The 54423-nt window shown below is 58.7% G+C and carries 41 protein-coding genes and 2 tRNA genes (1 of these 43 only partly in view); 25 read left to right on the forward strand and 18 right to left on the reverse strand.

What is annotated here, in order from left to right; all coding sequences use genetic code 11:
• From BMZ40_RS08315 to BMZ40_RS08330, 4 genes are all read right to left on the reverse strand, one after another.
• A protein-coding gene (locus BMZ40_RS08315; RefSeq protein WP_092373977.1) for a hypothetical protein crosses the window boundary here: on the reverse strand, nt 1-79 show its start. Its footprint begins 191 nt before the window's first position; 79 of the gene's 270 nt are visible here — the first part of the coding sequence; it begins with the start codon at nt 77-79; its stop codon lies beyond the left edge, outside the window.
• Between the two features lie 194 nt (nt 80-273).
• Complete coding sequence (locus BMZ40_RS08320; RefSeq protein WP_143075576.1) at nt 274-2553, reverse strand: hybrid sensor histidine kinase/response regulator; 2280 nt, start codon at nt 2551-2553, stop codon at nt 274-276.
• Nucleotides 2543-3541 (reverse strand): ABC transporter substrate-binding protein, encoded by a 999-nt coding sequence (locus BMZ40_RS08325; protein ID WP_177193082.1) that lies wholly within the window; start codon nt 3539-3541, stop codon nt 2543-2545. The genes BMZ40_RS08320 and BMZ40_RS08325 overlap by 11 nt, the downstream gene beginning before the upstream one ends.
• Nucleotides 3542-3645: 104 nt before the next feature.
• Nucleotides 3646-6570 (reverse strand): PAS domain S-box protein, encoded by a 2925-nt coding sequence (locus BMZ40_RS08330; RefSeq protein WP_092373983.1) that lies wholly within the window; start codon nt 6568-6570, stop codon nt 3646-3648.
• Between the two features lie 500 nt (nt 6571-7070).
• On the opposite strand from BMZ40_RS08330, the gene yjjJ reads away from it, so the two are divergent.
• Complete coding sequence (yjjJ, locus tag BMZ40_RS08335) at nt 7071-8390, forward strand: type II toxin-antitoxin system HipA family toxin YjjJ (RefSeq protein ID WP_092373985.1); 1320 nt, start codon at nt 7071-7073, stop codon at nt 8388-8390.
• Between the two features lie 323 nt (nt 8391-8713).
• Here the strand turns inward: yjjJ and BMZ40_RS08340 are convergent.
• The 6 genes from BMZ40_RS08340 to BMZ40_RS08365 form a co-directional block, all read right to left on the reverse strand.
• A tRNA-Ala gene (locus BMZ40_RS08340) sits at nt 8714-8789 on the reverse strand.
• A 72-nt stretch (nt 8790-8861) separates the two neighbouring features.
• Nucleotides 8862-9947, reverse strand: coding sequence for an aminotransferase class IV (locus tag BMZ40_RS08345; protein ID WP_092373987.1), 1086 nt, complete (start codon nt 9945-9947; stop codon nt 8862-8864).
• Between the two features lie 86 nt (nt 9948-10033).
• A complete protein-coding gene (zwf, locus tag BMZ40_RS08350; RefSeq protein ID WP_092373989.1) occupies nt 10034-11506 on the reverse strand; it encodes a glucose-6-phosphate dehydrogenase in 1473 nt (490 codons plus the stop codon).
• A gap of 106 nt (nt 11507-11612) precedes the next feature.
• Nucleotides 11613-12512: a DMT family transporter gene (locus BMZ40_RS08355; RefSeq protein WP_092373992.1), complete on the reverse strand. Its 900-nt coding sequence runs from the start codon at nt 12510-12512 to the stop codon at nt 11613-11615.
• The gene (locus tag BMZ40_RS08360) at nt 12509-12838 is read right to left on the reverse strand and encodes a hypothetical protein (protein WP_092373994.1); all 330 of its coding nucleotides are present in this window, start codon (nt 12836-12838) and stop codon (nt 12509-12511) included. Before BMZ40_RS08360 ends, BMZ40_RS08355 begins: the two co-directional genes overlap by 4 nt.
• Before the next feature lie 2 nt (nt 12839-12840).
• Nucleotides 12841-14502 (reverse strand): hydantoinase/oxoprolinase family protein, encoded by a 1662-nt coding sequence (locus BMZ40_RS08365; RefSeq protein WP_092373997.1) that lies wholly within the window; start codon nt 14500-14502, stop codon nt 12841-12843.
• A gap of 273 nt (nt 14503-14775) precedes the next feature.
• Here BMZ40_RS08365 and BMZ40_RS08370 point away from each other — a divergent pair, with 273 nt between their 5' ends.
• The 15 genes from BMZ40_RS08370 (at nt 14776) to lon (ending at nt 32535) form a co-directional block, all read left to right on the forward strand.
• Complete coding sequence (locus BMZ40_RS08370; RefSeq protein WP_245751064.1) at nt 14776-16446, forward strand: 2-oxoacid:acceptor oxidoreductase subunit alpha; 1671 nt, start codon at nt 14776-14778, stop codon at nt 16444-16446.
• Nucleotides 16443-17288, forward strand: coding sequence for a thiamine pyrophosphate-dependent enzyme (locus tag BMZ40_RS08375; protein ID WP_092374003.1), 846 nt, complete (start codon nt 16443-16445; stop codon nt 17286-17288). Before BMZ40_RS08370 ends, BMZ40_RS08375 begins: the two co-directional genes overlap by 4 nt.
• A gap of 69 nt (nt 17289-17357) precedes the next feature.
• Nucleotides 17358-17639 carry a peptidylprolyl isomerase gene (locus tag BMZ40_RS08380; protein ID WP_092193543.1) on the forward strand — a complete coding sequence of 94 codons (282 nt, stop codon included), beginning with the start codon at nt 17358-17360 and terminating at the stop codon, nt 17637-17639.
• Between the two features lie 182 nt (nt 17640-17821).
• Nucleotides 17822-18868, forward strand: a complete 1047-nt coding sequence (mtnA, locus tag BMZ40_RS08385) for an S-methyl-5-thioribose-1-phosphate isomerase (protein ID WP_092374006.1) — start codon at nt 17822-17824, stop codon at nt 18866-18868.
• Entirely contained in the window at nt 18865-20208 is a 1344-nt protein-coding gene (gene der / locus BMZ40_RS08390; protein ID WP_092374009.1) for a ribosome biogenesis GTPase Der, read from the forward strand. The genes mtnA and der overlap by 4 nt, the downstream gene beginning before the upstream one ends.
• 104 nt (nt 20209-20312) lie before the next feature.
• Entirely contained in the window at nt 20313-21236 is a 924-nt protein-coding gene (locus BMZ40_RS08395; protein ID WP_092374012.1) for a branched-chain amino acid transaminase, read from the forward strand.
• Nucleotides 21237-21319: 83 nt separating this feature from the next.
• A complete protein-coding gene (dnaX, locus tag BMZ40_RS08400; RefSeq protein ID WP_092374015.1) occupies nt 21320-23209 on the forward strand; it encodes a DNA polymerase III subunit gamma/tau in 1890 nt (629 codons plus the stop codon).
• Nucleotides 23206-23502: a YbaB/EbfC family nucleoid-associated protein gene (locus BMZ40_RS08405; RefSeq protein WP_092193538.1), complete on the forward strand. Its 297-nt coding sequence runs from the start codon at nt 23206-23208 to the stop codon at nt 23500-23502. The genes dnaX and BMZ40_RS08405 overlap by 4 nt, the downstream gene beginning before the upstream one ends.
• 9 nt (nt 23503-23511) lie before the next feature.
• On the forward strand, nt 23512-24117 hold the full coding sequence (gene recR, locus BMZ40_RS08410) for a recombination mediator RecR (RefSeq protein WP_092374019.1): 606 nt from the start codon (nt 23512-23514) through the stop codon (nt 24115-24117).
• A 4-nt stretch (nt 24118-24121) separates the two neighbouring features.
• On the forward strand, nt 24122-26296 hold the full coding sequence (recD2, locus tag BMZ40_RS08415; protein WP_092374022.1) for an SF1B family DNA helicase RecD2: 2175 nt from the start codon (nt 24122-24124) through the stop codon (nt 26294-26296).
• A 109-nt stretch (nt 26297-26405) separates the two neighbouring features.
• Nucleotides 26406-26488 (forward strand) — tRNA-Leu (locus BMZ40_RS08420).
• A 185-nt stretch (nt 26489-26673) separates the two neighbouring features.
• Complete coding sequence (tig, locus tag BMZ40_RS08425) at nt 26674-27981, forward strand: trigger factor (RefSeq protein WP_092374025.1); 1308 nt, start codon at nt 26674-26676, stop codon at nt 27979-27981.
• A 191-nt stretch (nt 27982-28172) separates the two neighbouring features.
• The gene (gene clpP, locus BMZ40_RS08430) at nt 28173-28769 is read left to right on the forward strand and encodes an ATP-dependent Clp endopeptidase proteolytic subunit ClpP (RefSeq protein WP_092193534.1); all 597 of its coding nucleotides are present in this window, start codon (nt 28173-28175) and stop codon (nt 28767-28769) included.
• A 32-nt stretch (nt 28770-28801) separates the two neighbouring features.
• The gene (clpX, locus tag BMZ40_RS08435; RefSeq protein WP_092374028.1) at nt 28802-30052 is read left to right on the forward strand and encodes an ATP-dependent Clp protease ATP-binding subunit ClpX; all 1251 of its coding nucleotides are present in this window, start codon (nt 28802-28804) and stop codon (nt 30050-30052) included.
• A gap of 35 nt (nt 30053-30087) precedes the next feature.
• A complete protein-coding gene (lon, locus tag BMZ40_RS08440) occupies nt 30088-32535 on the forward strand; it encodes an endopeptidase La (RefSeq protein ID WP_092374031.1) in 2448 nt (815 codons plus the stop codon).
• A gap of 86 nt (nt 32536-32621) precedes the next feature.
• Here lon and BMZ40_RS08445 read toward each other — a convergent pair whose 3' ends face one another.
• The gene (locus BMZ40_RS08445) at nt 32622-33410 is read right to left on the reverse strand and encodes a class I SAM-dependent methyltransferase (RefSeq protein ID WP_092374034.1); all 789 of its coding nucleotides are present in this window, start codon (nt 33408-33410) and stop codon (nt 32622-32624) included.
• 135 nt (nt 33411-33545) lie between these two features.
• On the opposite strand from BMZ40_RS08445, the gene BMZ40_RS08450 reads away from it, so the two are divergent.
• A complete protein-coding gene (locus tag BMZ40_RS08450) occupies nt 33546-34187 on the forward strand; it encodes a YqaA family protein (RefSeq protein ID WP_092374037.1) in 642 nt (213 codons plus the stop codon).
• 43 nt (nt 34188-34230) lie between these two features.
• Here BMZ40_RS08450 and BMZ40_RS08455 read toward each other — a convergent pair whose 3' ends face one another.
• The 6 genes from BMZ40_RS08455 to ppsA form a co-directional block, all read right to left on the reverse strand.
• Nucleotides 34231-34530, reverse strand: coding sequence for a putative quinol monooxygenase (locus tag BMZ40_RS08455; protein WP_092374040.1), 300 nt, complete (start codon nt 34528-34530; stop codon nt 34231-34233).
• Nucleotides 34531-34967: 437 nt separating this feature from the next.
• Nucleotides 34968-36299, reverse strand: a complete 1332-nt coding sequence (locus BMZ40_RS08460; protein WP_177193083.1) for an HD-GYP domain-containing protein — start codon at nt 36297-36299, stop codon at nt 34968-34970.
• Between the two features lie 177 nt (nt 36300-36476).
• Nucleotides 36477-37364 carry a YitT family protein gene (locus tag BMZ40_RS08465; protein WP_092374046.1) on the reverse strand — a complete coding sequence of 296 codons (888 nt, stop codon included), beginning with the start codon at nt 37362-37364 and terminating at the stop codon, nt 36477-36479.
• Nucleotides 37321-38178, reverse strand: coding sequence for a putative beta-lysine N-acetyltransferase (gene ablB, locus BMZ40_RS08470; RefSeq protein WP_092374049.1), 858 nt, complete (start codon nt 38176-38178; stop codon nt 37321-37323). Before ablB ends, BMZ40_RS08465 begins: the two co-directional genes overlap by 44 nt.
• Nucleotides 38168-39481, reverse strand: a complete 1314-nt coding sequence (gene kamA / locus BMZ40_RS08475; protein ID WP_092374052.1) for a lysine 2,3-aminomutase — start codon at nt 39479-39481, stop codon at nt 38168-38170. Before kamA ends, ablB begins: the two co-directional genes overlap by 11 nt.
• A gap of 380 nt (nt 39482-39861) precedes the next feature.
• Nucleotides 39862-42273 (reverse strand): phosphoenolpyruvate synthase, encoded by a 2412-nt coding sequence (gene ppsA / locus BMZ40_RS08480; RefSeq protein ID WP_092374055.1) that lies wholly within the window; start codon nt 42271-42273, stop codon nt 39862-39864.
• A gap of 317 nt (nt 42274-42590) precedes the next feature.
• Between ppsA and BMZ40_RS08485 the strand changes: the two genes are divergently transcribed.
• The 8 genes from BMZ40_RS08485 to BMZ40_RS08520 all read left to right on the forward strand — a co-directional run bounded on the left by BMZ40_RS08485 (nt 42591) and on the right by BMZ40_RS08520 (nt 53603).
• Nucleotides 42591-44264, forward strand: coding sequence for a Na/Pi cotransporter family protein (locus tag BMZ40_RS08485; protein ID WP_092374058.1), 1674 nt, complete (start codon nt 42591-42593; stop codon nt 44262-44264).
• A 138-nt stretch (nt 44265-44402) separates the two neighbouring features.
• On the forward strand, nt 44403-46376 hold the full coding sequence (locus BMZ40_RS08490) for a sensor histidine kinase (protein ID WP_092374060.1): 1974 nt from the start codon (nt 44403-44405) through the stop codon (nt 46374-46376).
• Nucleotides 46373-47992, forward strand: coding sequence for a DUF3369 domain-containing protein (locus BMZ40_RS08495; protein ID WP_092374063.1), 1620 nt, complete (start codon nt 46373-46375; stop codon nt 47990-47992). Before BMZ40_RS08490 ends, BMZ40_RS08495 begins: the two co-directional genes overlap by 4 nt.
• A 463-nt stretch (nt 47993-48455) precedes the next feature.
• Nucleotides 48456-48785: a hypothetical protein gene (locus tag BMZ40_RS08500; RefSeq protein ID WP_092374066.1), complete on the forward strand. Its 330-nt coding sequence runs from the start codon at nt 48456-48458 to the stop codon at nt 48783-48785.
• 128 nt (nt 48786-48913) lie between these two features.
• Complete coding sequence (locus BMZ40_RS08505; RefSeq protein WP_092374069.1) at nt 48914-49828, forward strand: nuclease-related domain-containing protein; 915 nt, start codon at nt 48914-48916, stop codon at nt 49826-49828.
• Nucleotides 49829-49917: 89 nt separating this feature from the next.
• Entirely contained in the window at nt 49918-50997 is a 1080-nt protein-coding gene (locus BMZ40_RS08510; protein ID WP_092374072.1) for a type I restriction enzyme HsdR N-terminal domain-containing protein, read from the forward strand.
• Between the two features lie 818 nt (nt 50998-51815).
• Nucleotides 51816-52679 carry a hypothetical protein gene (locus tag BMZ40_RS19170; protein ID WP_143075577.1) on the forward strand — a complete coding sequence of 288 codons (864 nt, stop codon included), beginning with the start codon at nt 51816-51818 and terminating at the stop codon, nt 52677-52679.
• 60 nt (nt 52680-52739) lie between these two features.
• Nucleotides 52740-53603 (forward strand): helix-turn-helix domain-containing protein, encoded by an 864-nt coding sequence (locus BMZ40_RS08520; protein ID WP_092374075.1) that lies wholly within the window; start codon nt 52740-52742, stop codon nt 53601-53603.
• 32 nt (nt 53604-53635) lie between these two features.
• Here BMZ40_RS08520 and BMZ40_RS08525 read toward each other — a convergent pair whose 3' ends face one another.
• The gene (locus tag BMZ40_RS08525; protein ID WP_092374078.1) at nt 53636-54058 is read right to left on the reverse strand and encodes an FCD domain-containing protein; all 423 of its coding nucleotides are present in this window, start codon (nt 54056-54058) and stop codon (nt 53636-53638) included.
• Nucleotides 54059-54423: the final 365 nt, after the last annotated feature.

Raw genomic sequence — 54423 nt, forward strand, 5'->3', positions numbered from 1 at the left:
CGTCGCAGACGATGCCGACCTTGGTGAAGGGCTGGCCGTGAATGGTGACGGGATGGCCGGTTCTGATTTTGGGCCGCATGGACTGCTTTACCTGGCTGAAGTTTTGTCGGGAAGCCTTTGTGGCTGGTACTTTTTGCGAAATATCGCGCTTTCATTATTCTGCAAAGAGAAAATATCAGTTGCGTTTAGCTGCGGGCAATTGATGTTCGGTTCACGATGCCGGTGCGTGAAATCTCGGTATATATCGGTTTTCGGGCGTGCGGGGCCGACCGGTTAAAGTGATTTCTTGCCGCACACGTGTGCGATGACTTTGGTCAGATCCTTGATGGATATGGGTTTGGCCAGATACTCGTCGAATCCGTCCTGCAGATATTTTTCCCTGTCCCCTTGAAGGGCATGGGCCGTGAGCGCTATGACGGGCAGGTTATGTCCGAATCTGTCTCGGATATGGCGAGTGGCCAGGCTCCCGTCCATGACCGGCATCTGGATGTCCATGAGCACGCAGTCCACAGTGGCCGTTTCCAGATGATCAAGGGCTTCCTGGCCGTTGGTGGCGCAGATGACCCGGTGTCCGAGTTTTTCCAGGGATTTTTGCAGAAAGAGCCGATTGATCGGGTTGTCTTCGGCAACCAGCACGGTCAGTCCTTGCACAAGGGATTCGCCATTCTGCGTTGGATCCTGCGCCGATTCTTCGGGTAGCGCCTGCTCGACCGGGATGCTGAAGAAAAAGGTGGTTCCGGCCCCTTCCGTGCTTTGCACCGCGATGGAGCCGCCCATGGCCTCGATGAGCTGCTTGACGATGGCCAGGCCCAGCCCTGTGCCCTGATATGTCCTGGTCGGAAATCGCGCCGCCTGGGTGAAGCGCTCGAAGATGCTGTCCAGCTTGCTTTCGGGGATGCCGCATCCGGTGTCCGATATTTCAAAATCAAGCACCATGCCGCCGCTGCTTTCCTTGGGAGTCACCCCTGTCAGTCGTAATTCTATTTTTCCGTTTTCGGTGAATTTGACCGCGTTGCCCACCAGGTTGAAAAATATTTGGCGGATTCTGTTTTCATCGCCGAGCACTGTTTCGGGTAGTGCCTCGGTAAGGACAAGCGACAGGGTGACGCCTTTTTCCCGCAGGCCGCTATTGAAGAAGGCGACGGTGCTCTCCAGCATGCTTCCGGGGTTGAATGGGGTGTTTTGCAGATCGATTTTCCCGGCTTCGACCTTGGAGAAATCGAGGATGTCGTTGATGATGTGCAGCAGGTTCTGGCCGGACTGGCGGATCAGGGCCAGGTATTCCTGCACGCTCGGGCTCCGGGGATTGCCCAGAGCCAGTTCGGCCAGGCCCATGATCCCGGTCAGGGGCGTGCGGATTTCGTGGCTCATGTGCGCAAGGAAAAGGCTTTTGGCCTCGTTGGCCTCATCGGCCTTGCGTCTGGCGGATTGCAGTTCCAGAAGAGTCTGCTTGCGGATGTGCGCGACCAGGGTCAGGGAAATGATGATGACGAGCAAGGCGATGACGATGCTGCCGAAGATCAGGAAAAGCCGCTTGTTGGCCTCGAAGATGCTCAAGGGGCGATGCGTGACGATAGATCCTTCAGGCAAGGCCTTTTCATCCAGGTTGAAACGGTTCAGCTCCCGGTAGTCGAAGAAGAAGCGGTTGGCCACTTCCCGGACTACGGGCAGGTCCGAAGGCGCGGTTCCGTCCAGGATTCGTAGGGCCATCCGGGCCGCGATTCTACCGTGCTCGGCTCCGTTGACCAGTTTGCCGCCGACGATGCCGTGCCCCAGGAAAAAATCCCAGAATCCGTAGATGGGGCTTTGCGTATTGGCCCTGATCAAGGCCGCGCTGGGTCCGAAATCAAGCATGCGGCCATCCAGGCCGGCAATGGCGTTGGCCAGGAAGACAAGTGTTTTCGGGCTCAGGGTCGCGACCTTTTCCAGCAGGACGGGAGTGGGGATGTCCTGCCAGAAGTGGAAGCGCAAGCGCCCGGCATAGGAGGGCATGAGATGCAGAAACTGGCTGCGGTTCGATCTGTCCGTGCTGGACAGGGAGCCTCCGATGATGACCACGTTGCGCGTGTCGGGGTGCAGGGCCAGGGCTGCGTCAAGGGTTTCGCGCACGGAGATTATTTCCGATACGCCGGTGATGCCCTCCGCGCCGCCGAGTATTTCCGGCTGGAAGTTGTTCACGCCGCAGAAGATTATGGGCACGCCTGCAAAGAGCTCTTCGCGGTTTTGCAGCACGAAACCGAAAGCCGCGTCGTCGGAGACGATCACCGCATCCACGGCGTGGCCTCGCACGTGGGTGGCGATCAACTCCGATTGCATCTGGAGCATGTGCTCCTTTGGATAGCGTTTGGCGTCCAGGTATTCGGTGCTGAGCGTCCAGGGCTTCCCGGAGCTGGTCAGGGTTTCGACGATGCCTTGGTGTAAGTCGTCGGTCCAGCTCAGTCCCGGATTGTAGGAGTGAATGACCAGAATGTCGGGGGCGCTTTGGCCTCGCGCGCAGGGAACGCTCAGGGTCAGCAGCATCACGGTCAGCATGTACAAGGCTTTATTCCACAAGTGCTGCAGCCTCCTGAAGGAGATCCTCGGGGATGTCGATGCGTAGTTTTCTGGCCACTTTCAGATTGAACATGGTCAGACCTTGCGTTGTGCTGACAATGGGAATGTCCCCGGCGCGTTCGCCGTCCAGGATGCGCAGGGCCATGCCTGCGGCCAGGGTTCCGTGTTCGAATCCGGTCTGGATGACTCCGCAGAGGGCCCCGTCGGCGACCGTGTAGTCGAAAAAACCCACGGACGGCAGCCCCGCGTGTTCCCGGGTCCAGTGCATGACCTCGGGGCCCGGCACTATTCGGCCTTCGGCATCGGTCAGGCCGTGGCAGGTCGTGATGGCGAGGGCGTCGTGGGTTGAACCGCTGGCGTCAATCAGTTCCCGCCATTTTTCATAGGTGTCGACAATGATCCATTCGGCTTCGATGTCTGCCGGGGTCGAGGCGCGCATCGATCCAACCGCCGCCAGGCTTGAGGATCTTGAGTCAAGGAGTACCGCCACTCTGCGCACGTCCGGACACAGGCGGCGCAGCAACTTCAGGCTTTCACTCCAGGCGAGTTTCTCGACGACTCCCGTGACGTTGAACGCGGGATAGCCGTAGCGCGCCGGGTCCTGGTTGACTCCGCAGAAGACCAGTGCCGGGGCCGAACTGTCGCCTGCGAACCGCGCCGCGAAATACTGCTGCGCATCGTCGTCGCTGGCGATGACCACGTCCGGTCTGAAGCTGCGCATCATCTCGGCCGCTTTTTGTCCCGCAGCGGTGAGGCTTTCCTCGTCGCGGTTGATGTTGGCGTCCATGAACACGGTGCGCAGTTCGATCCGGCGCCTTGAGAGCATCCGCTCCAGGGCGTCGTGGATGTCGGCGGTCCAAGCGAAATTGCGGTCATAGCTGTGCACGATCAGGATCTTCCCGCCGGGAGCGTCAGCGGCCTTGCCGGGGCGGGAAGAGATCAGCGTGATGAGTGACAGCATGATGATGGACGAGATTATGCGGCGCATAATTTTTCCTGTCACACTATGTCGTGTGCCGCAATACGCGCGGGGATTAGTAAGCGGGATCATGGTTTTCCTGACAACGGCCCGGAGGGCGGAAAGCGAAGGGCTCAGGGGCCGGTCTTCGTCTTGATCGGTTTCTTCGCGCCCTCCCGAAGCAGCATCTGGGAAATGGCGTGCATCAGGTCCTTGATGTCCACAGGTTTGGCCACATAGGCGTTCATGCCCGCGTCGAGGAATTTTTCCCGGTCCCCGTCCATGGCATAGGAGGTCATGGCGATGATGGGAATGTTTTTCACCTGATCGCCGACCAGGCCCAGGCGGATGGACCGCGTTGCCTCGACACCGTCCATGACCGGCATCTGTACGTCCATGAGCACAAGATCGAAGGGCTCGTTCGCGAGGGCCTCAAGAGCCTGCTTCCCGTTCTGCACATGCTTGACCGTGGCTCCGAAAGCGCCAAGGAGCTTGACGCCGAGGATGCCGCTGAAATGATCGTCTTCGGCCATGAGCACGCTCAAGCCGTCCAGGGCGGGGGCAAAAAAGGATTCTCGCGCCGGGACGGACTCGGCTTTTTCTGCTCCCATGGCGAAGGTGACGCTGAAATACATGGTCGTGCCCACCGCAAGTTCGCTGATAACAGAGATGTTGCCGCCCATGAAGGACACGAGGCGCTTGCAGATGGACAGGCCAAGACCCGCGCCCTGATAGCTGCGGGTGAACCCTTCCGTGACCTGGGAGAAGGGCTGGAAAAGGCTGCCCAGTTTGTCGTCGGGGATGCCGATGCCGGAGTCGGCCACGGAGAAGAGCACCCGGCATTGTCCGTCATGCAGCGCAGGCAGAAGAGAGGCTTCGACGGTTACGCTGCCGGCCGGGGTGAATTTGAGGGAGTTGCCGACCATGTTGCCAAGGACCTGCTGCAGGCGTGTCGCGTCTCCCAGAAGTTGGCGGGGGATGGACTGATCGATCCGGAAGCGAAGGGCCAGCCCTTTTTCCCTGGCCGTGGGAGAGAAGAGGTCCCCGGTCTGGCGCAGCACTTCGGACAGTTCCAGGGGAGCACTCTGGATGCTGAGCTTGCCTGCCTCGATGCGTGAGAGATCAAGGATGTCGGTCAGGAGCCGCACCAGCCGGTTGCAGGAATGAATCGCGGTGTCCGTGTAGTCTTCCTGGATGGGGTCGAGCTTGGTGAGTTGCAGGAGCTGGAGCATGCCCATGACGCCGTTTAAGGGCGTGCGGATCTCGTGGCTCATGTTGGCCAGAAATTCGGACTTGGCGCAGTTGGCGGCCTCGGCCAGATCCCGGGCCCGCAGGATTTCCTCTTCGGCCCGCTTGCGGTCGCTCAAGTCCATGGCGATTTCGATGCGCACGAGGCGTCCGTCGGTCCAGGGGATGACCTGGTCGAAGTTCCTGTACCATTTGCCGGTCACGGGGTTGAAGCATTCCCAGGCGATGACTCCTTGGGTGCGGCCGTGTTCGTCCAGCAGCCTGCCGTTCGTGCAGTGGCCGCAGGGCGTGGATTCGTGGTTGAACGCTTCGTGGCAGAGCTCGCCTGTGCAGTCGCGCCCGAAGCTGTCCTTTATGTACTGGTTCATGAACAGGATGCGGTAGCTGGTCAGGTCGGCCACGTAGACGTCCACGGGCAGGCTGTCGAGGATGGTCATGAGCGTCCGGTTGCTGCTCGCCAGTTCCTCCTGAGCCTGTCTGCGGGCGATGGCCGCGCCCAGACTGGCCGAGACGATGTTCAGGACATGTTCCTCGATGGGCGTCCAGGGGCGCGGTGCGCGAACCGAATCGAAGCCGAGAAATCCCCACAACGTTCCGTGCAGCTGGATGGGGACCACCAGGATGCTGATGATGCCCTGCGGTTCGAGAATTTGCTTCTCGTCGGCCGGAAAGTCGCGGACCAGCCCCCTGATGGAGCGACCGGCGCGCATCTCCGCCAGCCAGCGTGGCGTCAGGTCGTTCATGGGCAGATTCTGGAGGTTCGGATTGTCGATCTGGGTCGGGATTCCGGGCCGTGCCCATTCGTAGAGCTGACTGGTCAGCACTGTGTCTGATTCGGTCCGGGGCTGGTTCTTGAATACGTACACACGGTCCGTGTCCGTGCCCTGACCCAGACGCGCCAGGACCCTGGGCATGGATTGTTCCAGATCGGGCTCAAGGAGAAGCTCAAGAGAGGTCACGGCCGCAAGCTCCAGGGCCTTTTCGCGCAAGAGCGAGTTTTTTTCCGCGAGCTTGCGCGGCGTGATGTCGACGATCAGTCCTTCGAGGGTCCCGATCCCGCCGTTTTGACCCTGCACGGGAATGCCCACTTCCCAGACCCATTTGGGCTGCCCGTCGGCGGTCATGATCTCGAATTCGAGCTGGACCGGAGCGAGCTTTTGGATGCCTTCCGTCCATTTTTTCCGGACATCGTGGCGGTATTCAGGGAGAATGAGGTCGGTGAACGAGAGACGCTTGCTGTGCAGCAGCTCCTCGGCGCTGTAGCCGGTCAGCCCGAGACAGCCGTCCGAGACGTACTCCATGTCCAGTTCCGCGTCGTTGCGGCGGCGGAAGGCCATGCCGGGGAGGCTGCCGACGAGCATGGAGGTGTTCTTTTCCCTGGCCTCAAGCTCCGCTTCCATGCGCTTACGGTCGGTGATGTCGGTGGTGAAGCTTTGCGTGTGCGAGATCCGGCCTTCGGCATCGCGCAGGATTCCGGTCTTTCCGGACACCCAGATGATGGTTCCGTCCTTGCGCGCAACCCGGAATTCCCGGGCATTGTCATTCTGCGGCCCATCCGCGATTTTTGAATGCTCTTCCGTCGTGGCGGCATGAAGCCGGACCGCGATGTCCGGGTCGGAGGCGATCAGGTCTTCAGGGGAGTCATAGCCGAGCATTCTCGCCAGTGCCGGATTGGCGCTGAGAAGTTTGCCGCCCGGCGTGGCCGTCGAGAAGCCGATGGGCGCGTTCATCAGGATGTCATGCAACGCATTTTCCCGGCTCGGGTATTCCTGGTCGTGGCGATTTTCCGTCGATGACAGGTGAGTGGGCATTCGCGACTCGCAAGGTTAGGGTGAGATGGCCGCCTGACAACCAGTTTTCATGAGCGATACTGGAATCTTGCCTTGAAAACTGTTTCAAGACCCATGCCGGAGGGGCATTCTTTTTTATTGTGTTTCATCATTTTCACGAAATATCAATCGATCGCCGATTTTTTCAGTGAAAACAATGAACAACGGTCTGGATGAACAGCCGAGGTAACGAAAGGAATGGCTCAAGAATCGGCAAGACGCGTCCTGTTAGGACCAAGGGCGCTAGCGATACGGCAGGCAACGCCGGATTCGGCAGATGACAAACAACAGCCTTGGCAACCGGGCTTATAGTTTCGACTTGATTGACAAGATGTTTTACAGATCTTAATATTCTATTCAAATATCATTCAAATTCATATTCTATTTTCTACTTAAGTTGTTGATTTTTAAAATATATTAACAGTAAGTTATGTCAAATTTGCTAGTCAAAATTAAGTCAAAAGTGCTTTGTTGGAGGGTGTATGCCGTTATCGTTAGTTGAATTTCTTGAGCAGGGAGCGGTCTCGTCTAGGGAGATTCAGGCTGCAACGGGATTGTCACAGGCTGCTGTCTCAAGACAGCTAAGAAAGATGGAACGCAGTGTCGTAACAATTCGAAGCGGCAGAACTCCAAAGTATGTTATGACAAGAACCGCTTTTGGCGGTAGCGATAGGCTGCCGCTGGCAATGGTTGATCCTCATGGAAATACTGTGATTGTAGCGCACATTAGGCCGCTTGTGACAGGGGGATTTTATGTCGAGCAATCAGCTGGCGCCTCTCAATTGCTATTAGGTTTAAGTAGAGATGGAATGAATGATGACCTTCCATATTATTTGCAAGATATAGGGCCTCAAGGATTTCTTGGAAGGCAAATTGCTAAAGAAATGCACGCTCAATTTCAAGAGTTTCCGCCTGATCCCAAGTGGTGGACGACAGATCATGTAGGAAGGTATCTAGTTTCAAACGGTGAGGATTTGCCAGGAAACTTTAAGTTTGGCGAACAAGCTTTATTGCGTGTTCGTCGTAAACCTGAGGCCGTTGATGACTTTGAGTATCCGCGTATTGCTGATAAAGTGATGGAAGGTGAAGTTCCCGAATCCTCTGCAGGTGGTGAACAACCTAAATTTACGACATTTAGCAAAAAGAGCAGATCGCATGTTATTGTAAAATTTTCATCTCCTGATGATAATTCAATATCGCGCAGGTGGAGAGACGTGCTCATTACAGAATATCATGCAGTAGAGGCGTTGCATCGGAAAAATTTTCCGGCAGCAGAAACGAGACTGTTTGAGGTGAATAATCGGTTTTTTTTAGAATCTCAGAGGTTTGATCGTTCTGGTGAGTATGGTAGAATGTCAATGATTTCCCTTGCCTCTATTGACGCTGAATTTGTTGGACAGGGATCTAGCTGGCCTTTGGTATTGAATAAATTGATGGAGATAGGTTTAGTTGCCAAAGAGCATGTGTTTGATGCTGAGTTTATATGGTGCTTTGGGAAGCTAATCAATAATACTGATATGCATTTAGGAAATTTAAGTTTTTCAATTGATGGAGATGTGTTTAGGCTTTTGCCAGTATACGATATGTGTTCTATGGGTTTTGCACCAAAAAGTGGTGGTGAATTGCAGCCATACACATTTGTTCCTAAGCATCCAAAAAGGATAAACCTCTCTGATGAATTGTATAAAATGGTTGTAGATACGGCAATAGATTTTTGGAACAGAGTCGCTAGTGATGATAGAATATCAGACGAGCTGAAAGACTATCTAGCAAAGGGGAATCCTGTAGAGTTGATGAGGTAGGGATGCTTTTATTCCTTGTCATGAAAATGGATTTGGTTTGAATGTTGAACGCTATGGCAGCCCGGGAAACCGGGTTTTTTTGCGCTTGGTGCGCCTGGCAGGAGTTTCTACAAACCATCCTGGCCAGCCTTTTTTCCTTCATAATTCCGCGCGCTCGCTTACACGAAAGGCGCAGGGTTTTTCAGGCCGAGGAGTGCAGAAAAAAAAGAAATTTTCGACGAACAAGTGGTGCAAAGCTGATCCCCGTGCGGGGAATGGTGCGGGGAAGGATATTTTGGAAAAGAAAAAGGGTCTGGATTGTTACATCCAAACCCTTGATTTCTTGGTGGAGATGAGGAGGATCGAACTCCTGGCCTCTGCATTGCGAACGCAGCGCTCTCCCAGCTGAGCTACATCCCCTGACGTGGGAAGCCTGATATGGGGTCCGGGGCCTGTTGTCAACAGGGCTGGCGGACTTGGCTCTGAAATGTCCTAAATCAGGTAGCTTTGGAGGACCATTCCCTGTGGCACCGGGGCCTTGTCCTGGTAGATGTCCCAGTATGTCTGCCGGGCGCGGCCCAAGGCCAGGTACAGGGGGTGATCGGTCTGGGCGCGCATTTGGGCGCAGGGCGCGTTGTTTTCATCGACCATGACCAGCCGCTGGGCGCGGTTCAGGATGCCCGCCGTGCCGATGGAGGCGATGGCCGCGATCTCTCCGGCTTCGGCCCGGGCCATGAGTTCGCCGTAGGTCATGTCGCGCTCATCGACCGTAATCCCGGATTCGCGCAGGATGGCGCAGATGCCCTGGATGGTGACCGAGGGCAGGATGAGCGGGCTTTCGGGGATCTTGACCACGGAACCGCCGGTCAGCGCGATGAGGCAGCATGAGGAGTCCCACTCCGTGACGCGGCGGTCGCGCAGGGGCAGGTCCAGCCGGTCGTCCAGAAACAGGGCCGAAGAGGCCTCGGGCAGGATGGTTCGGGCTTCGTCCACGGCCTTGACGCTCAGGAGGTAATTTACCCCGAGTTTCAGGTTGCCCGTGCCGTTGGCGCCAACGGCACGCACCAGTCCCGGCACGACCACGCCGCTGAAGGGTTCGCCCATGTAGCGGTCGTAGGTGCAGGTGACCATGCGGATGGACGGGCTTTCTGGAAAGGTCACGCCGATGGACTGGGACTCGTCCACGGTGAACGGGCGCAGATAGCCCTGCCCGCCGGATTCGCCCATGTAATGGATGAACTCGGCCAGTTCCGGGCTGCGCAGGTAGTGCAGAATCATGGCTTCCAGTTCATCTTCCGAGGGCACGAGAGCCTGCTGGGCCGCGCCCAGGTTGAAGGAGATGGAGCGGCGGAAACGTTGCAGGTTCTTGTGCAGGTTCAGAAACTGGACATGCAGGCTGCCGTCCTCGGCCGGGCCGATGAAGTAGCGGATGCCCTCGAAGGCCAGGCAGAGTCCGTAATGTATGGAGCGGGACACCGCCGGGACCTTGTCCGCCATGGGGACCATGGCGAGGGACTTGCCCTGGAGCAGGTAACGTGACTGAAAATCAGCCCATTTGGTGCCTTCAAAACCGGCCATGGGTCCTCCCGTGGGATGGTGAATGGTTTATTGTTGAACGCGCGGCGACTTGTGCCCAGGAACTTGCGCCAGGCCTGGTCCGGTCATTATCCGGCCCTTTGCGCGGCCTTGGGGCCGGGGCCGCCCGCGACGTAGGTATGCAGGGGCAGCTCGCTGTCCGGGCAGTCGCAGCGGTCCAGGATGGGGGTCAGAAAGCCCCAGCAAAGCTCCACGGCGTCCTGCCGCCAGAAAAGGGTCTGGTCGCCGGTGATGCAATCCAGCAGCACCTTGGCGTAATCGTCCAGACGGCCAAGACCCGAGCCCGCGCCGTAGGAGAACTCCATTGACTGACCCTGCAGGCAGAGCTGCGAGCCCTGGCCCTTGGTCTGCACCTCCAGTCGGACCACTTCATCTGGATGGATGCCGATGACCAGGCGGTTTGGGGGGATGACTTCATCCCTGGACTTGCGAAACATGGAGACGGGCACGCTCTTGAACTGCACCGTGATCTCGGTGTGCTTGGCCTCAAGCCGTTTGCCCGAGCAGAGATGGAACGGCACGCCCTGCCAGCGCCAGTTGTCCAGATAGACCTTGAGCCAGGCAAAGGTCGGAGTGATCGAATCGGGCCGCACGCCCGGTTCCTGCAAGTATCCCGGCACGGCCTCGCCGCCCGACATGCCCGGTCCGTACTGGCCCAGGATCAGCTGTTCATCCAGTCGCTCCAGATCGAGCGGGCGCAGGGCCCGGAAGACCTTGGAGCGCTCGTCGCGGACCAGTTCGGCCTCGAATATGGACGGCGGCTCCATGGCGCACAGCGACAGGAGCATCATCATGTGGTTCTGGAACATGTCCCTGAGCACCCCGGCCTGATCGTAGAAACCGGCGCGGTGGCCGATGCCGAGGGTTTCGGCGGCGGTGATGCGGATGTGGTCGATGTAGCGGCGGTTCCAGACCGGCTCGAAGAGGGCGTTGGCGAAGCGCAGCAGCAGGACGTTCTGCACGGTCTCCTTGGCCATGTAGTGATCGATGCGGAAGATCTGGCGCTCCTTGAAGTAGCGGTGCAGCACCGTATCCAGCTCCCTGGCCGTGGCCAGATCGCGGCCGAAGGGTTTTTCCACGACGATGCGCACGCTCGTGTCCTCGCTCTCCCGGCCAAGGCCCGCCTCGCCGAGCATGGTGGCCAGGGGAATGTAGGCGCTGGGGGGCACGGCCAGGTAGAAGAGTCGATTTTTCGGCGTCTCGCGGTCAAGGTCGCCAAGGGCCATGCTCAGGGTGTAACCCGATTCGGGCTCGTCGGGGTCCAGGCGCAGGTAGCGGATCCGGGGCACGAGGTCGGCCAGACAGGACGGGGGAATGGCCTGGGCGAGTTTTTCGCCGAGCAGGTTCGAGTACTCGTCCGCGCTCAAATCCGTGCGTCCCACGGCCAGGATGCGCGTGTCGTGGCTGAGCAGCCCGTTCTGGCAGAGGGAGGCCAGGGCCGGGAAGATCTTGCGCATGGCCAGGTCTCCGGTGGCGCCGAAGATGACCAGATTGACCGGAGCGGCCTGGGACGCGGTGGGGCAGGAAGATGTGGCGGTCATGGTGCTCCCGGGACGGTGAGAAGGTTTGCAGCAATCAGAAATATCAGGACGAAGCCAAAAGGCAAGTCCCGGTTCCCATGCCGCCTGAGCCCGCCCCGGGCTTTTTTCAGCGGAAAAAGAGGGCAACGCCGGCCAGGGTGACCAGGGCGCCGACAAGGCTGCGCCGGGAGACCTTGTGCCCGGTCACGACCGCAAGCCCAAGTGCGAAAAGAGGACTGACCGAGATGAGGGTCTGGGCGATGGCCGCGCCGGTCAGCTTGAGTGCGGCCTGTTGCAGCCAAATGCCAAGGAACGTGCCCAGAAAGACGGCCAGGGTGAAGAACGCCCATCCGTTTCGGGCCGTGCCGATGGCCCGCCAGCATTCCCGGCGCAGGACGATTTCGGGTTTCAGGAGCGGGAGCGCGGTCCACAGCACCAGACTGGCCGCGGCCAGACGGATGAGGGCGGCCCAGAGCGGGGTGATGTCGGTTGCGACCATGACCTGCCGGGACATGACCATGCCGGTGGCCTGACACAGGGCGGCCAGGGTGGCGAAGCCCAGGCCCGGCAGATTCAAGCCCTTCTGCTGGGGCTGATGTTCCGTGACCACCCACAGGATGCCGCTCATGGTCAGGAAGATGCCCGCCCAGGCCCAGAATCCGATGGCCTCGTGCAGGAAACAGAGAGCAAGGACGCCGGTCAGCGGCGGAGCCAGGGATTCGATCAGGAGGGTCTGGCTGGGGCCGACGCGTTTTATGGCCGAAAAATAGGCGCTGTCACCGATGCTGATGCCGACGATCCCGCTGCCCACCAGCCACAGCCACTGCGACGTCGAGAGGGTGGGAGGCGCATCGCCAAGGACAAAAATGGTCACGGTCAGCATGGCCACGGCGATGCTGCCCTTGACCAGGTTCAGGAACAGCGCCGGGGCCTTGTTGCCGGTGCGGGCGTAGATGATGGTGGCCAGGGCCCAGATGAAGGCCGCCGAAAGGGCAGCGATCTCGCCTGCGAACGGAATGGTCGTCACGCCTGGGGAAGAAACGAGGTCTGGTTGGCGAAGAAGAATTTCGTGTCGAAGGGGCCAAAGCTGCCCGTTTCAGCCATGAGGGTGAAGTACTCGACCCGGCCGTAGCGGCGGGTCAGGTGCGGCTGCACGCCCATGCGTTCGTAGTAGTCGGCCTTGGCGATCGGGCGTTCGCTCTCCGTCAGGTCATAGACCGCGTCCTCGACTTCGGCCCAGGCGTGGGCCACATATCCCGCACCGCCGGGGATCCAGGCGTGCACAACCTCGGCCAGTTCGCTTTCGCTGCAGATTTCCATGGCCGCCGCAAAAGATTGTTCCTTGAAATGCATGTTCACTCCTTGGTGATGGTGTCCATGAGGGCCGCGCCCAGGGCGTTTCCGACCTCGTAATGTTCTGGAAAGACTGCTTCGGTGCCAAGGCGCGCGGCCACTTCAGGCAAGAGGAACGGTGCGGCCGCGCCGATGCCGATGATCCGGGGGCGGACCCTGATCGTGATGTCCAGGAGCGCGCTTTGCTCGGGCTGTTCAAAAAAATGGGCCAGGGCCGGTCCGACTTCCCGGTTGCCGAGGGCGCACAGGATGGTGGTGGCGATGGTTGCGTGGGCCTTTTCAAGCACCTGATCGCAGAACGCTTCCGGCGCGAGGCTTAGCAGCGCGGCCAGCACGCCTGCCCCTTCCATGGCGGGCCTTGCGTCGCCAAGGTCCAGGCGTCCGAGCACGTGCAGGGCGTCCGTGGGCGTGAATCCACAGGTGACGACCCGCCGTGCGGCCTGGAGTCTGGCGATGGCTTTTTCCAGGTTCGATTCGGCCAGCGCCAGCTCCTGCCGCAGGCGCATGGGCGTGGCCGGGCCATGTTCGGCGAGCCAGCGCAGGATCTGGTCGTCTCCGGGATCGGTGCCCGGAGCCAGCTGCACGCACTGGGCGCAGAGGTCCGCGCCGAGCCAGGCTTCGGGGCGCGTCATGGATGCCAGGGCCGGCCCATCGAGATGCAGGTGGATCTGGGACAACGGCACGACCCGGGCCGGGCCAAGGGACAGGCGGCCATTCTCGACGCGCGCCAGGCTGTCGCCGCCAAGGCCCACGGTGTACATCTCCACGGCCCGCACGTGCGTGCGCCAGGAGCCGATGGTCATGCCTTCCTCTCGGACCACGGGATGGCCTTCCCTGATGAGGGTGATGTCCGTCGTGGTGCCGCCCACGTCCACGATGAGCGCGGTCTCGCCCGCTGCGGCGTGACCGCCGAACAGGGCGGTGGCCGCCGGACCGCTGGCCACCGTGGCCGAGGAGTTGCGCACGGCTTCGGGCAGGTCCATGCTCTGGCAGTCCCCGCGCACGATGCGTACCGGGCAGGACAGCCCGAGGCGTTCCATGGACCGGGCGATGCCGCGCAGGAAGTCCTGCATGACGGGCAGCAGCCTGGCGTTGAGGACGGCCGTGGCCGCGCGTTCCTCCATGCCCGGGCGGGTGCTGGCCTGGTGGGAGCAGAACACGGGCATTTGGTCCATGAGCTCGATGGCCTTGGCCGCAACCAGTTCGTGGGTCGGGTCCTCGAAGGCGAGCATGGCGCAGACGGCGTACGCGTCGACGCGGCCCTTCATGGCGGCGATGCCCTGGATCAGATAATCCATGCCCAAAGGCTCGGCTTCGACCCCCCGGGCCTTGTGACCGCCGGGGATGAAGCGCATGTCCGCCGCCGGGATGTGCAGCCGCTTGTCGTGCCCGATGACGAAGAGTCCGACCTCCGCGCCCTTGTCTTCCACCAGGGCGTTGGTGGCCAGGGTCGTGGAAACGGTCACGAGTTCGATTGTTTCCGGGTTCGCGCCCGAGGCCAGGAGCACTTTTTCCAGGCTTCGGCCGATGGCCACGGCCGGGTCGTGGGGGGTGGTCGGGGTCTTCACGCCGGCCAGAACCCGGCCGGACGAGCGGTCTAGAACTACCGCATCCGTGTAGGTGCCGCCGGTGTCGATGCCGATGACGCAGGCTGGTGGGGACATGGAAATTTCCTTTCTACGGGGATGATCCTTCAGACGCGATTGCCTTAAGGATTTCCGCCGGTCCCGTCCAGTGGAACGGCGCGGCCGCCGGATGAAGCATGTCATGGGGCGCACGTCGCGGGGAACAGCGGATTTTTTGTCACGGTAAGCCGCCGATGGTTGTATCCTCCCGCAAAATATGCAAGCAGGAGGATGGTCGAGATTCATGTCGCGGAATCGCCGCGCTCATGGGAAACCAAGGAGATATTCGTGCACGAAGAACTGCATTTGATCATGGGTGGGGAGGCCGGTCAGGGTCTGGATACCGTGTCCGGACTGCTGGGAACGGCCGTGGTCCGGTCGGGCAGGCATCTGCTTGTGGCCCAGCATGTCATGTCCCGGGTGAGGGGCGGGCACAATAATTTTCGCGTGCGCATCGGCTCGCGCCCAGTGCAGGGCCCGCCGGACACGTTCCATCTGCTCGCGGCCATGAGCCGGGAGAGCGTGGAGCTGCACAGGGACAAGCTCAAGTCTCCGGGCGTCATCCTGGCTGACGCGGCCTGGGAACTGCCCGATACTCCAGGCCTTGTGGCCATTCCCTTTGCCGAGCTTGCCGCGCGGCCTGTTTTTCGGAGCGTGGCCCTGCTTGGCGTGCTCGGCGCCATGTTCGGGCTTGAAGCTTCCCTGTTCGAGGAACAGCTTTTGGAGCAGTTCAAGGCCAAGGGCGACGAGATCGTGTCCAGCAACCTGCGCGTCCTTAACGCCGCCATGAAATGGGCCGCGGACAATGCGCCTCGTTTGCCCTTGCCCCCCGCCGAGAGCCCGGGCGGGCTGCTGACCATGGACGGTAACCAGGCCATCGTCCTTGGCGCGCTGGCCGCCGGCGTGCGGTTTTGCGGATATTACCCCATGTCCCCGGCGACTTCCATCGCCGAAGGTCTGGTGCACGCCGCCGTCGAGATGGGTGTCGTGGTGGAGCAGGCCGAGGACGAGATCGCGGCCGCGAACATGGCGCTCGGGGCATCCTATGCCGGGGCGCGGAGCATCGTGCCCACCTCGGGTGGCGGGTTCGCCCTCATGACCGAGGCGGTGAGCCTGGCCGGAGTCTCGGAGACACCCGTGGTATTTGTCGTGGTCCAGCGCCCCGGCCCAGCCACGGGCCTGGCCACGCGCACGGAGCAGGCGGACCTGGATCTGGTGCTCTACGCCGGTCACGGCGAATTTCCGCGCGCCATCCTGGCTCCGGCCACGCTGCAGGATTGCTTTTATCTGACCCACAAGGCCTTCGATCTGGCCGAAAAGAGCCAGGGCCCGGTGTTCGTGCTTTCAGATCAGTATCTGGCCAGCGCCGCGCGCTCAGTCGCTCCCTTTGATCTGGATGGACTTGCGCCCATCACGAATCCCGATCTCGGCGACACCGACCCCGGGAACTACCGTCGCTACAACTGGGACGAGCCCATCTCCGCCCGGCGCATTCCCGGACATGGAGAGAGTCTGGTCCTGGCCGATTCCCATGAGCACGACGAGGTCGGACACATCATCGAGGACGGGGGCATCCGCGTGCGCATGCAGGACAAGCGCCAGGCCAAGATGGCCACGCTCCTTGCCGAAGCGCTGCCGCCGGAATTTTCGGGCGACGAGGAATCGGACCTCCTGCTGGTCGGCTGGGGATCCTCCTGCGAGGTGCTGCGCGAAGTGACCGCGCAGCTGCGCGACGACGGGATCAGGGCCGCCTGCCTGTGTTTCACTCAGGTCTGGCCGCTGCTCCCGGATACCTTCATGCCGCGCCTTGAGGCGGCAGGAACCGTCGTGGCAGTGGAAGGCAACAGCACCGCCCAGTTCGCGGGCCTGCTGCGCAAGACCACGGGTTTTCACATTCAAGACACCGTTCTGCGCTATGACGGCCGGACCCTGACTACCGGATTCGTCATGGAGCGGCTGCGGCCCATCCTGGAGGCTTTATGAACGACACCAAGACCTACGGCGAATTCAAGACCAGCTGGTGCCCCGGCTGCGGCAACCACGACGTGCTCGTGGCCGTCAAGGAAGCCCTGGCCGGTCAGGGCATTCTGCCGCATCAGTTCGTGATGGTCTCCGGCATCGGTCAGGCGGCCAAGATCGTGCACTATCTCAAGTGCAACGGTTTCAACGGGCTGCACGGCCGCGCCTTGTCCCCGGCCCAGGCCGTGAAATTGGCCAACCCGGAGATGACCGTGCTGGTGGAATCGGGCGACGGCTGTACCTACGGCGAGGGCGGCAACCATTTTCTGGCCGCCATCCGACGCAACGTGAACATCACGCTGATCGTCCATGACAATCAGATCTACGGCCTGACCAAGGGCCAGTCGAGTCCCACGACCATGACCGGGCACGTGACCAAGAACAACCCTCTGGGCGTCGTCGATCAGCCTTTCAATCCCGTGGCCGTGGCCGTGGCCATGCGCGCCGGCTTTGTGGCCAGGACTTTTTCCGGGTTTCACGAGCACGCCGTGAAGACCATTGTCGAGGCCATGCGCTATCCAGGCTTCGCCCTGGTGGACTTGCACTCGCCCTGCATATCCTTCAACAAGCTCAACACCTTTGCCTGGTACAAGGCCAGGTGCAAGGAAGTCAGCCACGATCCCGGGGACTGGGCCGCCGCCATGACCGTGGCCTCGACATTCGGCGAAGAGATCCCCATAGGAGTGCTCTTTCGCGAGGAGCGGCCCTCCAAGGACGCGCAGCTTCCGCAGTGTGCAGGTGGGGCCCTGTATCGCAAGAGCGTGGACATGGAGGCCGTGAAGCGGCACATGCTCGCCTACGCCTGACCCGCAGGGGCGTCTTGCCAAGTGACGGGCATACGGGTAGGGCCACAAAAAAAAACGAAGGAGAATTCCATGGCCAAAGCACGTGCCCGTCACATTCTGGTGGCAACCGAAGAGGTTTGTCAGGCTCTGAAAACGAAAATCACGGAAGAGGGCGGAGATTTCGCCGAGATCGCCCGCAATTATTCACAGTGCCCGTCCGGCAAGCGCGGCGGCGATCTGGGTTCGTTTGGTCCCGGCCAGATGGTTCCGGAATTCGACCAGGTTTGCTTCAACGAAGCCGTCGGCGTCGTGCACGGACCGGTCAAGACCCAGTTCGGCTTTCACCTGGTGGAAGTGACTGAGCGCTCCTGAACGGACAGGGCGCCAAGCCTGTCTGTGAAAACCGGGCTGCTTGGTAGTCCGGTTTTTTGTTGGGGGAGAAAAATGGGCAGAATAGGATTTCTGGGACCTATGGGACCTATGGGACATATAGGTTGAAGAGATTTTCATATGTCCCATGCGACCCATACGACCCATTTTTTAAGAGGAACTCCATGGAAGACCATATCCGCTTTGACGCCGAGGCCTGCACCCTGCTGCTGCTCGACCAGCGCAAACTGCCGCTGATCGAGGAAACCTTTGCCTGTCGCACTGTCGAGGACGTCGTCTTCGCGCTGCAGACCATGGTCGTGCGCGGGGCGCCTGCCATCGGCGTCAGCGCCGCCTACGGGTGCCGCATTGCGCTCAGGCAGGCCATGGCCGCCGGAGCGTATTGGCGCAATGAACTTGAGCGCCTGCTCTCCATGCTTGCCCAGGCGCGGCCCACGGCGGTCAATCTGGTCTGGGCCGTGGGCCTGATGCGCGAGGCCGGGTACAACATCCAGGACCCGCGCGAGCTTGGCGAGGTCTGGTTGGCTCTGGCCATGAAGATCCACGCCGAGGACATCGCCATGAACAAGGCCATGGGCCGATTCGGCGGAGCCTTGCTTGCCGACGGCGACACGGTCATGACCCACTGCAACGCCGGAGCGCTGGCCACGGCGGGTTACGGCACTGCCCTTGGCGTGATTCGCGGCGCGGTGGACATGGGCAAAAAGATTTCCGTCATCGCCAACGAGACCCGGCCCTTCCTGCAGGGCGCCAGGCTGACCGCCTACGAACTGCACAAGGACGGCATCCCGGTCACCGTGGCTTGCGACAACGCCTGTTCGCTGCTGATGCAGCGCGGGATGGTGGACAAGGTCGTGGTCGGGGCGGACCGCATCGTGGCCAACGGCGACGTGGCCAACAAGATCGGGACCTCCGGCGTGGCCATTCTGGCCCGTCACTACGGCATTCCCTTCTACGTGGCCGCGCCCAGCTCCACCTTCGACCTGGCCACCCCGGACGGCAGCCTCATTCCCATCGAGGATCGCACGCCGCTGGAAGTGACCCACGTGGGCGACACCCGGATCACGCCCGAAGGGGTCCCGGTTTTCAATTACGCTTTCGATGTCACGGATCATTCCCTGATCACGGGCATCATCACTGAACGCGGGGTGCTTTCCCCGCCCTACACATCGAGCATCGCCGAGATCATCGGCCAGGAACGCAGACCATGAACCAGTTTCTTCCCATGGTGGCCCTCATCGGGCGTCCCAACGTGGGCAAATCCACTCTTTTCAACCGTCTTATCAAGAGGCGGGTCTCCATCACCCATGACATGGCCGGAGTGACCCGGGACAGCATCTTCAGCGAGGTGCGCGGGGAAACGCGTTCGTACATGCTGGTCGACACCGGCGGTCTGGTCCCCGATTCCAGCGACGAGATCGAGATCAGCATCTTCGAACAGGCCCGGGAGGCCATGGCCGGGGCGGACCTCATACTGTTCATCGTCGACGGACGGACCGGGCTGCATCCCCAGGACGAGCAGGTCGGGCAGTATCTGCGCCAGAGCGGCAAGGAAGTGCGCGTCATCGTCAACAAGGTCGATGGTCCCGAGCAGGAAGAGACCATGGCCGCCGATTTCTATGGATTGGGCTTCCCGCTGGACTGCGTGTCCGCGTCCCATGGCTTCGGCATGGGTGACCTGCGGGAGATGATCGAGGAGGTCCTGCCCAAGGTCGACGCGCAGGAGCTGGAAGGCGGACACGTCCAGGGCGGGCTCAAGGTCGCTCTCCTGGGCCGTCCCAATGCGGGCAAGTCCTCGACCATCAACGCGCTGCTGGGCCAGAAGCGGCTCATGGTCAGCGCCGAGGCCGGCACCACCCGCGACTGCGTGGACGTGACCGTGCAGCGCGGCGGCAAGACGTACACGTTTGTCGACACCGCAGGGGTACGTCGCAAGTCCAAGGTCACGGATTCTCTGGAATATTTCAGCGTAGTGCATTCCATGCAGGCCGCCAAGCAGGCCGATGTGGTGGTCCTGGTGCTCGACATCATGGACGGCGTGGTCGGTCAGGACAAGCGCCTTCTGTCCTTTCTGGACACGGAGAAGATCCCCTTCGTCATCGTCGTCAACAAGATCGACCTTTTGACCAAGGACCAGCTGGCCAAGACCAAGAAGGACCTGGTGGACGAGTTCGCTTTCTGCGCCCATGTGCCGGTGCTGTATTCCTCGTCCGTCTCCATGGCCGGGCTGGGCGGGCTTTTGCCCCTGATCGAGAAGCTCTGGGAGCAGTGCGGCCAGCGCGTGACCACGGGCGAACTCAACCGCCTGGTCAAGATGGTCACCGAGCGGCATCAGCCCCCAGTCATGGGCGGCCGCCGGGGCAAGATCTACTACATGACCCAGGCCGACTCCCGTCCTCCGACCTTCGTGTTCTTCGTCAACGACGCGAAGCTTTTTCACGGCAGCTACGTACGCTACCTGGAAAATCAGCTGCGCAAGGTCTTCCGCATGGACAAGACGCCCATCCGCATGGTTTTCCGCTCCAGCCACGACAACGAAAAAGGCAAGTAGGACAGGGCTCTCTTGACCGGGCCTTGGCCATGTCCTAGTGTCCCCACACGCCTTGGACCACGCGTTCCGGGCCCCAAAAAAGACGCCCATATCGAGGAGGATGTATGGTACAGAAAGCTGACAAGATCTGGTTCGACGGCAAGCTCGTGCCCTGGGACGAGGCACAGGTTCACGTCCTGACGCACACTCTGCATTACGGTGTGGGCGTGTTCGAGGGCATCCGCTGCTACGTCTGCTCCGACGGAAGCTCGGCCGTATTTCGTCTGCAGGAACACGTCGAGAGGCTTTTTTTGTCGGCCAAGATCAATGAGATGGTCATCCCCTTCACCCAGCAGCAGATTTTCGATGCCATCATCGAGACCCTGAAGGCCAACCGTCAGCCCGAGGGTTACGTCCGGCCCCTGTGCTTCATCGGCGCTGGCGCCATGGGCGTCTTCCCCGGCGACAACCCGATCCAGACCATCATCGCCACCTGGCCGTGGGGCGCGTATCTTGGGGCCGAAGCCCTGGAGAAGGGCATCCGCATCAAGACCTCGACCTTCACCAGGCATCACGTCAACGTCATGATGACCAAGGCCAAGACCTGCGGCAACTACGTCAACTCCGTGCTGGCCAAGCGCGAGGCTCTGGCCGACGGCTACCACGAGGCCCTCATGCTCGACGCCGAAGGCTATGTGTCCGAGGCCACCGGAGAGAACATTTTCATGGTCAGAAACGGCGTGATCAAGACTCCGCCGCTGGGTTCCATCCTGGCCGGCATCACCCGCGAGACGCTCATGATCCTGGCTGAAGACCTCGGCTACACCGTCATCGAGGACCGTTTCACCCGTGACGAATTGTACTGCGCCGACGAAGCTTTCTTCACCGGCACGGCGGCCGAGGTCACGCCCATCCGCGAGATCGACCGCCGGACCATCGGCGAGGGCAGTCGCGGCCCGGTCACGGCGGCCTTGCAGGACGCCTATTTCAAGCTGCTGCGCGGCGACAATCCGAAGTACGGAAAGTGGCTGGCCCGTTACACGATCTAGGCTTTTTCCGATCCTTGCGCGCATGCCGGGTTCCGCGTTGCGGGACCCGGCGTTTATGAACCTTTGCACCCCCACCACGCACCATGAGTCAGGAAAGCCTTACCGCCCGTTACCGCCCTCAGAGTTTTGCAGAAGTGGCCGGCCAGGACGCTGTCAAGCGCATCCTCTCCCGGGCTGCGTCCACCGGACGGGTCGCACCGGCCTATCTGTTCAGCGGGACGCGCGGGGTGGGCAAGACCACTCTGGCCCGCATCTTCGCCAAGGCCCTGAACTGCCAGAACGGACCCGCCCTTGAGCCCTGCAACCAATGTCCGATCTGCCGCCAGATCACCCTGGGCTCGGCCGTGGACGTGGTCGAGATAGACGGTGCTTCCAATACCGGCGTCGACAATGTCCGCCGTCTCAAGGAAGACGTGGGCTATGCGCCGCTTGAATGCCGCTACAAGGTCATCATCATCGACGAAGCGCACATGCTTTCGAAGCAGGCCTTCAATGCGCTGCTGAAAACCCTTGAAGAGCCTCCGGGGCATGTGACCTTCATCATGGCCACCACGGAGCCGGAAAAATTTCCCCAGACCATCATCAGCCGTTGTCAGCATTTCGTCTTCAAGCGTCTGCCCCAGGCCGAACTGGTGCGGCATCTGGACGGCGTGCTCATCCGTGAATCCATGCCTGCCGAGCCATCCGCCGTGACCCTCATCGCCCGGCGCGGGGCCGGATCGGTTCGAGACGGCATGTCGCTCTTGGGTCAGGTCATGGCCCTGGGTTCCGATTCCCTGACTCTGGCCGACGTGCGCGAGGTGCTGGGCCTGGCCGGTGGAGAGGTTTTCGTGCGTCTGATCGAATGCGTGCAGTCCCGCGATTTGCAGGGCCTGCACGCCCTTTTGACCCAGATCCTGGATCAGGGCGTGGACCTGGGCTTTTTCCTGCGTGAGCTGGCCGGTTGCTGGCGCAATCTTTTCCTGCTGCATCAGATGGGCGACGCCGCGCGGAGCATCATCGACCTTCCGGCCGAGGAAGTGGATATTTGGGCCTCCGTCGCGCCTGGATTTTCCCTCGGGCATTTGCATGCGGCCTGGCAGATGACCATGGACAGCCAGCGCAAGGTGCTGACCAGCATGGAGCCGGCCCTGGCCCTGGAGCTTTTGCTCCTCAATCTGGCGTGCCTGCCGGACCTGTTGGCCATGGGCGCCGGAGAAGCCCGTCCCGGCGGCGATTCCGGTCGCGGAGCGGCCCCCGGCCGTCCCGCCCCGCCCCGACCCGTGCCCCCGGCTGCCGCGCCGCGTGCGCCGGGCAACGCCGCGCCCCGACCGGTTTCGGCATCTGCAGCCCCAACCCAGGCCGCGCCTGCCGCCCAGCCAGCGCCCGTTGCACAGCCCGCACCGGTCGCACCGGCCGCACCGGTCGCACCGGCCGGGCCTGCGCGAACAGGTCCGCAGTCTTTCGAATCGTCCAGGGCGATGTCACGGCCCGCAGCGTCCGGGGCGTTTGCCCATGCTTCAGGGCCGGACATGTCGTTGCGGGAAGCGCAGGCGGACTTCAAGAGCCGGACCGATGGCCCGGGCGCGGTCCCGTCTGCCACCCAGGCCGCGCCTGCCGGGCCCAAGAGCTGGGCTGGATTCGTGGCCTTTTGCGCCAAACGCACGGAGGGGGCAAAGCCTCTGCCGGGGCTCGACAAGGCGCAAGGGGAGCTTCGGGGATCGGAGCTCGTGATGACGAGTCGGCACATATTTCTGTGCGACCGCCTGAAGGCCAGCATGCCCTTGCTGACGGAAGCGGCGCGCGCCTACTTCGGTCCGGGGGTGACGCTGCGGGTTGACGCTCCGGAGGAGTCTGTGCGCAAGACCCGCACGGAGCTGCGCGAGATGGCCCTGGTTGACCCCGTTGTGCGGGAGGCTCAGGAAAAATTTCAGGCTCGGATCGTCGAGGTCCGGCCCCTATCAAACGGAAATTCCAAGGAGAGCGAGATATGAACGAACTTATCAGACAGGCGCAGATGATGCAGAAGAAGATGCTGCGCACTCAGGAAGAGATAGGCAAGAAGGAAGTGGAGACCAGCGTGGGCGGCGGCATGGTCACGGTCAAGGCGACTTGCGCCGGTGAGATCCTGTCTGTGGTCATCGACCCGGCCGTGCTTGAGGATGTGGACATGCTCCAGGACATGGTCCTGTCGGCGGTCAACGAAGTCCTGAAGAAGGGCAAGGACCTGATGCAGGGCGAGATGGCCCAGATCACCGGCGGGATGAAGATTCCCGGCCTTTTCTAGGGAGCCCGGGTGCAGCGTCTTCCTTCTCCATTGCAAAAGATCGTCGATCAGTTTTCGGCCCTGCCCGGGGTGGGGCCCAAAAGCGCCTTGCGCATGGCCCTGACCCTGCTCAAATGGCCCGAGGAGTCTGTGCGCTCCTTCGGCCGTGACATCGAAGGCCTGCGCAGTGCCTTGCACATCTGCTCGCGCTGCCACGGCCTGGCCGACAGCGACCCCTGCCATCTCTGCACCGACCCCGCGAGGACTCCGGAGCAGCTCTGCCTGGTTTCGGAGTGGGACAGCCTCATGGTCATGGAGGAGTCCGGCATCTTCAAGGGTCGCTATCTGATCCTGGGCGGCCTGTTGTCTCCGCTGGACGGGATCGATGCCAGGGCCCTCGAGCTGGACAGCCTTGAGTCCATCCTGCGTGAAGGGCAGGTGCGCGAAGTCATTCTGGCTCTGGGTTCGACCATGGAGGCCGAAGCCACTGGGTCGTATGTGCACAACCTTCTGACGCGCGGCTTTCCGGACGTGTCCGTGACCCGTCTGGCCCAGGGCATCCCACTTGGTTCGGAGCTCAAGTACGTGGACCGCGAAACCCTCAAACAGTCCCTCAAGCACAGGCAGTCCCTGTAGCCCCATGAACACCATTTCGGGCGAAGTCGTCACCGTCGTCTATCACAATCCTGAAAACGGCTACGTCATCGCGCGCGTGGATTCACCGTCCGAACCCGGCCAGATCAACGTGGTCGGGCTTCTGGGCGACGTGGCTCCGGGCGAATCCCTGCGCATGTCGGGCGAGTGGGTCGAACACCCCAAGTTCGGGCGGCAGTTCAAGGCCGAGACCTGCGAACATCTTCTGCCCGCGTCCATAAACGGCATCCGCCGTTTTCTGGGCTCCGGGGCGATCAAGGGCATCGGCGAGAAGACCGCCGACCGCATGATCAGCCGCTTCGGCAGCCAGATTCTCGACATCATGGATTCGGATCCCGAGCAGCTTCTTGAAGTGGAGGGCATCGGCCCGGCCAAGCTCAGGACCATCATTTCCTCCTGGCAGGAGAAGCGCGAGGTGCGCGGGCTGATGCTTTTCCTGCAGACTCACGGCGTGGCCACGACCTTCGCCCACCGGATTTTCCGCCATTACGGGGTGAACGCCGTGCAGCGTCTGCGCGCCAACCCCTACGATCTGGCCTACGACATCCATGGCATCGGTTTTCGCACCGCCGACGAGGTGGCGCTCAAACTCGGTTTTGCCGAGGACGCGCCGCAGCGTCTGGAGGCCGGGGTGGAGTATTGCCTGCGCCAGGTGGCCGACGGGGCCGGGCACATGTTCCTGCCGCGTCCGGTCCTGGCGGAGGAGGCGGCCAAGCTGCTGGGCTGTCATGACCTGGAGCTCATCGAAGAACAGATCGACGCCCTGGTCGAGCGCAAGCGTCTGGTGGTCGAGCCCCTGCCGGAGAAGGGCGTGGCCGAGGCCGTTTTTTTGACCTATTTCTATCGGACGGAGCGAGAGATTGCCTCGCGCCTGCAGGGGCTGCTCGATCACGTCAGCCGCATTGCCCCGGAGAAGATTTCAAGGGCCGTGGAGCACGAGGAACAGCGTCAGTCCCTGACCCTGTCCGAAGAGCAGCGCGCTGCGGTGGAGTCGGCCTGCGGGCACAAGGTGTCCATCATCACCGGCGGGCCGGGCACGGGCAAGACGACCATCACGCGTGTCGTGGTGCGGGCCTTGAAAGCCCTGGGGCTGAAGATTTCGCTGGCCGCGCCCACGGGCCGGGCCGCCAAGCGCCTGGCCGAGGCCACCGGATTCACGGCCACGACCCTGCACCGGTTGCTGCGCTATCAGCCGGCGACGGGCTTCGAGTTCAACGAGGAGAAGAAGCTCTCCGCCGACGTCATGGTCGTGGACGAGGTCTCCATGCTCGACTGCGGTCTGTGCCTGTCGCTCCTGCGGGCGCTGCCCCTGACCTGCCGTCTGGTTTTCGTCGGCGACGAGAACCAGCTGCCGTCGGTGGGCGCGGGCAATGTGCTCGGAGACATGATCGAGAGCGGCGTGGTTCCGGCCGTGCGCCTGACGCACATCTACCGCCAGGCGCGGGAGAGCATGATCGTGGTCAACGCGCACCGCATCAACGAAGGTGCTTTTCCCCTCGGCAGCCCGCATGCCCCGCCCAAGGCCGATTTTTTCTGGGTCGAAAAGGAGAATCTGCTCGAATTGCAATCCCTGGTCCTGCGCATGGTCTGCGAGCGCATCCCCGAAGCGTACGGTCTTGATCCCATGACTGACGTGCAGGTACTGACGCCCATGCACAAGGGCGAGGTGGGGACCATCGCCCTGAACCGCCTGCTGCAGGAGCGCCTCAATCCGCAGGGGCGGGAGCTGGTGCGCGGACAGCGGGCCTACCGGGTCGGGGACCGCATTCTGCAGCTCAGGAACAACTACGACAAGGAAGTCTTCAACGGCGATCTGGGGCGCATACTCGGCTTCGATCCGGAGGACGAGACCCTGGTCGCGGAATTTGATGGGCGTGAAGTGGAGTACGGTTTCGATGAACTGGACGAGATAGGTCTGGCCTACGCCATCAGCGTACACAAGAGCCAGGGCAGCGAATATCCGGCCGTGGTCATGCCGGTGGTTTCGCAGCACTACATGCTCCTGCAGCGCAACCTGATCTACACCGGGTTGACCCGGGCCAGGAAGCTGGCCGTGCTCATGGGTTCGCGCCGCGCCATGCACATGGGGCTGGGCAACGAACGTGGGCGGCAGCGCCACACGTCCCTGGCCGTGCGTCTGGCAAAAGAGCATCAAATCTGAGCCAAGGGGCTGAAAGGACGGACGAATGGGGCCAAAATCACGGATTTGAAGGCGCGAGATGCGTTGACAGGCCCGTGAAAGCTTGTCTATGGAGTCTCTTTTGTGGATTGCGGGTGTGGCGGAACGGTAAACGCATCAGCCTTAGGAGCTGACGCCAAAAGCTTGTAGGTTCGAATCCTATCGCCCGCACCAATTAAAAACAGACAGGTCCTGGATCAGGGGCTTCAATGCCCGCGCTGCCAGGGACAAGACAATTCGGACGTACTGAGGAAATGACGGGAACGGGCACGTCGAGGGAGAAAACCCAGGCCCGCCTCTCGCGCAATATCGATTATCCGGGCCCCCGAGGGAGCGCCCATCACCTAAGGAGTGGAGTCATGGAATACAAAGTCGAAGAACTTTCCCCGGTCAAGCGCAAGGTGGCAGTGGAAGTGAGCGTCGAGGAAGTGCATGCCGCGTTGGCCGCTACCGTGGCCCTGTACCGCAAGGGTGCGGAGATCAAGGGCTTCCGCAAGGGCAAGGTCCCGTCCACCGTGGTCGAGGCCAAGTACCGCAAGCAGATTTACGGCGAGGCCACGACCGACCTGATCAACTATCATATCAATGAGATTCTGGGCGAACTCAAGCTCTCCCCCCTGTCCCGCATCGACGTCGATGCCAAGGAAATGGAGCGGGAAGAGGATTTTTCCTATTCGTTTTCCTTTGAAATCGCCCCTTCCTTCGACCTGCCCGAGTACAAGGGGCTGGCCGTCGAGGAGGAGGAAGTGGTCGTCGATCCGCAGCAGGTCGAGGACGTCATTGAGCGCATCCGCCAGAACATGGCCAAGACCGTGATCATCAAGGATGAGCGTCCTGCCGCCACCGGCGACATTGCGGTCATCGACTTCCAGGCCTTCCAGGACGGGGTCGCCATGGAAGGAATCGCCGCCAACAAGTTTGAGCTTCCCCTGGGCGAAGGAAATTCCCTGCCCGAATTCGAGGATATCGTCATCGGCATGACTCCCGGCGAAAGCAAGGAGAGCGAGCTGACCTTCCCCGCGGATTTCATCAACGACAAGCTGTCCGGCCAGACCGTGTCCATGCAGGTCACCCTGCATGCCATCAAGGTTCGCGACCTGCCCGAGGTCAACGATGACTTCGCCGAGCTTGCCGGCGGTTACACCTCCGTGCAGGACCTGAAAGACGCCATCGAGAAGTCCTACGTCTCGACCCGCAAGCAGCTGGTCAAGGGCGACGCCCAGAAGAAACTCCTGGACGGCATCAAGACCGAAGTCAGCTTCGAGCTGCCGCAGAGCATCGTCGAAGAGCAGATCGACAAGCAGATCGTCGAGCTGCAGGGCAAGCTTGAGCGTCAGGGCAAGAGCCTTGATTCCCTGGGCCGCACTCCCGCCGAGCTGCGCGAAGAGAACCGCGCCCAGGCCGAAGACGTGGTCAAGTCCTCCCTGGTGCTCCTGGCCATCGCCAACGCCGAAAATCTGACGGTCGATCCCCAGGAAGTGGATATGGTTCTGCAGAAGATGGCCGCGTCCACCGGCCAGGACTTCCATTCCATCAAGGATTACTACGAGCAGCACAACCTGATGATTCCGCTCAAGGATCGGGTTCTGGCCGACAAGGCCATGGAACTTATTTACGAAAACGCCACGGTGACCACGGTTCCCCCGGCAGCAGCCCCGAACGCATAGTTTCGAGGGGGGCCGGGCTTGACCCGGCCCCTTTTCTTTTCCGGGAAGTCCGCGTTCAATCTGGCAGGCAATGTGCAGGTCAAAGCGGGTGACCCGCGACTCCCCCGCACACAGCCCTTGACACCCTGCCCCGGATCGTTATTTTTCAAATCTTTGGTGTCAGTCCCCATTTTTGTTTTTTAGGAGCTTTCATGGTCAGTAATTCCGTATTCGTCATTGAAAACACCGGCCGCGGCGAGCGGATGTACGATATCTATTCCCGCCTGCTCAAGGACCGCATCGTGCTTCTGGGCACTCCCATCGACGATCACGTCGCCAACTCCATCTGCGCCCAGCTGCTTTTTCTGGAGTCCGAGAATCCCGAGAAGCAGATCTACATGTACATCAACTCTCCCGGCGGAGCAGTGACGGCCGGCATGGCCATCTATGACACCATGCAGTACATCTCCGCGCCCGTGGCCACCCTGTGCATCGGCCAGGCCGCGAGCATGGCGGCGGTGCTCCTGGCGGCAGGCGAGAAGGGCATGCGCTACACGCTGCCTCATTCGCGCATCATGATCCATCAGCCCATGGGCGGATTTCAGGGCCAGGCGACGGATATCGCCATCCAGGCCAAGGAGATCATCCGTCTGCGTGGTGAGTTGAACGGGATTCTGGCCAGTCACACCGGTCAGACGCTGGAAAAGGTCGAGCAGGACACGGAACGGGATTATTTCATGAGCGGGGAAGAAGCCTGCACTTACGGACTCATCGATCAGGTTCTGGCCTCCCGCAAGGAACTTGAATAGATTCAGGAATTTTTTAGAATTTTGAGGTAACCATGGCGGAAAGAAAAAAAAGAACCGGCAAGGATCTGACCTGCTCTTTTTGTGGCAAGGGACAGGACGAAGTGCTGAGGCTCATTGCCGGTCCAGATGTGTACATCTGCAATGAATGCATTGCCCTGTGCGATGACATCTTGAAGAATGACAATCGCAAGGAAGATCTTGATTCCTCGGACATACCGTTGCCCCAGGAGATCAAGGCCGCCCTGGATGATTACGTGGTCGGACAGGATGACGCCAAGAAGATCCTGTCCGTGGCCGTGTACAACCACTACAAGCGCATAAAATATCACTCCCTGGTCAAGGATGACGTGGAGCTCGACAAGAGCAACATCCTCCTGATCGGCCCTACGGGTTCCGGCAAGACCCTGCTGGCCCAGACCCTGGCGCGCATCCTGAAGGTGCCCTTCGCCATCGCCGACGCCACGACGCTGACCGAGGCCGGTTATGTGGGCGAGGACGTGGAGAACATCCTGGTCCAGCTGGTGCAGAACGCCGACTACAATCTGGAATCGGCGGCCAAGGGCATCATCTACGTGGACGAGATCGACAAGATTTCGCGCAAGTCCGACAGTCCGTCCATCACCCGGGACGTGTCCGGCGAGGGCGTGCAGCAGGCGCTCCTCAAGATCATCGAAGGGACCGTGGCCAACATTCCCCCCAAGGGCGGCCGCAAGCATCCGCAGCAGGAATTCATCCGCCTCGATACCTCGAACATTCTTTTCATTGTCGGCGGTGCCTTCATCGGGCTGGACGACATGGTCAAGCAGCGCGTTCAGGGATCGAGCATGGGTTTTGGCGCCAAGATGCGCCGTAAGCAGGATGACAACACCGACAGCCTGCTCAAGCAGGTTCACCCCATGGACTTGATTCGTTTCGGACTTATTCCTGAATTTACAGGGCGCATTTCGGTCATCACTTCCCTCACCGAACTCAACGAGGACGATCTGATGCGCATCCTGCAGGAGCCCAAGAACGCTCTGGTAAAACAGTATCAGAAGATGTTCGAGCTTGAGAGCGTGGAACTCAAATTCACGAACAATGCCTTAAAGGCCCTGGCCTCCAAGGCGATCAAGCTGGAAACCGGAGCGAGGGGCCTCAGATCCGTGATGGAATCCATCATGCTCGACATCATGTACACTCTGCCGTCCACCAAGGACGTCACCGAGTGCGTCATCAACAAGGCCGTGGTGGAAGAGGGCAAGGAACCGTTGCTCCTGTTCAAACCCGAGGCCAAGAGCGCCTGACCATCCGTGGTCGGCCAAGACCCGCGAGAGCAATCATGACCGATGCCATAGTTTTTGAAAAATCCACTCACGGGAGCATGATCCTTCCGGTCATGTCCCTGCGCGAAGTGGTCATGTTCCCCAAATCCATCGTGCCTCTTTTCGTGGGCCGGGATTCCTCCATCAAGGCCATCGAGATGGCCCTGGACAGATACGAGAAGAGGATTTTTCTGGTCGCCCAGAAAGATCCCGGACAGGAACGACCCGACGTGGAAGGCCTCTTTGAAGTTGGCACGGTCAGCAAGGTCTTGCAGATGCTGCGTCTGCCCGACGGGACCATCAAGGTGCTCTTCGAGGGCTTGTACCGTGCTTCCTTCGACCATGAGCGCGGGCTCATGATCGAGGACGACATCCAGATGGTGCGGACCTCCGCGCTGCCGGATCTGGAAGGCAATCCCATGGAGGGCGAAGCCCTGGTCCGCGCCACCCATGAGGCGGTGGAGGAATATTCCCAGGTCAACCGCAAGCTGGCCAAGGAGACCATCCTGGCCATCACCAGCGTGTCCCAGCCCGGCCGCCTGGCCGACAGCATCGCCCCGCACCTCAAGGCCACCTACGATCGCAAGCAGGGCGTCCTTGAGCTGCGCAATCCCGTCCGCCGTCTGGAGCGAGTCTATGAACTCATCCAGGAAGAGGTCGAGGTCTTTTCCCTGGAAAAGAAGATCAAGGGCCGCGTCAAGAAGCAGATGGAGGAGAATCAGAAGGATTACTACCTCGGCGAGCAGCTCAAAGCCATCCACAAGGAGATGGGCCGGGATTTCGATCCCAAGGCGGACATGGAGGAGCTCGAAGTCCAGCTCAAGGAAAAGGACATGCCCGAGGAGGCCCGCGCCAAGGCCATGGCCGAAATGAAGAAGCTGCGCCAGACCCCGCCGTCCTCGGCCGAGTACGCGGTGCTGCGCAACTACGTGGACTGGATTCTGGCCCTGCCTTGGAACGTGGTCCGCGACGTGGACATCGACATAAAGCAGGCGCAGAAAATTTTGGATGACGACCATTACGGCCTTGAAAAGCCCAAGGAGCGCATCCTCGAATATCTGGCCGTTCAGGCCCTGGTCAAAAAATTGCGCGGTCCCATTCTTTGTCTGGTCGGCCCTCCCGGCGTCGGCAAGACCTCCCTGGCCAAGTCCATCGCCCGAGCCACGGGGCGCGAATTCGTGCGCCTGTCGCTGGGCGGCGTGCGCGATGAGGCCGAGATCCGCGGTCATCGCCGGACCTATGTCGGGGCTCTGCCGGGCAAGATCATCCAGTCGCTCAAGCGCGTCTCGACCAACAATCCGGTCTTCTGCCTGGACGAGGTCGACAAGATGAGCATGGACTTCAGGGGCGACCCTTCGGCCGCGCTGCTTGAAGTTCTCGATCCGGAACAGAACAGCGCCTTCAACGATCATTACCTGGACATGGACTACGACCTGTCCCAGGTCTTTTTCATCACCACGGCCAATTCGCTCCAGACCATTCCGCTGCCCCTGCAGGACCGCATGGAGATCATCACCATCCCCGGCTATCTTGAGACGGAGAAGGAACGCATCGCGTCTGATTTTCTGCTGCCCAAGCAGCTTGAGCAGCATGGCCTCAAGTCTGAAAATCTGAGCATGTCCAAGGGCGCGATCCTTGAGGTCATCCGCCGCTACACCCGCGAATCCGGCGTGCGCAACATGGAGCGCGAGCTGGCCTCGGTCTGCCGCAAGGTGGCCAGGGCCCTGGTGGAAGATGGGGACATGGACAAGACCGTGGCCGTGACCAAGTCCATGCTTGGCTCCTATCTTGGCGTACCCAAGGTTCGCCACGGCCAGCGCGAGGAGGAGGCCCAGGTCGGCGTGGCCACGGGCCTTGCCTGGACCCAGGTCGGCGGCGAACTGCTCTTTGTGGAAGTGGCGCTCATGCCCGGCACGGGCAAGATCGAGATCACCGGCAAGCTTGGCGACGTCATGCAGGAGTCTGCCAAGGCGGCCATCAGCTACATCCGCTCCCGGTCTGAATTCTTCGGGCTGCGCAAGGATTTCTACAAGGAAATCGACACCCACATCCACGTGCCCGAAGGCGCGACCCCCAAGGACGGTCCCTCGGCCGGGATCACGCTGGCTACCTGTCTAGCCTCGGCCTTACTCGACATTCCCGTCAGGAACGACGTGGCCATGACCGGGGAGATCACCCTGCGCGGCCGGGTTCTGCCCATAGGCGGGGTGCGCGACAAGCTTCTGGCCGCGCATCGGGGTCTGATCACGCGGGTCCTGCTGCCCAAGGAAAATGAGCGGGATCTGAAGGAAGTGCCCAAGGTCATCCTGAAGGACCTTGAGATCGTGTTCGTCGAGAACATGGATCAGGTGTTGTGCGAGGCCTTAAAGGATGTCACCATGGAGACGCTTTTCTGTCCTTCCGCCGACATCATCCCGGTCTCCAAGGCCCTTCACAAGGGGCACGAGTTCTCAAGTCCTCAATAACGCGACGTTTCACAAAACGATTATGAAAACCCCCACCGCTTCCGCGCTGGGGGTTTTCGCTTGTATTGGCCCGGCCGGTTTTGTGTTCAACGCATGCGGTAGATCCAGACTGGTTTGTCTTCGCGGCTGCGCAGCACGACAAGAGGTTCAAGGTCCGGTGCCTCGAATTCCAGGCTGACCAGCCAGGAGCCTGGCGAAAGTTCACGTCGGGCTTTTTCTGCTGCCGGGCCCATGCTTTCGGGGCGCTGGAACATGTAGACCATGGAATAGTCCGACCAGTCGGCTTTCCAGATGTCTCCGTGGCGCACTCGGGTGAAGGGGCAGCGCCAGGCGCACACGATGCGCAGGGGCCAGCTTTTTTCCAGCCCGTCGATCTGCGCCGTGGGATAGATGCGGTACAGTTCGGCAAGTCCATTGCCCACTCCGCAGCCTGCGTCCAGAATGCGGTCCGTGCACGTGAGCGGCGCGACCTTGTCCAGTTCGTCCAGAATGCCCTTGGGAGTGGGAAACAGCGGGGCATCCCGCCAGGCGCTCATGGGATAGAGGAGCAGCAGCAGGCCGAGCGGGATGAGCCATATCCACGGCGGAAGGGCGGTCCCGAGGTTTGATGCGGCCAGGGACAGGGGAAAGCCGGCGGCGATGAAAAATTTGCGCCAGACGGAGGCGGTCATGGGGCTGGCCGCGAGTCCAAGACTCGTGGCCAGCCCCAGGCTCCACGTGATTGGGGTTTGCAGGGCGTGCAGGCCCAGAAACAACGCCCAGCAGGCGCCCCAGGTCACAAGCGCGGGCAGCGGCCAGGGCAGCACCGCGAGGCATCCCTGGGAACTCTTTGCGTCGCCTTTTTCGGGCGTGGGCCGGGTTTTGAGTCTGCTCATGATATTTCCGTGAAAATGGTGAACTTTCGGACCGGACTGTGCGGGAAACGAGGGCAAAAGAAAAGTGGCTCGGGAGCATGCGGAGCGAGTTTTTTTGTTGTGGTCCCGGCTCTTTTATGCTGGTCTGCCAGCGCAATGAAACACGATGCCTCCACCACCGCCACGGACGATCTGGCCCAGGCCCGCGCCACGCGCAACCCCTTGCGCAAGCTCTACCACTGGACCCTGCACTGGGCCGCAACGCCTTACGCCCTGCCGGCCCTGGTGCTTCTGTCCTTTGCCGAGAGCTCCTTTTTCCCGGTGCCGCCCGATGTGCTGCTCATTGCGCTGTGCTTTTCGACGCCCGGACGCTGGTTCAAACTGGCCGCGTGGTGCACCGCTGCGTCGGTCGTGGGGGGATTGCTCGGGTATTTCATCGGCTGGGGGCTTTGGGAGACGGTAGGTTTGCCCATCGTGCGCATGTATAATGGCGAGGCCGTGGTCGAGATGGTGCGCGTCTGGTACGAAAATTACGGCTTCTTCGGCGTGCTGGTCGCGGCGGTGACACCCATTCCCTACAAGGTCTTCACCATAGCTTCGGGCATGATGAGCTTTGATCTGGGCCAATTCGTGCTGGCTTCGGCGTTGGGCAGGGCAACGCGCTTTTTTCTGGTGGCCGGGCTCATCCGTCTGTTCGGGGCGCGCATCAAGCCTTTCATGGAAAGGCATTTCGAGCTGGCCGCCTCGGCCCTGGTCGTCCTGGCCATTCTGGGCTTTGCGGCCATCAAGTATCTGTGACGGAGGCTGGCCGCAAAGCACTTCCCGGTCGGCCCGGCTTGTGTCAGTCCGAGGGCCAGATTTTGCTGAGTACGCGCATGCTCTTGCTTTCCACCCAAGGGGCGGTTGAGAGCGCATAGTCCTTGAAATGGGGCGTTGAGCGGTGCACTTCATAAAACGTGGCCGCGTCGGTATAGGTTTCGTAGAGGGTGAAGTTGGCCGGATTTTCGGGATCCTGCAGAATTTCAAATCCGAGACAACCTTCTTCCCTGGTGACTGAATTGTTGCCTTGCCTCAGCACCGCCTCCCGAAAATCATCGGCGAATTCCTTCCTGGTCACGATATCCACAATGACAACGAACATGAACTGGTTCCTCCGGTTCTTGTGATCAACGAATGATTTGTTTTGCCTTGTCCACCTGGCTTGGAGTCAGGTCGGCCGGCACCTTCTCCCTGCCCAGGGCCTTGCACACGATGTAGCGGGCGCACTGCTCGAAATCTCTTGACAGTACATGCGCTTCATCATGCTTGCCAAGCTTGGTGTGTTCGCCATTTTGTCAATGAAAAAAGATGCTTGGTAGACAATTTGCAATCGGCCATGTATTGTCCTGAGTTGTTTTTTATTGGTAACAGGCCCGGCCGGGCCTGCCAATAGGAATTGCGCGCCGGATGATTCATATTTGGTTTTCCGTGTGCATTCCGGAATAAAATGTGGCCTGGGATAGGCACTGGCGATCTTGAATCAGGATGACGCGGCAGAGGATGGGGCGATCTTTTTGAGGTGGGAACGATTCGAGGTTGTCAGATCAGCGTCTGGGCATCGTGCTGGAAATATCTCCAGGACATGTCGATGAGTTCGGCCTTGAGGTCGCTGCCGGTCTTGTGCGCGTAATGCTCGTGCAGGGTTTTGGCCATGCCCGCAAAGAGGTCCACGACCTCCGGGTCAAAATGCGTCCCGCGGCCCTGTTCAAGGATGTCCAGCGCCTCCCCGCAGCTGAGCGGTGCCTTGTATGGCCTGCGCGAGGTCAGGGCGTCGAAGACGTCGGCCACGGCGAAGATGCGTGCGGTCAGGGGGATCTCCTTGCCTTCCAGGCCATCGGGATAGCCTGCTCCGTCGAACTTCTCGTGATGCCCGCCGACCACGTCGCGCGCCTCGCGCAGCCAGGTCGAGCGCGCGATGACGTCCAGCCCGTGCCGGACATGGGTCTTCATGATTTCGAATTCATCCGGCGTGAGCCTGCCGGGCTTGAGCAGGATATCGTCCCTGATGGCGATCTTGCCTACGTCGTGCAGGAAGGCGCCCATGGTCAGGGCGCGCATCTGGGGCGTGCGCAGATCGAGGGCCTCGCCCATGCGCAGGGCGTACATGGTCACCCTGTAGTTGTGCTCGTCCGTGTCGCTGTCGCGCTTGGCGACGATGCACCCAAGCAGCGAGAGGGTCTCGAAGTTCGCGGCCTGCATGTTGCGGGAGAAGGCCACCAGCCGGTTGGTCAGGCGCAGCACGACCGGGTAGAGGAGTCCGGTCGTGGCCAGGGTGATGAGCACCACGATACCTGCGGTGAAGACGGATTTCCTTTTCATGGAGGCCACTACGGCCGGGGCTGGGATGAAAACGATCTCGGCCGTTCCCGCCTCGTCCCGCGCGGGATCCCCAAGAAGCAGCACGGCGTGGACCGCGAGAAGCTTCGCGATGCGCTTTGTTTCGACCCATGGGAGTTCTGTGTAGGAGGCGGATGCCCCGTCCGCGTGGACATGTTCCCAGACCGCCTGGTGCTCGGCGAAAGTCGTGTCCAGGTATTCCCGCTCTTCCGCTTTGTCCCGTCCGCTGAATTTGGCGTAAACGATCTTGCCGCGCGTGGTGAGCCGCCTTGTGGCGCCGAATTCGCCCAGGGCTCGGTCAAAGGCCGCCGCTGGCGTGACGTCCGTCTGGGCCACAATCTCCCGGGTCCTTGCGACCAGTTCCCCGATGTCCGCCCGGGCCTCGGTCACGATTTCCTCTTTGAGCATGCGCTCTTCGGCCACGTAGGCGAAGACGGCCATGGCCACCGCGATGACCGTGGCCATGATGGCCAGCCTGGCGACAAGGGTGCGGCGTACGTAGGTGACAAGGGGGACGTTGCGCGAGGAAAACATGCCTTCCTCCGAAGGTCGGTTCATGAGGGCGCGGGGCGCGACGATGCAAGAGGGTATGTACCCGCTCTGCTGGTCGATGTCATGCCCTGTTATGCGCAAAAAAGCCCCCGGTTGCACGCATTGCGGCAACGGGGGGCTGTAGGGAAGTATAAGCCTGTTTGTCGGCGTTATTCGTGGTCAGTAGATCTTGCGCTTGGAGAAACTTGAACCCAGCACCGTGAAGGTGTTCTCGACGATGAAGAGGGCCTGCGGGTCGTGGGTGAAGGTTATCTCTTCGAGCTTCTTGAGTTGGATGTTGTTGACCACGGTCATGAGCACGTTCTTTTCGCGTTTGCTGAACGCTCCCATGCCTTTTAAAAAGGTGGCGCTTTGCTTCAAGGAGTCGAGGATGCTCTGGCTGATGGCTTCGGAATGATCGGAGATGATGAAGACGACCTTGCGCTGCGAAAAGAGCGAGAGAGTCTGTTCGACCATTACGGAGGAGATGAAGACCAGAATCAGGGAGACGATGACCAGATCGACGGGCATGATGGTCAGACACAGGAGGAAGAGCCCGAGATTGAAACCGAAATAGACCTTGCCCACGCCGATATTGTAATTCTGGAAGAGATAGACCGCGAGGATGTCAAGGCCGCCTCCCGACCCCAGGGAGCGCAGGATGAGTCCGCCGCCGAGTCCGTTCAGCACGCCGCAGGCGACGGCCGCGTAGAATTGGTCATGGATCTCGACGGTGACGTTCATGAGCTCGAAGGCCACGGTCATGACCACCAGCCCGTAGAGGCTGTAGAGCACGAAACGGGGACTGAGCTTGTACCATCCCAGGATGAAGGCGGGCAGGTTGATCAGAAAGAAGAGAATGCCCGGGGTCAGCCATCCCGTCGAATAATAGATGAGCGCGCCCACGCCGAAAAAACCGCCGGGTATGAACTGCTGGGGAATGGCGATGCCTTTCATGGCGAAGGCGCACAGGAGCGCTCCGCTGGTGATCAGAAAAAGATTCCAGCGGATGGAGTAGGCCAACTCAAAGCGTTTTGTCGCGGGCTTCAAGGGGTTTGTACCAGACATTCATGCTCTCAAGATCGCCTTTGATCTGGGTGTTGTTGGGTAAAGTCCCGGCGAAGGAGTATCCCTGCCGGGCGAAAACAATATTCATGCCGGTGGCATGAGCTCGGGCGATGGTATAGGCGGTGTCGATTCCGGCCCTTGCCATCTCCTTTTCCATGTGCGCCAGGAGAATGCAGGCCAGCCCCTTGCCGCGGTTTTCCGGCAATGTGGCGAAGTCGGTCATCTCCACGTTCCCGGAGGTGCAATCCATTTCAGCCGAGGCCAGGGCTGTCAAGTTTCCTTCGGTGTCGCGTACACCGAAGTAGCGCACATGCGAATCCATTGTTGAGAGAAGGTAGCCTTCATCATCAATGGGGAAGGGATAGGTCTCGAAGACACGGCGGTAGAGGCCTGCCATGGCCTTTGCGTCTTCGGGCTTCATGACTGCGATGGTCCAGCCCTCGGGCAGGGTGCGTCCATTTTGCAGGCTCTGCTCCCTGGCGGTGCTGAGCACATCCTGCACCAGCTTCGGGCTGCGGATGACGGAGCGTTCGCGTTTGGGATACTTGGCCATGAAACAGCCGTCCTGGCTGCCGTTGAACATGTTCGGGACCCTGGCTTCGACCTTGAAGCCCTGGGCCCTGAACCAGCCCTCGGCCGGTCCGGGCACCTTGGCGAAGAGCTTGGTGTAGCCGTTGGTCGAGGCCAACTGTTCCATGAAGCGGATGATGCGCGGCACATCCGGGGACGCCAGTTTCATCAGATAGACACGGTCGCTGGCCGGTCCGTGCTGGAGCAGGGCTCCTGTCATGCGGATCATGCTGTCAGGCTGCATCAGTGCGCCTCCCTATGCGTTCGTTCTCCTCGGGGGTGAGGCTCTGGGCGTCGTCCCAGTCGGCCAGCAGGCTTTCGATGCCGATGGCCTTCTCCTCGGCGTCGGCCTCGCGCAACTGCAGGTTGCAGGTCGAGCATTCCCGGTCGCAGTAGGTCGGCTCGTAATGGGCCGGCTCGTGGTAGGTGGTGATGACGCCCTCGTAGTTGCGCAGCACGACCTTGTTCGCGGTCCAGGAGATGATGTAGTTGGGCATGAGCGGGATCTTGCCGCCGCCACCCGGAGCATCGACCACGTAGGTCGGAATGGAGAAGCCGCTGGTGTGGCCGCGCAGGCTCTCCAGGATCTCGATGCCCTTGCCGATGGGCGTGCGAAAATGGGTCAGGCCTTCGGACAGGTCGCACTGATACAGATAGTAGGGGCGCACTCTATTGCGCACCAGCTTGTGATTCAGGACCTTGATCAAGCGCGGACAGTCGTTCACGCCAGCCAGCAGCACGCTCTGGTTGCCAAGGGGGATGCCTGCGTTGGCCAGCTTGGCCAGGGCCTGCTTGGACGAGGCCGTGATCTCCGCGGGATGATTGAAATGCGTGTTGATCCAGAGCGGATGATGCTTCTTGAGCATCTCGACCAGATCATCGGTGATGCGGTACGGCAGAACCACCGGGGTGCGTGTGCCGATGCGCACGACCTCGACGTGCTCGATGCTGCTGATCTCGGTCAGAAGCCAGTCGAGCATGTCGTCGGAGAGCAGAAAGGGGTCGCCTCCGGACAGGAGCACGTCGCGCACCTGCGGGGTATTGCGGATGTATTCGATGCCCTGGCGCAGATCATCGCGGCTCGGGATGGAATCACGGTCGCCGACCTTGCGCTTGCGGGTGCAGTGGCGGCAATACATGGCGCAGGTGTTGCTGACATGCAGCAGCACCCGGTCCGGGTAGCGGTGGGTCAGGCCGGGCACGGGGGAATCTTCGTCCTCGTGCAGGGGGTCGCTCATGTCATGACTTTCGATGCGCAGCTCGTCGGTCGAGGGAAAAGCCTGCATGAACACGGGATCGTTGCGGTAGTCCTTGGGATCGATCAGGGACAGATAGTACGGCGTGATGGCCATGGGAAACTTTTCAGTGGTATTTTTGAGCGCAGCCCGCTCCTTCCCGGTAAATTGGATGCCGAGTAGACGTTCGACCCCTTCGATGCTTTTGATGCTGTTGCGTACGTGCCACTTCCAATCCGTCCAGTTGGAACGAGTGGCGTCTTCCGCAATGATTTTTGCCAGGCGACGCTGGTTTTCAGAATATATTTGCATGAGATCTCCTTCTCCGCGACATTTTTTTTCTGAATGATATCAAGAAAAAAATATTTGAGAATTACAGTGTGTGCTTGACGTGTCGGAAAAAAGTCAAAGACAAAGCATATCTTTTAAAAAAGAACCAAGTTCTGCTATATGCAGAAATTTGTAATGATTTAAATGAAGCTTTTTTTTGGTCGCGGGATTAGTAATAGAGATCATGTAAAATGATTTTGATCAAGGGGATGTGAGGGTTGTGTTTCGGGTACTCCTCCATACCCGATCGATGAGTGTTTTTGTGCGGCGAACAAAGGGTTTGTTCGCGATATCGCAGGTGCGTTTCGAGGTGCAGGAAACCGGAGCCGACCGTGTCCGATGCGGCCGGCTCCGGGCGGAATTCAGCCTAGGCCCAGCTTTTTTTCAAGCTCGGCCACGATCAGGGTGGTTTTTATGATCGTGTCGGGATTGAGGGACATGGACTCGATGCCGCACTCGACCACGAACTCTGCGAACTCGGGGTAGTCGCTGGGGGCCTGGCCGCAGATGCCGATGTACTTGCCCTTTTTGACAGCCACCTCGATAACCTGCCTGACGAAACGCTTCACGGCCGGATTTCGCTCGTCGTAGACGTGGGCCACCAGGGATGAATCGCGGTCCACACCGAGGATGAGCTGGGTCAGATCGTTGGTGCCGATGGAGAAGCCGTCGAAGACTTCAAGGAACTCCTCGGCCATGATCACGTTGGACGGGATCTCGCACATGCCGATGACTTTAAGTCCGTTCTCGCCTTGTCTCAGGCCGAACTCGGCCATGGTCTCGATGACCTGTTTCGCCTCTTCCACGGTGCGCGGGAAGGGGATCATGATCTCCACGTTGGTCAGGCCCATGTCCTCGCGGATTTTCTTCATGGCCCGGCATTCGAGACCGAAGGCCTCCTTGTAATCGGGGGAGTAGTAGCGCGAGGCCCCGCGCCAGCCGATCATGGGGTTCTCCTCTTCCGGCTCGAAGAGTTTGCCGCCGATGAGGTTGGCGTATTCGTTGGACTTGAAGTCCGAGAGGCGCACGATGACCTGTTTGGGATAAAATGCGGCCGCGATCATGCCCACACCTTCGGCCAGCTTGTCGACAAAAAATTCCGCCTTGTCTGCATAGCCCGAGGTCATGTCGGCGATGGCGCGCTTCAGGATGTCGTCCGGCAGGTCTTCGTAGTTCAGAAGCGCCAAGGGGTGGATCTTGATGTAGGAGTTGATGATGAATTCCTCCCGCGCCAGGCCCACTCCTTCATTGGGGATGAAACTTTTCTCGAAGGCCTGTTCGGGGCTCGCGAGGTTCATCATGATCTTGGTCTTGGGTTTGGGCAGAGTACCAAGATCCGTTTCCTGGATCTCGAAGGGCACAAGCCCCCGGTAGACACTGCCGATGGAACCTTCGGAGCAGACCACGGTCACGTCCTCGCTCTGGGCAAGTTTGGTGGTGGCGTTCCCGGTGCCGACGATGCAGGGAATGCCGAGTTCCCGGCTGACGATGGCCGCGTGACAGGTCCTGCCGCCACGGTTGGTCACGATGGCCGAGGCGATCTTCATGATAGGTTCCCAGTCCGGGTCGGTCATGTCCGTGACGAGGACCTCTCCTTTGCGGAAGGTGTGGATCATTCCCGCCGACTTGATGACCTGCACCGGCCCCTGCCCGATGAGTTCGCCCACGGACTGGCCTTCGACCAGTGTCTCCCCCTTTCCCGTAAGTACGTATTTCTTGAGGACGGCCAGGTCTTTCAGGGAATGTACTGTCTCAGGCCGCGCCTGAACGATGAACAGTTCACCTGTCTGGCCGTCTTTGGCCCATTCGATGTCCATGGGCGTGAACTGGCCGCGATGGGCGCTGTAATGTTCCTCGATGGTGCAGGCCATGCGGGCCAGGGCCACGACCTCGTCGTCGTTTATGACCAGCCTGCGCCGGTCCTCTTCGGGCACGGCCACGTTCTTGGTCGGAGCCTTGGCGTCGGTGGTGTAGATCATCTTGATGGCCTTGCCGCCGACCCGCTTCATGATGATGGGCTTGAATCCTTTTTTGAGGGTGGGTTTGAAGATGTACCATTCATCCGGGTTGACCGCGCCCTGGACCACGTTTTCGCCCAGGCCCCAGGCTCCGGTCAGAAAGACCGCGTCCTTGAAGCCGGTCTCGGTGTCGATGGAGAACATGACGCCGCTGGCCGAGAGGTCAGAGCGCACCATCTTCTGCACGCCGATGGACAGGGCGATGGAGAAATGATCGAAGCCCTTGTCCTGGCGGTAGGAAATGGCCCGGTTGGTGAAAAGGGAGGCAAAGCAGCGCTGGCAGGCGTCCAGAAGGTCTTCGACGCCCCTGATGTTCAGGTAGGTCTCCTGCTGGCCGGCGAAGCTGGCGTCGGGCAGATCTTCAGCCGTGGCCGAGGAGCGCACGGCCATGTCCACATTTTTGCCATATGTCTCTTCCAGCTTGCGGTAGGCGCTTATGATGGCGCCCTGCAGGTCCGCCGGAATTTCGAGATTGCGGATCAGGGCGCGGACGCGGCTGCCGCGCTCCATGAGGTTGTCCATGTCGTGGGTATCAAGGCCTTCCATTATGCCCTTGATCTTGTCCATGGCCCCGGAAGCCTTGAGCAGGTGGCGATAGGCATGGGCCGTGATCGCGAAACCATTCGGGATGGGCACGCCCTTGGGCACAAGGTTACGGTACATCTCGCCAAGGCTTGCGTTCTTGCCGCCGACCAGCGGAACGTCTTCTATTCCCAGTTCGTCAAACCAGAGCACGAAGGCTTTTTGTTTCTCCACGGCAGTCCTCCTTGGGGCGCAAAAGGGGTTTTATCACGTCTCTTTATCCATCTCACGGCAATGTGAATTGTGCAACTCAGGATGTGCTTTAAGGCAGGCTGGAACGAAAAAGCGGATACCTGCATGCAGGTTTTCTTCGGGATTTTTCTGGTTCCAACAATCTGGAATGAAAGAAAATAATTCGATTGTTACCGTTCCGTGACAGTTTTGTTTCCGAATCGTAAAAAAACTTTTCTTAACGCCCGAGATGCTCTACAGAGGTGCGGGTTTCGCGTCTTTGTCATACAACTGTCACCAAAAACTCCCATGGATAATCTATGCTCAATATTTTGGTTCAGACCCTTGGAGGACTCGGCATTTTCATCCTCGGGATGAAGCTCATGACCGAGGGCCTGCAGATGGCTGCGGGCAACAGGATACGCAACGTCTTAAAAGCCGTGTCCGACAACAGGGTGGTGGGTTTTGCAACGGGCGCGGCTGTGACCGCCCTGGTGCAGTCATCCTCGGCCACCACGGTCATGCTCATAAGCTTCGTCTCGGCCGGGCTCATGTCGTTGACCCAGGCCGTGGGCGTAATGCTCGGCTGCAACGTGGGCACGACCATGACCGCCCAGCTCATCGCCTTCAAACTCTCCAACCTCGCCCTGCCGGCCATCGCGCTCGGGGTTCCGCTCAAATATTTTTCCACGCGCAAGAAATACCGCTATCTGGGCGAAGTCATTCTGGGTTTCGGTCTGCTCTTTTTCGGCATGACGGTCATGGGCGACGGGCTGAGACCGCTGCGGGTGGAGCCTGAATTCATAGCCTTTTTCACCAAATTCAATGCCGCATCCTTTGGCGGTATACTTCTTTGCGTGGCCACCGGCTGCGGGCTGACCATAGTGCTTCAGTCCTCCTCGGCCACGGTGGGCCTGACCATGGCCCTGGCCACCCAGGGCCTGCTCGACTTTCCTTCCGCCATGGCCCTGGTTCTCGGCGAGAACATCGGAACCACCATCACGGCCGAACTGGCCACCATCGGGGCGTCGAACATCGACTCCCATCGGGCGGCGCGTTCCAACACCATGTTCAACGTGCTCGGGGTAGTGATCATGCTGCTCATTTTCCCCTGGTTTTTGGTGGGTGTGGAATGGATAACCCAAAATGTCATGGGAGCACAGCCCTGGAACCTCCATGTGGGTGAGGAATATCCCCATGTGGCCCGCTATCTGGCCAACGGCCACACGCTTTTCAACCTTACCAACGCGCTCGTTTTTCTGGTCTTCCTGCCTCTGCTGGTGCGGGTGGGAACCTGGCTTTCCCCCAAGGATAAGACCACGGGCGACTCCCTCTTTCGCCAGCCGGTCTTTGAACAGAACGTCGAGGACAACCCCGTGGCCGCGCTGGCCCAGGTGCGCGGCGAGATTCACCGCATGTCGCTGACCGTGCGCGCGGCGTACAACAACGCCCTGGAGTGTCTGGAGACTCGGGATCATCGCACCATCCGGCAGCGGCAGCGCTTCGAGGACCAGGTCAACGCCATGCACAGGGCCATCTCGACCTTCCTGGCCAAGACCATGCAAAGCGAGATCAACGAGGCCATCTCCAACGACATCGCCGAGCAGATGCGGGTCGTCAATAACCTCGAACGCATCGGTGATGCCGTGGAGGCGTTTGGCCTGCTGTGCGAGGACATCGTTGATAAGGAGTTGAAATTCAACGAGGTCGCCATGCGCGATTTGTTCATCATCGCCGCCAAGGTCGATGAATTCCTGAGGATGATCAGCGACGCCCTGATCAGGGAGCCCGAGAATTTGATGGAGAAGGCCGAGGAGGCCGAACGGACCATCGACGCCATGCGCGAATCCATGCGTGAATCCCATATCGAGCGGCTCAAGATCGGCAAATGCGGGATCGAAGGCGGCCTGACCTTCATCAACCTCCTGGCCCGGCTCGAAAAAATCGGCGATTACTGCTACTCCATTGCCCGCTCCGTGACCTCCGAGAACTAGACTACCCAGTTTATTTTCCTGGAATTCCCGCAAGACGCAATGTCTTGCGGGAATTCCTTGCCTCCATCGCCCTGCACCGGTATTCCTCTCGTAAAAGCCCGCAAGCCTTTCAGGTCTTTTCGGCTTGCCGGAGGACGCATGAGATTTCCATTTTTTCATTCCATCCGCGCGACGCTGGTCTTTCTGGTGCTCCTGGCCGTGCTGCCTGCATTGGGCATCATGCTTTTCTCGGGCTATTCGCTGCGGGTGAACATGATAGAGAGCGCCGAGGAGGGAGCCCTGCGCCAGATCCAGGTCATGGGCTCCCGTCATGAACAGGTTGTGGACAACGCACGGTTGCTGCTGGCCACCCTGGCCAAGGCGCGCGAAATACAGATGCTCGACCCCCAGGGTTCCAGGCTTCTGCTGGAAGAAATGCTCTCCCGCAACGGCGCCTACACAGCCTTGGCCTTGTACGATCTGCAGGGGCGCATGGTGTCGGCTTCTCCGGCGGATGCCTTTTCCTCCGGGGAGGAGCAGGCCTGCTTGCAGGAAGCCAGGGAACACATGCATTTCAGCATGGGGAGCTATCACCTTGTTTCCGGCACCCAGAATGTTGTCGTCGAATTTGCCCAGCCTGTCGTCGACCTGGAAGGATCGCTGCGCGGCGTGCTCGCGGCCTCCTTTGATCTGAGCTATTTCGGGCGTATTTTTACCGAGGCCCATCTGCCCGAGGGATCCATCTTCACCCTGACCGATGCTGACGGCACGCGACTGACCCGGTTTCCGGAAACCGAAAAATACACCTGGGTGCCCGATCTTCCCCGGATGATAACGAGGATGTCCGGGGAAAGGGCCGAGGGCACTTTTTTGGAAAAGGGCGTGGACGGGGTGCGCCGTCTTTACAGTTTCAAACGGGTGCAGTTCGGGGAGGATCCGTCAAGGCCGCTCATGATCCGTCTTGGCCAGCCCGAAGACTTGGCGCTGGCCGAGGCCAGACGGGCGCTTTTTCGCAATACGTTCCTTCTTGTGCTGGCGACGGTTCTGGCCGTGGTGGTGGCCCGGTTCGTGGGAGAGTTGACCATCATGCGCCGTCTGAAGCGGCTGCTAGCGGCGGCGGATCGTCTTGGGACGGGCGATCTGAGCACGCGCACGGATCTTGACCACGCAGAAGGCGAACTCGGGGTGCTCGCGGCCGCCTTTGACCGCATGGCCGGGAGTCTGCAGGTCCAGGATTCCGAGCGCAGGCGGGCCGAGGAGGAATGCTGCCTGCTGAACACGGATCTGGAGGAGCGGGTCGAGACCCGCACCGCAGAGCTGGCTACGGCCAACACGGAACTGCAAACCGCCCTTGAAAATCTCCGTCAGGCCCAGGGGCAGCTGGTCATGTCCGAGAAGCTCGCCGCCCTGGGCGGGCTGGTGGCCGGAGTGGCGCACGAAATCAACACGCCGGTGGGCGTGGCTCTGTCCGCTACGTCGACCCTGGCCGAAAAGAACCGGGTCATCAGCGAACTTTTCGCCACGGGCGAAATGAAACGGAGCGACCTGTCGGAATATCTGGAGTCCACTCGCGAGGGCGCGGAGATGAGCCTGATCAATCTGAACCGCGCCTCGGATCTGATCCGCAGTTTCAAGATGGTCGCGGCAGATCAGGTTTCCGAATCCCGCCGTGGTTTCAACGTGCGCGAATACATCGGGCAGGTGCTCCTCAGCCTCAGACCCAAGCTGAAAAGAACCACGCATCGGATCGAGGTCGAATGCGACGAGGATTTGGTCATCGACAGCTATCCCGGCGCGTTTTCCCAGATCCTGACCAATTTCATCGTCAACTCCCTGACCCATGCCTTCGGCGAAAAGGAGACGGGCCTGATACGCATCGAAATCGCAAAAAACGACGGCATGCTGAACCTGACCTATTCAGACGACGGGTGCGGCATCGCCCCTGAATATCAGGACAGGGTCTTCGAGCCCTTTTTCACCACTGCCCGGGCCAAGGGTTCCACCGGCCTTGGCCTGCATATCGTCTTCAACATCGTGACCAGCACATTGGGCGGCACCATCACCTGTTGCAGTGCCCCGGGCCAGGGCACCTCGTTTCAGGTACGCATGCCCCTGCAAAGAGAGGGCACATGACCGGTAACGACGAGATTTTGTTCAAGGACGAGATTCCGCCTCTGGCGCCTGCCCAATCAGCGGGGGATGACGGCTGGAAGATCCTGATCGTGGACGATGAGGCGGACGTGCACAGCGTCACCACCTACATGCTCGCCGGTCAGGAGTATCGCGGCCGGAAATTCAATTTTCTGCATGCCTACAGCGCGGAAGAGGCCAAGATAGTGCTGGCGGAACACCCCGACGTCGCCGTGATCCTGCTCGACGTGGTCATGGAGACCGACGACAGTGGGCTGCTGCTTGTCAAATACATCCGCGAGGAGATGAACGACTACACCGTGCGCATCATCCTGCGCACCGGACAGCCGGGCAAGGCTCCGGCGGCGAAGGTCATCCTTGAATACGATATCGACGACTACAAGGAAAAAACGGAGCTGACCCTGGAGAAGATGCTGGTCACGCTCATCTCGGCCCTGCGCAGCTACAATTTCATCACCACCATCGAGAACAACCGCAATGGCCTGCGGCGCATCATCGAGGCCTCTTCGGACATCTTCGAACGCCAATCCTTGCAGAAACTCGGCTGTGGAGTCTTGAGCCAGCTCACCTCAATCCTGCAACTGAAGAAGGACGCCGTGCTCACGCAGGCCTCCGGGCTGACCGCTTCGGGGATAAAGGGCGAGTCGGTGATTCTGGCCGCCACCGGGGAGTTCAGCAAGTATCTGGAAAAGCCCATCCATCAGATTCAGAGCGAAATGGTGCACCGGGCTCTCGACCGGGCCAGGACCCAGCCCCATGGCTTCTATTGCGAGGAGGACAAGTGCGCCTGGTATTTCCAGAGCAAGACCGGCTCGGACAACTTTCTGTATTTTGAAATTTCAAAGGATCTGGATGAGAACGACCATGATCTGCTCGAACTCTTTTTCACCAATGTTTCCCTGGCGTTCGACAACCTGTATCTGAACAAGGGCATCGAGGACACGCAAAAGGAAGTCATCTTCCACATGGCCGAGACCATGGAGTGCCGCTCGGCCGAGACGGGCAGCCATGTCCGGCGCGTATCGGAGTATGTGCGCCTGATGGCCCTGAAATACGGACTTGGCGAGGAGCAGGCGGAAATGCTCAAACTGGCCTCGACAGCCCATGACCTGGGCAAGATAGGCATCCCCGATTCCATCCTGAACAAGCCCGGGCCGCTCAACCCGGAGGAATACGATATCATCAAGAGCCATGTGCAGCGCGGCTATGACCTGCTCGTGAACTCGACAAGCCCCATCATCAAGACAGCGGCGCGGATCATCCTGCTGCATCACGAGCGCTGGGACGGGCAGGGCTATCCGCAGGGCCTCGTGGGAGAGGAGACGCACATTCACGGCCGTATCGTGGCCGTGGCCGATGTGTTCGACGCCCTGTCCAACAAGCGGGTCTACCATCAGGCCTGGAACTGGGACAAGGTCTTCGCCTATTTTCTGGAAGAGAGCGGCAAGCATTTTGACCCGTGCCTGGTCGACATCCTCCTGGAGAACAAGGAGGAGTTCATGGCCATCTGGGAAGAATACCACGACGAGTGCGGGGTCTGTTCGGGAAGCCGGGAAGCGCTCCCGGCGGATTCTGCCCGCTCCGACCGCTCCGAATGAAGCGGGAACTTCTTGAATTGCCTGCCGTTTCATCGTCTCCGACCCGCCTTCTCCTGCGTCTTCCCAGTTTGACGACTTGCTGGCGGCCGAGCGCGCGAAACGACGAGACGCCGGTAGTAAAACAGGTCGGTTTTCACCGCGTATGACAAAATTCAACGTGCGGGGCGCATCGGAAATAGTCGAACGAGTTGCCGTGCATATTGCGCAGATGTAACTTGATGCAAAGGCATGTCTTTATCCAGGCTGTTGGTCGATGCAACACTAGCCAGTCGGCGATTATCCTCGCTCTGTCATATCAATACTAAATGATCTTGGTACCGCAGTCAGATAAAATAATGATTGCTACCCATGTCTTACAATCATTCCCTCCTTGCTCGAATCAATATTTGTTGCTAATCGACCATAGCCCATTCAACCTAATGCTTGGCTCTGCCTTGTATTATAGCGCTTAGTGGTCGGTTCAATGAAATACGCGTTTCTCGTTCTCGCGCTTCTCACACTCTGGACGCCCCGCGCCTGGTCCGAAGGCCCGTGGCATGTCAACGGCCATGTCTTCACGAACGTGAACGCCATGCAAAAGGGCAGAGAAGTCACGGTCAGTGGTCGCGTCAGCAGCGGCCCGATGAAGAATCCGCTTCAGATCGCACTGTACGTCTCAAACGACGAGGGAAAGACGTACAGGACGTCCGCCGTGGTCAGAAATTTCTGCGGCAAGGGCGAGCTGTTCGAGTCGAAGTTCACTGCGTGGGAAAGGGCCAGGTGGTGGAAAGTGGTGGCGATCGAGTCGAATTGAAGCGAGAATGGTGAAACTCGATTCCTTTCTGAAATTTATGCTCGATAGTATGCGCTCCATTCTTGATGAGCCATGGCGCGTGAAATTTTGTTGAAGATGTTCCACTCGCCGCAATCCGGAGGCCGGGAATGATCATCAAGAGTAGAGATCCAAAGGACAGGGATATTGCCGAACTCGATGCGTTGCTGAAGCAGGCGGACGCTCAAGGCAAGCGATTTCTCATCGAACGCGAACTGCGGGCCATGAAGGCCGGGATAGCGGGGGAGGAGGACTGCGCCTACTACATCAATTTTTATTTCGGCAATTCTGACAACTGGTGCGTGATCCACGACCTGCGCATCGAGCACCAGGGCAGCGTGGCTCAGATCGACCACCTGCTGATCAATCGCCTCTTCGAGATCTACGTCATCGAATCGAAGAATTTCTCCTACGAAGTGGCCATCAACGACAGCGGAGAATTCACCCTCAAAAGCGGCTCCCACTCTTTCGGCATCCCCTCGCCCATCGAACAGAACAAGCGCCACATCTTCCTGCTGGAAAAATTCATCGCCGATCGCGGTCTCACCCCCAGCAGGCTCGGCATCCCAATAACCCCCCGCTACAGAAGTCTGATCCTCATGTCCCCCAAGTCCGTCATCACCAGACCGGACAGAAAGACGTTCGACACCGACATGGTGATCAAGGCCGATACGTTGCGGACAAAAATCGACCACATTGTCGACAAGATAAACCCATTGCAGGGTCTGGCCATCATGGGAAACATGTCGACGATCAAGACCGTGACCGATTTCGCGGAATCTCTACGGTCGTGCCATTCCAGCACATCCATCGACTACCGGAAGAGATTCGGGATCGAGGCGGCGACTGATCCGATCCAGACTGTGATCGACAGGAGTAACGGGACGGAGGGGCCAGGGGAGAAGAAGTATTACTGCTTCAAGTGCAGGAAGGCGATTCCGGATAATGTGGCGCGATTTTGTTGGAATAATAAGGAGAGGTTTGGGGGGAAGGCGTTTTGTTATGAGTGTCAGAAGGGGATGTGATGATTGGTAATTTTTAGAAAAAATCAAGTTTCAATATTTAGTCTTCGTTTCAGCATGACTTATCACTGAAATTGAAAAGAGGGGCTGTAATGGATTTCATAGACAAGCTTACAGAATTATCTGCTCGCATTCAGCGACAAAAAGAATCCGTCTTGACTGAAGAAGCTGCAAAGACAGCATTCGTCCTCCCCTTCATCCAAGCTCTTGGATATGACATTTTTAACCCAGAAGAAGTCATACCAGAATTAACTGCAGACCATGGAGTCAAGAAAGGCGAAAAGGTTGATTATGCAATACAGCTCGACAAGCAAAAGGTAATTCTTATTGAATGCAAACCTGTAGGGTCTGATTTGGAAGCAAAACACGCAGGCCAACTTTTTAGATATTTTTCTGTTACAGAAGCTCGATTCGGAGTTTTAACAGACGGTATTCGATATGTATTTTTTAGCGATTTGGAGAAAGAGAATAAAATGGACGAACGTCCATTTTTTGAATTTAATTTACTTCAATTTTCAGAATCGAATGTTGATGAGTTGAAAAAATTCACAAAGAATTTTTTTGACCTTCAGACAATTATAAGTACAGCGAGTAACTTGAAGTATTTTAAGGCGCTTAGTGAAGAAATTAGAGCAGAATTTGATAGCCCATCTGAAGAGTTTGTTAAAATTTTAACTGGAAGAGTTTATCCAGGCAGATTTACACAGCAAATAAAAGATCAATTCACTGAATTAACTCAAAGAGCCATGCGAGACTTCATTCGGTCTAGGGTTAACGAGCGTCTGAAGACAGCCCTTGAAACGGACAATCATGAAAATGTTGCGGAGATACAAAAACGAGAAGAAGTGACTGAAGAAGACTTAAATAAGGTTAATGGGGTTCTCACCACCGAGGATGAATTAGAAGCCTATAGAGTTGTGCGCGCAATCGGAGCTGAGTATGTTGATCCTGAAAGAATCACTATGCGTGACGCGAAAAGCTATTGTGCTATATTACTTGATAATAATAACAGGCGACCTATATGTCGACTTTATTTTGGAAAATCGAAAATGTCAGTATCTATATTTGTTCCTGAGAATGAGACTAAAATAGATATTAATAAAATTTCTGATATATATAGGTGCCGTGCCGAATTAGAGCTAGCAATAAAGCAATACGATAAACACTCATAAGTCTTTTTGAAAACATCCGAAGATCATAATGGCGAAGAACACAGGTGAAGGATACCGTAAAGGCAGCATCTGACCGTTCCCAGGTTCAAAATTCTAAGACCGGCCAGCGGGTCAAACGTGATACGGAAACAGGCAAGTTCATGGATGTGAAACAGGACGGGGAACCCTTCAAAAGTGTTGCAAAGGAGGTGGACGACCGCAGGGAATGAACTTTGAAAGGACCAAGTATGACCGAACTCTCCAACTTTACCAGCGACAAGGAACCGCTTGCCGATCTTCTCAAGAGTATCAAGTCTGGCCGAACCCAATTGCCGGATTTTCAACGCGGTTGGGTCTGAGACAAAGGAGAGGAGAGCAGTTCTTTAGGATCGGACGGAATCTCTGAGACCAAGACTAGCAAGTTTCAAGATCTGATCATCGGCTTTTACAGGGTTATTATTCGAGCCTAAATTGTAATGAGTTGCAAATCGATTATGTTGTTTGTAGATTACATGTAAGGATTACTTTTTTTCTTTTATATTGTAACAAAAGAGCTGCTGCAGATGGAGTGTTTCCTCAGTCAAAATATTCAATCACTCTCGGTACAATTCTGTTTTAGCTATTTTATTGCCAACACCGAAAGTCAAGTACTCAAATATAAAAATGCGCCAAATAAGTGATAAAATCAGGCTTTGCAGTAAAAATCTCAAGATTTCACGGCAATGGCTTTAATAAATGTCTAACAAGGCAGATTTATTCGGAAAGCAAATAACGTGCTGTCTATTCGCAGCTTATTTTTTTGCTGCCGATGATTTGCAGCGTTCATTGAAGGTTAAGATATGGAACAAAAATCAATAGTTAGAAACAGACTCAGAAGTAAAATATTATCCTTTTCAGTTTCTAAAGAAGATCTTTTCAAGCTCTTTCAGGTGCTTGAAGAACGTAGTAATGCAGCTGCTGATATAGAAGTGTCAAATTATAAAAAACTTGATCAAACAGATGCTGTTTTTGAAGAGAATAAAAAAACTATTAAAGACGGGTTCAGCCTAAAACCAACAATTATCAGTTCAGATGGTAAAGAACTTTGGGGGAATTATAAAGATATTTTCGAATCTCCAAATTTTCCTGATGAAATACAAACAATATATGTAAATAGTGAGATCCCTCTAAAATCAAGATACAATTACAATCCTGCTAATTCTTTTGTATTGTTTCTTGATTTTTCAAAACCCGATTTATTCAATCTCTCTTTTCTTCCATCACAGGCGACCCCAAATGAAAGCAATATCTCAGTGCAAGGGTATGATGCCACTTGGGTTCATGGAGTATTTAACGAATTCAATAGCTTTGTAAAAAAAAATCCTTCTAAAATGACATGGTTGCATAGACATAGTATCTACGATCTATTAATTTGGGGATTTGGATTACCACTTGGTTTTTGGATGGCATTCAGATTATCTGGTATTTTGATTAAAACTTTTGGAAGCATTTCACCTTTTTTACTCAACGGGTCATACGTTTATGTTTTCTTTGCTTCTTTAGTTATTTTTCGCCTTTTATTTCATTATGCTCGATGGGTTTGGCCTTTAGTTGAGCAGAGATCTTCAAAAAATAACGCTATTAAGCATCAAATGGTTTTAGGAGCTATAACAATTGGCTTGATAACTACTGTTATTTTGGATTTAATTAAAATAGTATTTTGATTTTATACGCGCAAGGAGGCTAGGGTCAGATCTTGATTCATTTCAGGTTATCTCACTCACATGGCCAGACCCCTCCGCATAGAATTTCCGGGAGCCATCTATCACGTGACATCCCGTGGCAACGCCCAGGCCGCCATCTTTGCCGATGACGTCGACAGGAATACGTTCCTGGCCGTCCTCCGACAGACGCTGCGCAGGTTCAATGTGCTCTGTCACCCCTACTGTCTGACGACCAATCACTTCCACCTGCTTCTTGAAACCCCCGATGCCAACCTGTCCAAAGCCATGCGCCAGTTCAACAGCGTGTACACGCAGGCCTTCAATCGGCGGCATGGGCGGGTAGGGCATGTGCTGCAAGGGCGGTTCAAGGCCATTGTGGTGGACCGGGAGGCGTATCTTCTGGAACTGTGCCGCTATGTCGTGCTCAACCCCGTGCGGGCGGGGATGGTCAAGGACCTCGGGAAATATTCGTGGTCCAGCTACCGGGCTAACGCCGGATTCGACAAGGTGCCGGAGTTTCTTTCCGTGGACTGGATTCTGGAGCATTTTGGACTCGACCGGAAAAGCGCCCACATGGAATACCGGCGGTTCATCAAGGCGGGCATGGATGCAAAAGACTCCCCCTGGGATGAGCTCAAGGGCCAATGTTTTCTTGGGGAGGATGCGTTTCTCGAAAAACTCTTCCCGATGCTCAGGGAGAAGAGCGCCCTCAAGGAAGTGCCTCGTACCCAACGCTTCGCTGGCCGCCCCAGCCTGGAGAACATCCTTGCGGACACGGGGACCATGGAAGTGCGGGGCAGCGCCATCGCCAAAGTGTGTCTCGAATTTGGCTATACCCAAGCCCAAGTGGCTGCCGCGACGGGACTTCATTATTCGACAGTAAGCAGGATTCTTCGGCGAGAAGATTCAAGATTCAAGATCTGAACCTTGGTGTTTGGCTTGGTGTTTGGAAACGGTCAGTTGTCCTGTGCCGTGCCGTCGACGCCGTAGCGCATCATGCGCCGTCCGGCATCGATGTAATGCTCGCGCAGACACAGTTCGATGGCCACGGGATCCTTGGTCCGCAGCACGTCGAAGATCACCTTGTGCCGTTCGTAGATCTCGGCGGTAGTGAAAATGTCGCGCCAGTATTTGAAGAGGAGAAACTTGGACACTCCGCGGCAGGAACGCCGGGAAAGTTCGACGATGAGGGAATTGTCGGTCTTGGAAAAAAGAACGTCGTGAAATTCGTTGTCCAGAGGGGCGAGCCTATCTCTGTTCTCAGCATTCTCGGCAAGGTGTTTCATCCGCTCGAGAATGTCCTGGAGTTTGTCGAAATCCTTTTTCGTAAACTGGTCGATGGTCGAGGCGACGACTGCCCCCTCCAGAACACCGCCGATGAAGTAGGAATCCCCGGGGGGAGGAGGGTCAGATCTTGAATCTTGATTTTCTCAGGCTATCCTCACCTCATGGTTAGACCCCTCCGAGGGGGAGGAGGCTATCAAATCTTGAATCTTGACTGATGCAGCGGCCAATTGTCGAGCACCCGTCAAGTTCTTCAATGTCAATAATTTACCTGTCCCTTAGTTCCAATGACCAGTTGGTCGATCATGGTTGGAGAAATATCAGTATATTCGATCATCATTCCTCTCAGGGACATCGGCAACAGTTTCGTCCAAATCGCCCGTAATCCAGTGACCGATCACGCAAACCTCTTCATCCATCGATCCTTGAATTCCAGCGGATCGACTCCTTTCGGGGTTTC

Origin of the sequence: Desulfomicrobium apsheronum (assembly GCF_900114115.1) — a bacterium.
Lineage (GTDB): Bacteria > Desulfobacterota > Desulfovibrionia > Desulfovibrionales > Desulfomicrobiaceae > Desulfomicrobium > Desulfomicrobium apsheronum.

Coding starts and splice junctions, on each gene's coding strand:
- BMZ40_RS08325 (WP_177193082.1), bottom strand. CDS start 3,541: ATGCGCCGCATAATCTCGTCCATCATCATGCTGTCACTCATCACGCTG.
- BMZ40_RS08330 (WP_092373983.1), bottom strand. CDS start 6,570: ATGCCCACTCACCTGTCATCGACGGAAAATCGCCACGACCAGGAATAC.
- yjjJ (WP_092373985.1), top strand. CDS start 7,071: ATGCCGTTATCGTTAGTTGAATTTCTTGAGCAGGGAGCGGTCTCGTCT.
- BMZ40_RS08345 (WP_092373987.1), bottom strand. CDS start 9,947: ATGGCCGGTTTTGAAGGCACCAAATGGGCTGATTTTCAGTCACGTTAC.
- zwf (WP_092373989.1), bottom strand. CDS start 11,506: ATGACCGCCACATCTTCCTGCCCCACCGCGTCCCAGGCCGCTCCGGTC.
- BMZ40_RS08360 (WP_092373994.1), bottom strand. CDS start 12,838: ATGCATTTCAAGGAACAATCTTTTGCGGCGGCCATGGAAATCTGCAGC.
- BMZ40_RS08365 (WP_092373997.1), bottom strand. CDS start 14,502: ATGTCCCCACCAGCCTGCGTCATCGGCATCGACACCGGCGGCACCTAC.
- BMZ40_RS08370 (WP_245751064.1), top strand. CDS start 14,776: ATGGGTGGGGAGGCCGGTCAGGGTCTGGATACCGTGTCCGGACTGCTG.
- BMZ40_RS08375 (WP_092374003.1), top strand. CDS start 16,443: ATGAACGACACCAAGACCTACGGCGAATTCAAGACCAGCTGGTGCCCC.
- BMZ40_RS08380 (WP_092193543.1), top strand. CDS start 17,358: ATGGCCAAAGCACGTGCCCGTCACATTCTGGTGGCAACCGAAGAGGTT.
- mtnA (WP_092374006.1), top strand. CDS start 17,822: ATGGAAGACCATATCCGCTTTGACGCCGAGGCCTGCACCCTGCTGCTG.
- der (WP_092374009.1), top strand. CDS start 18,865: ATGAACCAGTTTCTTCCCATGGTGGCCCTCATCGGGCGTCCCAACGTG.
- BMZ40_RS08395 (WP_092374012.1), top strand. CDS start 20,313: ATGGTACAGAAAGCTGACAAGATCTGGTTCGACGGCAAGCTCGTGCCC.
- dnaX (WP_092374015.1), top strand. CDS start 21,320: ATGAGTCAGGAAAGCCTTACCGCCCGTTACCGCCCTCAGAGTTTTGCA.
- BMZ40_RS08405 (WP_092193538.1), top strand. CDS start 23,206: ATGAACGAACTTATCAGACAGGCGCAGATGATGCAGAAGAAGATGCTG.
- recD2 (WP_092374022.1), top strand. CDS start 24,122: ATGAACACCATTTCGGGCGAAGTCGTCACCGTCGTCTATCACAATCCT.
- tig (WP_092374025.1), top strand. CDS start 26,674: ATGGAATACAAAGTCGAAGAACTTTCCCCGGTCAAGCGCAAGGTGGCA.
- clpP (WP_092193534.1), top strand. CDS start 28,173: ATGGTCAGTAATTCCGTATTCGTCATTGAAAACACCGGCCGCGGCGAG.
- clpX (WP_092374028.1), top strand. CDS start 28,802: ATGGCGGAAAGAAAAAAAAGAACCGGCAAGGATCTGACCTGCTCTTTT.
- lon (WP_092374031.1), top strand. CDS start 30,088: ATGACCGATGCCATAGTTTTTGAAAAATCCACTCACGGGAGCATGATC.
- BMZ40_RS08445 (WP_092374034.1), bottom strand. CDS start 33,410: ATGAGCAGACTCAAAACCCGGCCCACGCCCGAAAAAGGCGACGCAAAG.
- BMZ40_RS08450 (WP_092374037.1), top strand. CDS start 33,546: ATGAAACACGATGCCTCCACCACCGCCACGGACGATCTGGCCCAGGCC.
- BMZ40_RS08455 (WP_092374040.1), bottom strand. CDS start 34,530: ATGTTCGTTGTCATTGTGGATATCGTGACCAGGAAGGAATTCGCCGAT.
- BMZ40_RS08460 (WP_177193083.1), bottom strand. CDS start 36,299: ATGTTTTCCTCGCGCAACGTCCCCCTTGTCACCTACGTACGCCGCACC.
- BMZ40_RS08465 (WP_092374046.1), bottom strand. CDS start 37,364: ATGTCTGGTACAAACCCCTTGAAGCCCGCGACAAAACGCTTTGAGTTG.
- ablB (WP_092374049.1), bottom strand. CDS start 38,178: ATGCAGCCTGACAGCATGATCCGCATGACAGGAGCCCTGCTCCAGCAC.
- kamA (WP_092374052.1), bottom strand. CDS start 39,481: ATGCAAATATATTCTGAAAACCAGCGTCGCCTGGCAAAAATCATTGCG.
- BMZ40_RS08485 (WP_092374058.1), top strand. CDS start 42,591: ATGCTCAATATTTTGGTTCAGACCCTTGGAGGACTCGGCATTTTCATC.
- BMZ40_RS08490 (WP_092374060.1), top strand. CDS start 44,403: ATGAGATTTCCATTTTTTCATTCCATCCGCGCGACGCTGGTCTTTCTG.
- BMZ40_RS08495 (WP_092374063.1), top strand. CDS start 46,373: ATGACCGGTAACGACGAGATTTTGTTCAAGGACGAGATTCCGCCTCTG.
- BMZ40_RS08500 (WP_092374066.1), top strand. CDS start 48,456: ATGAAATACGCGTTTCTCGTTCTCGCGCTTCTCACACTCTGGACGCCC.
- BMZ40_RS08505 (WP_092374069.1), top strand. CDS start 48,914: ATGATCATCAAGAGTAGAGATCCAAAGGACAGGGATATTGCCGAACTC.
- BMZ40_RS08510 (WP_092374072.1), top strand. CDS start 49,918: ATGGATTTCATAGACAAGCTTACAGAATTATCTGCTCGCATTCAGCGA.
- BMZ40_RS19170 (WP_143075577.1), top strand. CDS start 51,816: ATGGAACAAAAATCAATAGTTAGAAACAGACTCAGAAGTAAAATATTA.
- BMZ40_RS08520 (WP_092374075.1), top strand. CDS start 52,740: ATGGCCAGACCCCTCCGCATAGAATTTCCGGGAGCCATCTATCACGTG.